A 57,671-nucleotide genomic window follows, 5' to 3' on the forward strand; every position below is an offset into this window, starting at 1 on the left:
AATATTCAGGAAAATAATATTTCAGAAGCCAAATATTGCAGCCATTTGTAAGTCGGCTGTCCGGTTAAAATTTATTATAAAACTTTCTCCGGACAACAGTGAATTTATTTCAGGACCTCGCGCTAGCAAGGCTTTCTTTCTCTTGAGGGGTCCTGAAATAAATTCAGGATGAGAAGAAAAAAAATCCCAACTTCGTATTTGAAAATGAAGAATTCAGATACTCAGGTTCCAAAACAAAAAGCTAAGCAAGGTTCAAGCATTTTTAGCCTGCTTAAACCGTATTCAGGCCTGATTACTTTGTTGATCTTGTTTGCATTGCTAAGTAATGGTCTCAATCTTTGGATACCAAAATTGATCGGTAGCGGAATCGATGCATATAGCGCCGGTAATTTTTCTTATAAAACAATTGCTACTGAGTTTATAATTGTAGTCCTCATTATCTTTCTGTTCAGTTTCTTGCAAAGTATAATGCAAACTTATGCTTCAGAAAAGGTAGCAAGGGACTTAAGAACTCGCCTTGCAGATAAAATATCAAGACAAAGCTTTGCTTACATACAAACTACCAATCCATCGCGGTTGCTTACCAATCTTACCTCCGATGTAGATTCTATAAAGCTGTTTGTATCGCAGGCCATTGTTTCTATCGTATCTTCTTTGTTTATCATCATTGGAGCAAGTATTTTATTGCTGAGCATCAACTGGAAACTTGGCCTAATCGTAATGGCCATTATTCCAATTATTGGGGGTACGTTTTTCATTGTTCTCGGCAAGGTGCGCGTGCTGTTCAAAAAAAGCAGGGAAGTAATCGACTGGCTAAACAAGGTAATCAATGAAAGCATCCTTGGGGCAATGTTAATTCGTGTAATTAATTCGCAACAGCTGGAATACGATAAGTTTTTTGAGGCTAGTAATAAGGCTAAAGACATTGGACTTTCAATTTTGAGGTTATTTGCCTGGCTCATCCCTATAATCATATTTACAGCAAATATGGCCGGTTTAATGATTCTGGTATTAGGCGGTCATTATGTAATCAACGGCAGAATGAGTCTGGGTGATTTTGCTGCTTTTAACAGTTATCTGGCTTTGCTTATTTTCCCAATTTTGGTAATAGGCTTTATGAGTAATGTAATTGCTCAGGCCACTGCTTCATACGGTAGAATCGGCGAAATGCTTGAAAGACCCGATACCCTTGAAACCGGGCAATTGGAAGCGAATTTAACCGGAGTTATAGAGATGAAGGACGTTAATGTTAATTACGGCGAAAAACCGGTATTAAAACAGATTGACTTCTCTGTAAAACCAGGATCTCGTACCGCAGTAATCGGCCCAACGGCTGCCGGCAAAACACAATTGCTCTACTTACTTAGTGGCTTAATTAAACCCGATAGTGGAACTTTAACGTTTGACGGACATCAGATCGATGAATATAAAAGTGAATCTTTTTACCAAAAGCTAGGTCTTGTATTTCAGGATAGTATCCTGTTCAATATGAGCATTCGGGAAAATATCACTTTTAGTGAAACGGTAACAGATGAATCTTTGCAAAGAGCAATTGAAACTGCCGAACTAAAAGATTTTATGGACTCATTGCCTGAAGGCTTAAATACCAGTGTTTCCGAACGTGGATTGAGTCTTTCGGGTGGACAAAAGCAGCGGATTATGCTGGCGCGAGCATTGTCTATAAATCCAAATGTACTGCTGCTCGATGATTTCACGGCAAGGGTCGACAATCAGACTGAAGCCCGCATACTCGAAAATATCCAACGCAATTATCCAAATTTAACGCTGATCTCGGTAACTCAAAAAATAGCTGCGGTAGAGCATTACGAACAGATCATTTTGCTGTTGCAAGGTGAGATATTGGCCGCCGGAACCCACAAAGAGCTTATGAATACCAGTCCTGAATATGTACAGATTTTTAATTCACAAAAAAGCACAAGCACGTATGAATTATAATCTGAATACATTAGCCGAGCAGGAGAAAAAAAGCTCATCATGGACAGGCCTTAAAAACCTGTTGAACCTGGTTTCGGAAGAGCGGAAGCGTATTTTTCTTTCTTTGTCGGCCATTCTTGTTAGTGCATCGCTTAACCTTTTGGGGCCATTTTTAATAGGTTACACCATAGATCATTATGTGCAAACCGGAAAATATCATGGTGTATTGGTATTCGCTGGTATTTTATTGGGCATGTATTCCATCGCTTTTGTAAGCAGTTACCTGCAAACGCAGTGGATGGGAGGAGTAGCACAACGCGCCATATTCAAATTAAGAAATGTAATTTTTAATAAGATCCAACAATTACCGGTAGCCTTCTTTAATGAAAACAAAGCTGGCGATTTAATATCAAGGGTTAATAACGATACTGATAAATTGAGCCAGTTCTTCTCTCAGGCCTTAATGCAGTTTATCAGTAGCATCATTACCATGGTTGGCTCGGGAGTGTTTTTGTTGTCTATCAATATTAAACTCGGACTAGCTACTTTGGTGCCAGCCCTAATTATCCTAATATTTACAAGAAGTGTCTCGCCTTGGGTAAGAAAAAGAAATGCGCTAAGTTTAAAAAGCTCTGGCGGATTAAGTGCCGAAATACAAGAGAGTCTGAATAATTTTAAAGTTATAATTGCCTTTAACAGAAGAGATTATTTCAGGAAGAAATTTGATGTAGCCAATCAGCATAATTATAAAACTGCAATGGTTACCGGAATGGCAAACAACATGTTCTTACCTGTGTTCGGATTATTCTCTGCCTTAGCACAATTAATCGTGTTGAGCTACGGGATATATCTGATCACCGAATCAGAATTTAGTATAGGTTTGTTGGTGAGTTATCTGGCTTACTCTACTAACTTTTATAACCCATTGAGACAGCTTGCTGCTTTATGGACGAGTTTCCAGGTGGCACTTGCAGGTTGGGACAGGATATCCAGAATGCTATCGCTTGAAAGTAATTTGCAAATTGCCAACAATACTGATACAAAAGCTTCAGATTCATTGCTTGAATTTAGAAACGTACATTTTGGCTATACCTCCAGCAATGAAATACTTCACAATGTGAACTTTAAGTTGGAGAAAGGAAAAACCTACGCATTGGTTGGTCCAACAGGTGGAGGTAAAACCACCACAGCATCTATTATGGCCCGTTTGTATGATCCCGTTAGTGGGCTAATTCTGTTAGATGGAAAAGACATTAAGTCTTATACTCCCGAAGAACGAAGCAAGAAAATTGGATTCATCCTACAGGAACCCTTTTTGTTTACAGGAACGGTTAGAGAGAACATCTTATACGGTAACGAACAATATCATCAATACGATCAGGAAAGTTTCTTAGCCGTAATTAAAGCTACGGGATTGGAAGGATTACTCTCTGTATTTGAAGACGGGGCAGAAACAAAGGTGCTCTCTTCTGGCGACAGCTTAAGCCTTGGACAAAAGCAATTGATCGCTTTTATGCGTGCCGTACTTAGAAAACCTGATTTGTTAATTCTTGATGAGGCAACAGCCAATATTGATACGATAACAGAAAAGTTGTTAGGAGAGATATTGGATAAGTTACCTAAAGAAACTACACTGGTAATCATTGCTCACCGTTTAAATACCATTGAAAATGCTGATGAGATCTTTTTCGTAAACAGTGGAGAAGTAACCAGGGCAGGCTCATTTCAGGAAGCTATGGATAAGCTTATCCATCACAAAAGAAAAAGCTAGCATACAGCAATCGTTTCTACAGATTTTCTCCAGAGTCCAATTGTACCTTTATTTTAGATTTAAATAAGGCAACTCTGATCAGAAATGATAATAGATATCCGGCGCATATTGTTTACCTGTTCATTAGTTCTCACTTTGTCTTGCTCAGTTGTTTTTCAAAGCACTGCACAGCAAAAAAAGGTAGATGACTACATTCAAAAAGCATTAATCAATAGTCCTTTGCTAGGAGATTTTAGAAATCAGCTGCTATCCAATAAATTGGATAGCTCCTTGCTAAGAGCCGGATACAGACCCCAAATTATTGCTAGTTCAACAGGAACTTATGCCCCGGTTATTAACGGTTATGGTTACGATAATGCACTTAGCAATGGTAAAACATTCGATGCACTCATCACTGCAAACCAAAATATTATAGGTAAAAGCAGAAAAGATATCCAACTCGAAGGAATTAAGTTGCATTCCGACTCCATCGATGCTGCTTCAAAAATCTCCCAACAAGACATTAGAAAGTCTATCACCGAGCAATACATTACAACCTATACCGACCAGCAGCAAAGAGATTTTTACCTCGAAGTTTATCGCTTATTGCAAAAAGAAGAAAAGGCGCTAAAAATACTCACTCAAAAAAGCGTGTATAAGCAGGCAGATTATCTGGCGTTTCTGGTTACCTTTCAGCAACAGGAACTACAGCTTAGCCAAACCAATATTCAGTTAAAGAATGATTTCTCGCGTTTAAACTACCTGAGCGGTATAGTTGATACTAATGTTGTAGCGCTTGAAGAACCTATGCTAACCCCGGCAGCACTTAGCGGATTAAGCAATAGTATTTTTATGCAAGGCTATAAAATAGATAGCTTGAAATTACTGAATGATAAAAAACAGGTAGATCTGAATTATAAGCCGCAGGCAAGTGTGTATGTAAACGGAGGCTATAATTCATCGTTCATACTACAGCCCTACAAAAATTTCGGAACAAGTGTGGGTTTTACTGTTTCAATGCCTATTTACGATGGAGGTCAGCGTAAAATGAAGCACACTCAGCTTCAAATACAAGAAAACACAAGGCAAGGCTATCAGCAGTTTTTTACCCAACAATATCAACAGCAGGTTAATCAGCTTATTCAGCAGTTGCAAGCAACACAAGAACTGCATGCTAAAATTACCAAGCAGATTAAGTTTACAGAAGGCCTGATAAATGTAGACAGTAAATTGCTGCAAACAGGCGATATCACTATTGCAGATTATGTAATTGCCATAAATAATTACCTCAGTACGCAGTATATGCTTCGGCAGGTCAATATATCCAGGCTTCAGTTAATTAATCAACTAAACTATTGGAACAATTAGTCTCTAAAATGATGATGAGTAAGCAGTCATATTATAAAATAACGTTGTGTTTAGCTTCAGTTTGCTTAATCCTAAGTGCCTGCGGGTTAGCCTCAACTTCAAGTAGTGGAGAGGTAACACCAGAACCAAAAACCCCTGTAAGCATTACTCAAATTAGCAACACGCCATTAAGCGATTATGTTGAGTTAAATGCAACTGCTACCTTTCAGCAGAAAGGGATCATCAAAGCCAGTTCAAATGGCTACCTGCAATCCGTAAATGTAAAAAAAGGCGATTATGTAAAAGGGGGACAAACGCTATTTACTGTAATCACCAAAGAGGCCAGAAGTATAGGTAATGCTATTAATAACCTCGATCCAAGCTTTAAATTTACAGGCTTAACTCGCATTACGGCAAATACAGCCGGCTTTGCAGGAGAAGTAAGCCATCAAAAAGGCGACTATGTGCAGGAAGGGGAGCCGCTTGCGGTAATTACCAATCTCAATAGCTTTGTTTTCCTTATGGATCTGCCTTATGAACTATCGGCAATCATTAAAAACCAAAAAGCATTAGAAATCACCTTGCCCGATGGACAAAAGTTAAGTGGCAAAGTCGGGTCTGCAATGCCTCTGGTCGATTCTGCCTCGCAAACTCAAAGAATCATCATCCAGGTAAAAACGCAACAGCTAATTCCAGAGGGACTTATTGCCAAGGTGAAACTCGTAACGTCAGAAGCCCTAAACCCTATTGCTTTGCCTAAGGAGTCTGTTCTCTCCAATGAAACACAAGATGAGTTTTGGGTAATGAAACTAATTAATGATACCACAGCGGTAAAAGTAAATATCCAAAAAGGACTCGAAACTGGAGGCTATGTAGAAATAAAATCTCCTTTGTTTAAGCAAATGGATAGGTTTATTCTTACCGGAAACTATGGGCTGCCAGATACTGCTAAAATTATCGTCAACCACAAATGAAGAATTTCTTCTTAACTCATAAAAACCCAATAATAATAGTCCTGGCAATTATCTTGTTCGGGGGTATTATTGCTTATGAGAACCTTAAGACTTCACTTTTTCCGGAGATCACATTCCCTAAAATAAAGATCATAGCTGATGCAGGTCTTCAGCCTGTCGATAGGATGATGGTAACGGTAACCAGACCGTTGGAGAACGCTGTTAAACAAGTGCCCGGACTAAAACTGGTAAGAAGCACTACCAGCAGAGGAAGCTGCGAAATATCGGCATTTATGAACTGGAATACAGATGTAGATCTGAGCCAGCAACGCATAGAATCCAGGATCAATCAGATCAGAAACTCACTTCCGGCCGATATCAATATCACGGTAGAGAAGATGAACCCCTCTATCTTACCGGTAATGGGGTACACGCTAGAGAGTCATACCAAGTCTCCAATTGAGCTTCGCCAAATTGCCACTTATACCATCAAACCTTTCCTTTCTCAGGTAGAGGGCGTTGCCGAAGTACGCGTTATAGGTGGAAAAGCCAAGGAATACTGGGTTGAGCTCGATAAAAATAAAATGAGTTCACTTAACCTTACCCCGCAACAGGTAAATAATGCGTTAAGTCAAACAAATTTCATTCGCTCAAACGGATACCTTTCAGATTATAAACTGCTGTATTTAACCATTACTGATGCGGCGGTAACCACCAAATCAGATTTGGAAGATGTTGTGGTCAGTAATAATGGACATAGGGTCATCCAAATTAAGGATATCGCCAAGGTTAGCGTACAGGAAGGGGTAGAGTATACAAAAATCAATGCAAACGGTCACGATGCTGTGCTCATCGCAGTTATCAAACAGCCGGAGGCCAACCTGATTACCCTTACGCAGGATATGGAGAAAAAGATTAAGCAGTTGCCTAATGTTTTGCCTCCTGGAGTAACAGTTAAACCCTATTACATACAGGCCGATTTTGTTAACGATTCTGTAAAAAGTGTAACCGACAGCTTGTGGATAGGCTTGGTCCTTGCAATTGTTGTCGCCATCATCTTTTTAAGGTCATTAAAAGCCAGTAGCACCATTCTTATTACCATTCCATTAACACTTTGTTTAACGATAATTGTATTATACGGAATAGGCTATACCCTAAATATAATGACTCTGGGTGCAATTGCTGCGGCAATTGGATTAATCATAGATGATGCAATTGTTGTTATAGAACAGATTCACCGAACCCACGAAGAACATCCTGAGGTAGAAAGCGACGATTTGGTACATAAAGCTATTGGATATCTTTTTAAAGCCATGCTCGGTTCTTCTCTTAGTACCATTGTAATCTTTATTCCTTTCCTGTTGATGACAGGAGTAGCGGGGGCGTACTTTAAAGTGATGACCAATACCATGATCATTGCGCTGGTCTGTTCCTTCTTTGTTACCTGGATCTGTTTACCGGTGGTATACCTGCTTTTAGGCAAACGCCGTCGTGAAAAGTCAGTAAAAAAGCACGATGTTCATGGGGTAAAAAATCAGGCGTGGGTACTGTGGTTTATTAAAAAACCGATAGTCAGTTTCGCTACAATTGTAGTCTTTATCCTATTAATTGTATTTATCCTGCCAAAACTCGAAACAGGATTTCTACCGGAAATGGATGAGGGCAGTATTGTGCTCGATTATAAGTCTCCACCCGGAACCTCCCTTCAGGAAACCGATAGGATGCTCAAAGAAGTAGAGAAAATCATTGTGAAAATCCCTGATGTAGAAACCTATTCCAGAAGAACAGGAACACAAATGGGCTTCTTTATTACAGAACCCAACAATGGAGATTACCTGATTCAGCTTAAAAAACAACGCAACAGAACAACTGAAGAGGTAATCAGCGAAATTCGAAGTAAAATAGCTTCAATCCAACCATCACTCGAAATAGATTTTGGACAGGTAATAGGTGATATGCTTGGCGATTTGATGAGTTCAACCCAGCCCATTGAAATCAAAATCTTTGGAGATAACCACACAGAACTTGTTGCGCTTTCTAAAGCAGTTGCAGCAAAGGTTTCTGGAGTTAAGGGGGCTGCCGATGTATTTGATGGGGTTGTTATAGCCGGGCCATCCATTAACATTAAGCCTATATATAGCCAGCTTGCTCAATACGGAATTACTGTGGCCGATTTTCAGTATCAATTACAAATGGCTTTAGAAGGAAATACCTCGGGTAGCGTACTCGAAAAGGAGCAGCTTTCTACCATCAGACTTGTTTATCCAAATAGCAGAAAATATAATGTAGATGGAATTAAGTCAATGCAAATCTTCTTACCTAATGGTAAACTGGTGCCTATAACTAATTTGGCTGTTGTAGATATTAATACCGGAGATGCGGAAATTGCCAGAGAAAATCTGCAAGCTATGGGGGTGGTAACTGCCCGTCTTGAAAACCGGGATCTGGGGACTACAATTCAGGATATCCAGCAACAGGTATCAAGCAGTATTCATTTGCCTCCCGGTTATCATATCGAGTATGGTGGTGCCTATGCAGAGCAACAGCAATCTTTTAAAGAACTGTTGATGATTCTGGTTTCATCTAGTTTGCTTGTATTTGCAGTTATTCTATTTCTGTTTAAAGATTTTAAAATAGCTTCACTTATCCTGTTTATAGCCGTATTAGGTATTTCAGGCAGTTATTTGGCATTGTATTTAACCCATACTCCACTAAACGTAGGCAGTTATACGGGTTTAATTATGATTATTGGCATCATCGGAGAAAATGCAATCTTTACCTTTCTTCAGTTTAAAGAATCGTGTAAAGAGAACAGCGTGCAGCAGGCAATTGTCTACGCAATATCTACGCGCTTAAGGCCTAAATTAATGACAGCTCTGGGCGCAATAATTGCGTTGATGCCACTTGCCTTAGGTATTGGGGCAGGGGCACAACTGCATCAACCATTGGCAATTGCTGTTATTGGTGGCTTTATTGTTGCTATGCCATTGCTGCTTATCGTTTTGCCAAGCATGATAAACTTACTATACAAAGACCAATAACTGCCCCATTTATTTACTACATTTAATTTTTTAACATCTCCCGAATGAAGATACTATTGATAGAAGATGAAAGCTCACTGCGCGAAAGTATTATCACTTATTTTACGGATGAAGGCAATATCTGCGAAACCGCAGTAGATTATAAATCGGCAATTGAGAAGATCAATATCTATAATTATGATTGCATTCTCTTAGATCTTACCTTGCCGGGAGGCGATGGAATGGAGATTCTGCGTGCTATCAAAAAGATCAATAAAAAAGATGGGGTACTCATTATTTCTGCAAGGCATTCGCTTGATGATAAGCTTGATGGGTTAAACCTCGGAGCGGATGATTATCTCGTAAAACCTTTCCACCTGTCGGAGCTTAAAGCAAGGGTAACGGCAATAGTGCGCAGAAAAAGTTATGATGGTAGCAACATCATCACCTTTAATGAAATACAGATTGATACTCAGGCCATGAGCGTTAAAATAGGAGATAATGTGCTAACCCTTACCCGTAAAGAATACGATTTACTAGTCTATTTTATTGCCAATCATAGCAAGGTAATTACCAAAAGTGCAATAGCAGAACATTTGTGGGGTGATGAGATTGACCTGTCAGATCATTTCGATTTCATTTATACGCACATTAAAAACCTAAGGAAGAAGCTGGTAGAAGCAGGTTGCAAAGATTACATCAAATCTATGTACGGTGTCGGCTACAAATTTGAGAACATATGAAGCTGGCCACAAAATATAACAGGGTTACCTTAATTGCCTCCATCATAGTGTTTGTATTTACCGGAGTAATTTATTATTCGGTAATTCATTATATCCTAACTGATAAGCTAGATAGGGATTTGGCTATAGAAGAGGATGAAATTGCAGCTTATGTGAAAACTTACGGTAAATTACCACAAGCAGGCAGCTTTAAAGAGCAAAAGGTAAGCTATCACCTTATTGATCCTGATCGTGATTTCGAACGGAGGTATTTTTATAATGATTATTTCAATGAGTCAGAACAAAGGATAGAACCCGGCAGAAGCCTCATCAGAACAATAGAAGTAAACGGGAAGCTATATTCTGTTACGGTAACAAAATCAAGAGTAGAGGCAGAAGATCTGGTCAGAATAATCTTTCTAATCACGCTGAGTATAACTATTGTGTTGCTGGTCACCTTGTTGTTAATCAATAGGTTTGTGCTCAATAACATATGGAAGCCTTTCTATGGAATCTTATCGCAAATGAAAGCCTTTAATCTGGCGGATAAGAACGATATCCAAATAGAGCCAACCAAAATAGATGAGTTTACAGAGCTAAATGCTGCGGTAGCGGCCATGTCTTTACGTGTAAAACAAGATTACAGGGAGCTAAAGAGTTTTACTGACAATGCTTCTCATGAAATGATGACGCCACTTGCGGTAATCAATTCCAAACTGGATACTTTAATCCAAACAGAAACATTCAGTGATTCGCAGGGCGAACTGATCGAAGATATCTATGTTGCAGTGGGTAAATTATCCAGACTCAACCAATCTTTATTGATGCTCGCTAAAATTGAGAACAATCTAATTGGGGATCAGGAAACAATCGATCTTGATGAATTGATCAGGCAAAAAACAAGACAGTTTCAGGAGCTGCTTCAATCACAGAATATCAACCTGAAAACAGAACTAGCCGGTAAGCAGATCAATATGAATAAGCACCTTGCTGATATGTTAATCAATAACCTGCTTAGCAACGCCATCCGTCATAATTATAAAGGCGGTGAAATCTATATTCATTTAAATGAAAAGGAGCTTACCATTAGCAATACCGGCTCAGATGATGAATTGATTGCCAGTAAAGTTTTTGAAAGGTTTTATAAGAATGCAGCATCAGAAGGTATGGGTTTAGGGCTTGCTATATCTAATCAAATTTGTAACTTATATCATTTTAAGCTCAATTACACTTATCAGGATGCAAGGCATACTTTTAAGGTGAGCTTTTAAGCAGGGGAGAACTTCAGAGTTGCTCCAAAATTGACAAATAGTTTTGATAAAGAATTTAATAAATAAGAAGATGTTTAAGATGAAGTACGGCTTTTTACTTGTCCTTTGTTTACCATTTTGTGGTTTCGCACAATACGCTAGTCAAACCGACTCGTTATCTGAGAAAAAGAATACTTTCAAAGTCGCACCTTTCATTATTCCTGCTGTGTTTCTTGCATACGGAGCAATGGGAGGGGGCAACAACTTTGTACACGATCTTGATGTGACTACCCGTAACGAATTGCAGGAAGATCATCCGTTCTTTTCTGTGCACGTCGATAACCTGATGCAGTACGCTCCGGCAGCGGCTGTTTATGCTTTAAACTTATCGGGAGTAAAAGGCCGACATAATCTGGCAGATGCTACAGGTATTTACGCAATCTCTTTTGGGTTGATGAAAGCCTCTACACTTATTGTTAAATCTGCTACACATAGACTTCGTCCGGATGGTAGTACCAATAATTCATTTCCTTCTGGCCATACAGCAACATCGTTTGCTGCGGCTGAGTTTTTAAAACAGGAATATAAAGATGTATCGCCGTGGATTGGTTATGCAGGTTATGCTGTTGCTGGCGCAACAGGTGTTTTCAGGTTGTACAACAATAGGCATTGGGTTAGTGATGTAGTAGCAGGAGCAGGGTTTGGTATTTTATCAACTAAGATAAGTTATTTGGTCTATCCGCATTTGAAAAAGCTGATTATGGGTAAGCAGGCTACTAATTTCAATGTGGCGCCATTGTATCAGAATAAGGCTTTTGGGTTTTCGCTGTCTGGACAGTTTTAAAGGCTTTGTTAGTGCGTCACTCGTCATCCTGAAATAAATTCAGGATGACGGATGTGTCCTAAACCCTCCTGTCTAAAACTCCCGTTATCGGCCCTTTAATACCAATCTTGCGGTTAAAAAATATAGATACCATTACCATTAATACCAAACAAACCACGGTAAGCGCATAGCTAAACCGAATCAATACGTTACACCAGCTTAAATCCCTCATAAAAAACTCTTTGTAAAGCAATAAGAGTACGCTTCCCAAATACCCAACAGAATCGCAGATGTAAACGAAAAACCCTGCATTGGCTTTTATCTTAAATAAGGCAATCATCCTGTCAAACAGCACCACCTGTATTGGCGTGTAAGCTAAAAACATACCCATACCCACCAGTAACATCCACCAGAAAGGACTGATCAAATGCATTTGAAAAAACAGCGTGCTGGCACCACTAAGTAGCAAACCCAGTGCAATCAGATACTGTGTAGCCCAAAAGCCACGAATGTTATTGCGTATCATCGAGAGACTTCCTATAGCAATCAATACGATAATCCCCGAAATCGATTCCGTTAACGAGAGTACACCTTTATCCCAACCACTATCTATTTCATTCCAAATTTCCACAGAGAAGTTGTCTCTAAAATCCCTCATGGTGGTCAGCATCATGTAAATCAAACCAATCCCAAAAATTGCGAACCCAAATTCTGCCATTACTGAACGTTTATCCTCTGCATTCATTGGCAAACGCTCAACACGTAGTATTTTGTCTGTTTCTGTAGGATTGGGAATCACCGAAAGCATCCACACAAAAGTGAGAAAGAGCGGTAAAAAAAGTATCCCCATCAATGCCGGCATCCAGAACTCAGATACCATAGGTAGCCATTCATGTATCATGAAATAAATGGTTTTAATCATGCCCGAAGAAAAGATCAGGCTAATGCTCAATCCCATGGCCAGTGTTTCAGTAAAACGCCTGCCTTCCAGGTAGCTAAACACAATGCCCCAAACCATGCCCAGGGGGAGGCCATTTAAAAACAGGAAAAAGAAATTGTAAGGCTGAGGCACGGCACCAAAAAGAAGCAGTGCTGCCTCAGCAAAGAGAATAAGGCAAATAATGAGTTTTTTTCTGCCCGATGCCTTAAGCTCCGAAATCACCTTAATGCCCACAAATTTAGAAAGCATGTAGCCCGTAAGTTGCGCAATTATTAAAATGGCTTTATAGTCAAGACCCCAAAGTGTGATATCTGTATATGTTCCGTTGGTAAAGGGCTTTCTAAAAGCGTACATGCAAAAGTAAGTGCCAAAGGCGGCAAGCATACACCAGATAATAAAGAAGAGTTTCGAGTTGGCCAGTAAATGGTTTATTCGCTTCATAAGGATTGATCTAGGAGTTGAGTCTTTCTAGCTGTAAATCTTCTTTATACTTGCTTCCGCGTATCCTGCCGAAGAGGTCATTCCTTTTCCGCCTATCGCAGTGCGGATGTGTATTCGGTCGTCAATATCATATTCCACAATATGTTTGCTATCGTGCTGAGGATAAAAACCAGCCCATGTTGATGCTATTTTGCGTACATCAAAGCTTACAATCTCTTGTGCTGCCTCCAGCATTAACTCATTGATGTGGCTATTAATACCAAAACCTAAATCATCGGTATGGTTTGCATTAGCATATTCATGCGAATCACCAATAATGATAGAACCATCAACTGCTTTTTTAAACAAGATGTGAATTCCCCATTTCTGACATTCCTTATAATGCTCAGGAGTAGAAATTCCTGTATATGATGGACATTCTTGAAAAGATTCGTACCTGCGGATAGACAATCCTGTAAGGATATTTCCTTCCAGTTGCACTTCTGGCATCGGCACTGTTTTCATCATTTGTAGTTTGCTCAAAATGATGCCGCTTTCTCTAAACAGATCAGTAAATAACAATTTAAACTCACCTCCATTGCAAATAATAGCCTTTTCTCCAGTAAATACCTGTTTGCTGGCAGTTGTAATTTCTACCCTGTCTCCAACTACAACACAATCTAAAATTGCTGTCGACGGCATGTAGGTAAGCTTTGGATATTTCGCAACAGCATATTCAAGCAATTGGTAAATCAGTTTGTTGGGCTCCACACTTACTTCCTGTGGAAAGAACAATCCTCCTTTACAATATTCTCTTTTTAATGATGGCCATTTCGTTAAGCAATCGTCAACAGATAACAGATTGGCTTCATAATCAATAGCGTCCATCCGTTCTTTTAGCTCATGCAGCAACTGAGTTTCGTCGTCATCAGAAGAAAGGTAAACAGTTCCGTTGTTACGTACACTGATGTCGGCTTCCTGCTGAATTTCCTGATACAGTTCTGTTGATCTTCTGGCGTAATCAAACCAGTCAGACGACATGCCTGATACCACAGCCTGTCCGAAATTCCGAACCGTAGCATTTACCGGATACTGATCCTTTTCAGTAAGCAATACTGTTTTACCTAACCTTAAAGCATGTAACGCGTGGAAAGTACCTAATATACCAGAGCCCACCACTATTAAATCATATTGAGTATTCTTTGTCATAATTACCAGGGCATTGAAAATGTTTTTACATATGAGAAGCACTTAATGGCTTCAATTACTCCTTCTTTTATTCCTAAGCCAGAATCCTTAATCCCTCCAAACGGAGAGTTTTCTATGCGATATCCGGGTACTTCATTAATATTTACTGTACCTACTTTTAGCTCTTTTACAAAACGGATGGCATGCTCCATATTTGTGGTAACCACTCCTGAAGATAAGCCAAAAGCGGTAGAATTTGAAAGTTTTATTGCATCGTCTATGTCTTTAAATGTTAGGATAGGAGCAAGCGGACCAAAAGATTCCTGCACTACCATTTGTGCATCTCTAGGGACATCGATAATTACGGTTGGCTCCAATAAAGCGCCTTCGCGTTTACCACCAAGCAGTACTTTAGCGCCCTGTGCAACGGCTTTCTTTACTACACTTTCCAAATACATAGCTGATTGCTCATCTATAACTGTCCCAACTTTGGTTGCAGGACTTGAAGGATCACCATAGGTGTATTCTTTGGCTTTTTCAACAAAGCGTTTGGTAAATTCTTCTGCCAGGTTTTCGTGTACCAGGATACGTTTTACCGCGGTGCAACGCTGACCAGAGTTTCTGAAAGCACCTTCGGCGGCCAGTTCAACTGCCAAATTAAGGTCTGCATCTTCCAGAATAATCAAAGGGTCGTTACCGCCAAGTTCAAGGATGACTTTCTTATAACCGGCAGTTTTAGCTATCATTTTACCTACAGCAACGCTACCGGTAAAGGATACCACATCAATTCTCGGATCTTGAACCAATATTTCTGAAACCACTTTAGTATCTCCTAAAAGGACACTTAACATATACGGAGGCAATCCTGCTTCATACAATAACTCTACAAAGCGAATGGCTGTTAAAGGTGTTTTCTCTGAAGGTTTTAAAATTACCGGAGTTCCTGCTGCAAGGGCAGGGGCAATCTTGTGTGCCACCTGATTTAGTGGGTGATTAAATGGGGTAATGGCTACTGCGAGTTTTAGAGGCTCAGTAGTAGTAAATATTTTGCGCTGTTTGCCATTAGGCGAAATATCACACGAATAAATCTGTCCATTGTCTTTAAGGCATTCTATTGCTGCAAACAGAAGTACATCGTGTGCTCTGCCAATTTCATAAGTGCTTTCAGAGATGCACAAGCCAGATTCGGCGGTAATCAGTTGTGCAAATTCTTCTTTTCTTTCTAAAAGTAATGTTCTGGCTTTATCAAGTACAGTATATCTTTCAAAACGGGTCATTGCTGGGCCGGCTTTTAAGGCAGTTTCAATGGCGTTATTTGTGTCATTTAAGTCAGCTGTTTCCACTGTTCCTACAAGTTCTCCATTGTAAGGATTTCGCACGGCGAGCTGGTTGCCCGAAGAAATAGGCTTGCCGGCAATTAGGGAAGCTAGTTTTAAAACTTTATGAGTGCTTATTATATCTACGTCTTTCATTTTCTATGTAAATTGAAATGAGGGTGTTTGTTCGTTCTGCGTCGTTCGTCATCTGGCCGGTCGCGTCATCCTGCTGTTCGTAATCTTGTTCGTCATCCTGAATTTATTTCAGGACCTCTCAAGAGAAAGTCGACCTAGCGAGTGCGAGGTCCTGAAATAAATTCAGGATGACGGACGCCAGGATTAAGACTGACTGGATGACGAACGGCTATCAAGATGACAATTATTTAATTAGTACCATTAACAGTAAAATCGAACACGTCGAAATTGCGTGGGTCACCTTGCGTTTTCATTTTATACGTCGCATTTAGCGGGTGAGAAACTACCAATGGAACCATTTCTTCATACCTGCCGCCATGTGAGCGCAACGTGCCATCTAATGCTTTTAAATCATGATGCGCAGGGGTTTTACCTACTACCACATCACGGGCCGATAATACAAACAGATCACCTGTTCTGTCTAAAGGTTGCTCAAGTATGCGACATCCTGTTTCTTTATCATAAACCTCAGTAATTCCATCTTGTACAGCCAACCAGTTTTTTATCTCGTTAATTTTTGAAGTATCATCAACATGAACAGCCACATAAGAACCTAAAGCGCCATGGTGTTTTACATAAGGATCTGTAATCGGACAAATCACTCTAAAGCCACTGCCAAATTTCTCAGTAAGCATGGTTTCAATAAACAATACATTAGGTGTGCCATCAGCTTTAACCTTTGCATTCATACCATGATCAGCAGTAGCGCCGATAACTGCACCTAGCTCAAGCATTTTGCCTAGCTCAACATCCTGCGCTTCATAAAATGCCAATGATTCTTCCGTATCAGGAGCATAAGTGTGTTGCATATAATCAGTTAACGATAAGTATAAGAAATCAGCCATGCCATTCTCAATTAGTGCAACACCAGCGCGCAATACAAATAGGCTAGCTTCAGCACTGTAAATAGCTGGGGTTTTGTGGCCAATAACTTGTTCTGCATTCTCAATACCATGCGTATCCAGTTTTGCCTGATCTGCTTTTTCAGCAGAGAAAGCAATGCCGTTTAGTTTGTAAGAAAGGATGTCGCGCAGTTTTTCTTTAGCTGTAACCACAGCAACCTTTCTGCCTGCATTTGCAGCTGCTGCAAGTAATGTCTCTGCTCTAAGGTATTCCGATGAGTTCATCATCACCTCCTGATCTTTTGCTGTATCATAAAAGAAGTTACCACAAATGCCATGCACAGCAGGGCTAACGCCTGTAACTATCGACGAGTTGTTTACATTGGTAAATGAAGGTAATGCACCACGTACCATACCTCTGTAACCTTGCAAAGCCATCTTTTTAAGATTTGGCATACGGTCGTGAGCCATCGTAGTGTCCAGGTATTCATCAGCAGAACCATCCATGCAAATTACCACGATAGGTTTTGCCGATGGTGTATACGTTTTACCATTAACTGAAAAGGGTTGAGTTGATATATTGTTCATTATTATGTTGTTTTTCTTACTTAAATGTTTTTAGGTAGATGTGTTGTGTTTGATGGTTTAGATTAATTTAATGAAAAGAGCCGCTTTTAAACGGCCCTTAACCTAATAAACTAACCTTTATTTTTGGTGCATAGCTGATAAGGCCAATACAAGAATGATATTTTTGGGAGCAGCAGTGCTGAATATTTTCATATTTAAAAAGTTTATAATTACTATACTATTGTTTAGTATATATACAAATGTAAACACTTTATGTAAACAAAGTGTTAATAAATGCTAAACTTTTTAATTTATAATTTTAGGCAATAAATTACTTAAAAGTTATTTTTTGTAATTTATTTTTTATCTTACAGGTGTAAAATAAACACTAATAGTTAATATAAGCTTAAGGGGTGCAGCTTTTATATTTAGTGTTTATAAACTCAGGAAGGACAGGAGGGTAGTAGTTAGTCGTTTGTGATGAAGTAATAAACCACTAACATAATTGCATCAGAGTCACCAACGTTGGATAGGTTGTGGCCTAATCTTCCGTCAAAGAAAATAGAGTCGCCTTCTTCCAAAATGTAGTTTTTGTCTTCAATCAGATAGTCTACTTTTCCTTTTATCAGGTATTTGTATTCAAAAGCGTCGGTGGTTACCATTTTATTTCTGCGGGCACCTTTTTTTAGTTCCAGTAGTACAAAATCTACAGGGCCACCGTGGATGTTGCGCGCAAGTATACGTTGGTAGTTGAAACCTTTTGCCGTTTCTTTTTTGAGCGGTTTGTAGTCGGCGGCACGAATAACGAAAACTTTTTCCGGACTATTGGCAGGGGAGATGTCTTTAAAGAAACCAGTCAGATCAAGCTTTAAAGAGTGTACAATGTTCATTAGCACCGGCAACGATGGAATAGTACGGTTGTTTTCTATTTGAGAAATCAATCCTTTACTTACGCCGGCTCTATCAGCCAGTTCTTGTATGGTAATGTTCTTTTCTTTACGTATTTCTTTTATTCTGTAACTGATTTTTAAGATAATGTCGTCTTCCATAGTTTGGCGTTTTGTTCAAAAGTAAGCAAAATTTGTAATGAAGGTAGTGTTTTGTGTATGCCTGTCGTTAAGTTGGTAATTGATGAGGTTGTCAGTGCGGTAGTGTTCAAGATCACGGGTTAATGACGAGAGTGATGACGGGGCTATTAATAAATTGAATACTGCTTTACTGAAAACTATCCCCCACAGCTTTGCCTCTCCAGCTTTGCGGTGTTTTCAATCCTAATATCCATGCAATGGTTGCACCCGTATCATAAGTAATAATCACATCTTTAATCTCGTGGTTCTTTTTAACACCAACCCCATTTATTACCCATGGAATCTCAACTTCGTCTAAAGATTTGCCGCCATGGCCTTTACCTGTGCCGCCATGATCTGCCGATAAGATGATGATAGTTTCGTTCTCAATACCTGCATCTTTAACTGCCTGTACAATCTTGCCGATTCTGATGTCAACCTTTTGCAGTTGCTCATAATACGCAGGAGTTCTATGTCCGATACCATGACCTGTGCCATCTGGCTCATCAAGATGTACAAAAGTGAAGTAAGGTTTATCTCTTTTAATGATCGTAGCTGCGGTATCAGCGCAGAAATCGTCATTGTCGTTTCCTGGAACTACAATACTGATAGCGTCTTTCTCTACTAATGGCCCAATACCCGGCCAGCTATAAATCACTGCAGTTTTAGCATTAGGCTTCTGATCTCTGATTACGCTAAAAATTGAAGGAAACAAGCCGTATTTAGTAGTGGTAGCCGAAGGGATTTCAGGAGTTTTACTTCCCCATTCGGTGTAGCCATGTTCAGTTGGTCCGGCACCCATAAGCATGGAAGCCCAGTTCACAGCACTCGAAGAAGGCAATACAGACCTGGCTTTTAACGACCATGATCCTGTTTCCATAAGCTTTTTTAAGTTCGGCATTTTGGCATCTGGTACAGCGTATGCACCAAATCCGTCGCATCCAATTAATACTACGTGTTTTACTTTTTTCACCTGCGCATTGAGTTGCATTGCGAAACAGAATAGGCAGGAGGCAATAATTAGTTTTTTCATTTGTTATTTGTGGTTTAAGATTTTGCTGAAGGATATAGTTGTGTTAGCATTTTGTTATGTTAGTTTGCTATGTTAGCGCCTCGTCGTGTTAGCATCCCCGTCATCCTGAAATAAATTCAGGATGACGATTGCTTAAGCGTGGCGCATTAACATTACGAAGTGCTTAAGCGTGGTGCATTAACATTACGAGGTGCTTAAGCGTGGCGCATTAACATTACGAAGTGCTTCAGCCCAGCGCATTAACATTACGAAGTGCTTCAGCCCAGCGCATTAACATAACGCGATGTATTAACAGCACTATCATTTCCTTTCAAAAGTTAAATGTATATAAATATTTGTTTAGTAAAACTAAACAATAGAAATATTACAAATATTCAATAATAAGATAATGTTGATTTTAACAGCCTAAAGAGACTTTCTTCTGAATACCCAGTATTTCTGTAAAACGTAGTTAAATCCCAGAGATACAATGATATCTACTATAACTCGGCATATTTTGTAATCTAGTTTTAGCCAGTTTGTAAACAAATAAGTGCCCGATGATTTTAGTAAAATACTGCCACCTACAACAAAAATAAATTTAATCAATTGCTGGCCAACGGGGGCGTGGCTCGCGTTAGGTGTAGTAAAAGTCCAGTAGCGGTTTACGGAAAAGTTAACTACTGCGCCAACAATTCCGCCTATGGCGATAGAAATGGTGTAATGAATGCCAAGTAACTCTGTGCATAATATCATTACCAGATAGTCAACTATTCCACCTGTAAAGGCAGAAAGCTGGGCTTTGGCAAAAACAAATACGGCATTCTTCTTACTCATTAAATGGCACTCTTTTTTAACAGTCTTCTTTATTAAACAGTCTTATTTTTTAAAAAATCTCTTTTTATTAAACGGTTTCTTTTTTGGCTAAACGAGCTTCGCGCTCTGCGTTATCACGAATATCGCCAAGTTTTAACAGTTTTCTGGTATCTAAAAAGTTAATGATAAACAAGGTAATACAGATTATTGCAGCAAAGTATTCTATCAGATGACCAAAAAGAACCTCGACAATGAATATGACAGCAAGTATAATTCTGATCTCGGTAGGGCCCACAATACCCGAATCAATACTGTAGATGTCGGTAATTTTGTAGCGTAATTGCGAAATAATCATCGCCCAACCATATAAAACCACAAAAACGAAGGCAATAAGCTCGTATTCGTTTCTGGCGTAAACCATGTAGCCTAGTCCAATAAGCACGGTGCTAACCCAATCCATGATGATATCTAGAGAGAAGCCATACCATTTTCTTGGGATGTTTCTATAGTAAGCAATCCTTCCGTCAAGTGAATCGCCGAACCAGTTGATTGCCAAGCCTAAAATACCAAGTAGTAAAAAACTGCGATTGTCGTATGTAGCTAAAATAAAACCAGCAAGAACCAACAGCGAGCCGAAAGTACCTGTGTAGGTTAGCATGTCTGATGTGATGAATGAAGGAACTCGCTTTACGAGGTAGGAAATGGTTTTTTGTTCAGCACTTCTTAAGATGTTAGTTCTTTTTCTGTCTTGAAATATCCTTTTCAAATCTTGTGTTTCTTCCATTCAGGGGTTGCAAGTATGCTTTTTATAACGCGCTACAAAAGTAGGCATTTTAACTTATTCCAGACGATCTTTTCAATTCTATTACAGTTATCTCCGGCCAGATGCCGATCCTGCCCGAAAAGCCAAGAAATCCGAAGCCTCTGTTGATGTTCAGGAACCTTCCGTTTTTGCTGGTTATTCCCGCCCAATGTGCGTAGCGATACTTTACAGGGCTCCATTTGATGCCAAAAGCCTCTATTCCAAACTGCATACCGTGCGTATGTCCGGCAAGCGTAAGGTGTACTTTTGAAGGGTGTTTTACAACCTCAGCTTCCCAGTGGGATGGATCATGTGAAAGTAATATTTTAAAGTCATCGGCCTCAGTACCTGCTAAAGCCTTGTTTAGGTCGCCTCTTTCTCCAAAACCGATGCCCCAGTTTTCTACTCCGGCAAGCACAATTTTTTGCCCGTTTTTGTGGAGTATTACATCTTCATCAAGTAGCAATCTGTAGCCTAATTCCCCATGGTATTCTTTTAACTGTTGAAGGTTTGCTGCTTTTTCTGCTTCATTTTTCCATGGTACATAATCTCCGTAATCATGATTTCCTAAAACAGAAAACTGTCCGAATGGTGCTTTTACCTGTTTAAAATGCTCAATCCAAGGTTTAATTTCTTCGGCTTTATTGTTTACCAGATCGCCTGTAAATACAAACAGATCCGAGTTTTGAGCTTTGATCAGGTTGATGCCCTTTTGTACTGCCAAAGAATTTTTAAAGCTTCCGGCGTGTACGTCAGAGATTTGGGTGATGGTAAATCCGTCAAAACTTGATGGTAAATCGTCGAAATATAAGGTGTGTTTAATTACCCTGTAGGCGTATTTCCCTTTAACAATGCCGTATATGAAAATGATAATCACAAGCAGGACAACGAGTAGGGCAAACTCAACCCAATGTACGTTTCTTTCGCCCTGGGTGATTAGTCTGTAGATGTCGCCAAGTAGTAAGAATGCCGAAAATACGATTTCTGTAACGAATAGGATTAGGAAAACGTGGGTGGTTACTTTAAAAAGTAAATCCATTCCATTGTCGCGCATTCTAATAATGGAGTAGATGAGTGCGCCAGTTGTAATGGCGATAAAGCCCCAGAAAAGGGGTGTTGTAAACGAATTTGAGCTAATTGTTCGGATGCCCGAAAGCACATACCAGTTTAAAACAAAAAGCAATATTGCTATAATAGCGAGTGGTAAAACACTGATTCTTCTCTTCATGTAGTTTTATAAACGAATTAAAATTACAGCTTGGATGGCAAAGTGTTTGGTATGTTACTCAATATGACATTAGTACAACTATCGTTGTGCTACTAAACCTTAATAACTCGATCAGAAATATACGGCATAGTTCCATAACCGTTATACTCCGGGGCGTTTTGCGTGGCTTCTTGTCCTGCGTACTCCGATTTGCGGCCTTTAATCTCCGCTACCCCGTTAGTGTAAATAGTTAACACCGCCCATAGCGGTTCTTTAGTATGCGCAAAATCATAGCCCGTAACCGGATGCGTAAACTGGTATGATATGCTATTGATTTGTACGTAATTAATTCCGTTGTAAACATTGTGGTAATCCTCATGATGATGACCACTAAAAACGAACTGTATCTTGTTAAACCCTGCTTTTTTATTTACTCTTTCAAATATCAAGCGAATCAGCGCTCCTTCCTTTAAACCATCCTGATCATTGTCTATTCCCTGGTGGCAAAACACGATCACAGGCAAATTGGTCGCTTCTAAATCCTGCTTCATCCATTTGATCTGAGTAGGATTCATAGATCGGGGATACCCTTTTGAAGTATCTCCTTCAGGTCTTTCGTTTCCGTTTAACACTACAAAATGATACCCATTCGCATCAAAGGAGTAGTACTTCCCTTTGGCGCCCCAAAAATCGACAACCTGATCCTGTGTAAAGCCACCATCTGTATCATGATTTCCTATTACGTGGTATTTTGGTCCGGTAAATTGGTTCCAGATGCCCATCAGGTTTTTGTTCTTTTCCTTAGGAACACAAAAATCTCCCATTTGAATGATGAAATCCGGTTTGGTCTGGTTCATTTCGGTAATAAACGACTGTAGCCTTTGTTCGCCGTCTTTTATCAGATCCTGATGAAGATCCGTGCAAATTCCTATGCGTAGCAATGGCTTCTTACCCGATAAAACAAAAGAAGTTTTGGATAGACCATACAGGTTTTGTATTCCCGAAAGGCTTCCGGTTCCAACTAACGTGCTGATTAAAAAATTGCGTCTTTTCATGGTCGTTTTTTAAAGTTCAAACCGGTTTTTTCTTAACTACAATTGTAAAATAAAAATTTAAATAAACGAAGTTTATTTTTAATATTTGTAAACAAATGAAATTTAAATAAAGATCATTGAAAATGTACTAAAACATATTTAATACGTTAATTATCCATTTTTAATATAAAACAAACAAACCATTAAATTATTGTTATTAAATCTTAAAGTTTATATATACTAAAAATTATGAAATCGAAATTACTCCTGTTGTCGTTTCTTTTGATGACCACAATTACCTCTTCCTTTGCACAAAAAGGCAAAACGAAAAACGTGATTCTTATCTCTATTGACGGCTATCGCTGGCAAGAAATTTTTAAGGGTGCCGACTCATCACTTTTGTTTCCTAGAAAATACCGCAAGCAAGACTCAGCGGAGCTGGTAAAAAAATACTGGGCAGCTACACCAAAAGAGCGCAGAGAAAAACTGATGCCGTTTTTTTGGAGCACCATTGCAAAACAAGGACAACTATACGGTAACCGCGACCTAAAAAATTACGTAAACGTAAAAAACAAATACTGGTTCTCGTATCCGGGTAGGAGCGAAACATTGTGCGGATACTTTGATCCGGCAATCAATTCGAACAGTTATCCGGATAATCCGAACGAAAACGTACTAGAGTTTATCAATAAACAAAAAGGCTATCAAAACAAGGTAGTAACCTTTGCCGGTTGGGATGCTGTGGCACAAATTGTGAACCGCAACAGAAACAAAATGCCTTTGTACAACCCTTACGAAGATGTTAAAGATGCTAAATTAACAGAGGCACAAAAGCTGGCCAACGAAATGCAATACCTTTTGCCAGATTATTTCGGTAAATCGGTACGCTTCGATTTAAGTACTTATGCGATGGCCAAAACCTATATCGCGGCCAATCACCCCAAGTTGGTTTATATAGATTTTGTAGATCCTGATGATTTTGGACATTCCGGAGAATACGATTCTTTCCTTGATGCCGGTCATTACCTGGATAAAATGATTGCAAGCCTTTGGGCGAGTCTTCAGGCCGATCCATTTTATAAAGACAATACCACTATCATGATTTGCCCAGATCATGGTCGCGGTACAGAGAAAGGGTGGGTAAGTCACGGATCGGGAACTACCCACTCTAACGAAACCTGGTTTGCCGTAATAGGACCAGACACGCCGGCTAAAGGCGAAATGAATACAGAAGGACAGATTTATCAAGATCAGTTTGCACAAACACTAGCATATTTTCTGGGCTTTAAGTTTACAACAAACCATCCAGTTGGCGAAAGGGTAGAGTCTGCAATGTCATTGAAATAGCACTCTGCCTGTGTATACGCTATTGGAAATAGCCTTTCTGTCATCCGTAATAAAGGAAATGTAAGTTTCGGCTTCCAATCCTTTCAGTTCTTCAGGGATTTTAAGTAATTCCTGAAGCTCCATTCTTTGTACTCCGCTGATGATGTAAAAAGCCTTTTTTACCATAGGAAACCATGCCATAAGCATGGTTTTGTCGCTTCTACTCACTAGCGGATCGTAAGGATCGTACGTCCAACTAAACATTAAACCTTCATTAAGCACCTGTACCTGCGCATTTTCTGCTACTGTTAACGTGCCCTGACTAAGTCTTGCCTGCGGATAATCTATTTCCAGATCAGGGTATTCGCCTTTTATAGCGTTGGTGAGGTTGTACGATTTTGCGGCATTATTGGCCGAATGGTTTTTCTCTTTGCCTGCAAGTTCAAAACCAATGGCAATAAAGCCGGTTATGTAATTCAAAAACGGACTTAACACAACCATTCTTTCCTGAACGGCCAATTGTTTAATAGATCTGGGTTTGGTTATTTTCGGTTTGGCACTAATAATCGTTTTGCCATTCCAGATGTAGGCGTAAAGTGGCCCAATTTTTCCTTTAAATGGCCTTATTGGGCCATACTCTGCTGTTGCCATATCAATTTGCTTTAAGGTGAATAATAACTGTTGCTTAAAATTGAAGATAAGTTTACAGCTAACCTAATAATGAGGTGCAAATTGAGGGCAAATCAAGCAGAAATTGTCTACAGACAATTCAGCTCAGACTGGACAATTACTGGACGACCACTGGACAAAGTGTGGGCGACGTCTGGATAATTGATTATTTAGCCAGCTCTTTTACTGCTGCTTTTTTAGCTTTAGCCGGGGCTTCAGTTTTTTTAACAGGAGCTGCAGCTTTTTTAGCCGGAGTTGCAGTTTCTTTAGGCTCAGCGCTAGCTTCAGTTGCGTCGGCTTTAGTTACTTTATGTTTTTTAGAAAGTTTTTTGGCCAGTTTAGCTGCTGCTTTATGGATTTCTTTTTTGGTATCTTTAGCGTTGTAGTCTAATCCTGTAATTACAGCTTCAATTCCTGAGGTTAATTGTGCATTTAAAGCTTTACGAAGTTCCTTGGTTTTATCTTTCATGATATAGTTTTTTAAGAGTTGCAAAACAACATAAAGATAGTGTAAATTTCATATTATCATTATGTTAACATAATTACGTTGCTTAACATGAATTGAAGATTTTTTCGTATTTAGATTAACATCATATCGTTAAAATTATATATTATTGTATAATACTGTGCTTGTATGGTTTACGCTACTCAAAATGATGAAATGCTATTGAGCAATCTTCGTGAAGGAGACGAGCGTGCATTTTCTGAAATTTACGACCGTTATTGGAAAGCGATGTATCAAACTGCCAATAACATTATCCGCGATGAGGCAGCAGAACAGGATGCCGTTCAGGAAGTTTTTATTAGTTTATGGAATCGCAGGGCTGAGGCCGAGATTAAAATTGTCTTTGGGGTCTCTGCAAACAAAAACAGTTTCTTCAACTTTGAATAGCTTGCTGTCTCGTTCAATTCTATTGATGAACCCAATTCTTTGTTCGTTATCAAGGTATTTGTCGAATTTCTTTCTGAAAAGAACTTCTGAAAGCTCCGAGAGGGTGGAGGCAGAAACTACCAAAAGCCCCATTTCAATAGCATTTGTTTAATGCAAGAGCATTTACTGAGTTTTTAATAAGTGTAGCAATTATATAAAGTATTGGTGTTAAAGACGAAATAACTAGTCTTCATCCTTTAGAATATCATGCGGTATTTCCTGAGTAGCCATTTCTTCTCTCAATTCATTAAAATACTGAACAGAATCAGTCTTCCTTTAGCTTTACAGAAGCGGTTCGCCATTTTTTAGCAGTTTTATCATCAACTTCTAGCACAATTCTTTCCATAAATAAGTCATTATTAGTGTGATCAAAAATACATAAAAACAAGGGGATGAACAATAAGGTAAGATCGTTTATATCGTCATCCTGAATTTATTTCAGGCCCCCCAAGAGAAAGAGCGCCTAGCGAGTGCGAGGTCCTGAAATAAATTCAGGATGACGCTGTGTGTTATGACGGTACGACGATAGCGCAACCTTTTACTGCCTTCTAACTTATTATACCGCACTTACTTAGCTAATCTTGAATGGTTTTAAATTGTAAAATAACTTACTGATAACTAACGTATTAATTCTTTTTTTACAATTCCATGTACTACCAAACCTATATACTTTATATATTTGCTTTATGAAAACAGTAAAACATAGCATTATTTCCATGACCATGCGTTGCATGAATGGGTAATACTATGACTGTTTGGAACAAAACTTTTAAAAGCTTCTTCAGTCTCCCCGACAAAGGAGCTTTTTTTAAATTAGACCTAACAACAGATGCAGAGCTTTAGAACAGAGTTAGAAAATCCTATTGTCGAAAAAGATATAATTGATCTTGAAAAGAAGATCAGGGAATTCCGCGAAGGTAAAATCCATGATGAGAAATTTAGAAGCTTGCGTTTGGCACGTGGGGTTTACGGCCAAAGACAGCCAGGTGTGCAAATGGTGCGTATTAAACTGCCATTTGGTAAAGTAACTTTCAATCAGCTTTTACGCATTGCAGATGTATCTGATGAATATGCTAGCGGAAACTTACACTTAACAACCCGTCAGGATATTCAGATTCACTATGTGAGTTTAGAAAGAACTCCTCAGCTTTGGGAAGAACTTCAACGTGACGACGTTACCATTCGCGAAGCTTGCGGTAACACTGTTCGTAACGTAACCTCTTCTCCTGATTCAGGTATCAATCCAAATGAACCATTTGATGTATCGCCTTATGCGCATGCATTCTTTAAATATTTTTTACGTAACCCTATTTGTCAGGAAATGGGAAGAAAGATTAAGTTCTCTTTCTCATCTGATGAAACGGATACGGCATTTAGTTATATCCACGATCTTGGTTTTATTCCAAAAATTAATGAGCAAGGTGAGCGTGGCTTTAAAGTTGTTCTTGGTGGTGGTTTAGGTGCTCAGCCGTTTTTAGCAGAATTGGTTCATGATTTTCTACACGAAGATCAGATCATTCCTTATGCTGAAGCGATGCTAAGGGTATTTGATCGTTACGGGGAGAGAACAAACAGAAATAAAGCGCGTTTAAAATACCTGGTTCAGAAATTAGGTTTAGAAGAAGTTGTAAGACTGATTGAAGAAGAGCGTACAGCTAATAAATCAAAGTCATTTAAAATAGATCGCGATTCAGTTCCTGATCCTCAGGTTCCTGAATTGTTAGATTATCCTGCTTTGGATGATGTAGTAAATTCATTGGATTACAAACACTGGCGCGCTACTAATGCCGTTGCTCAAAAACAAGAAGGTTTTTATGGTGTATACATTAAAGTATCTAAAGGCGATATTCCAACTGACCTAGCACGCAAGCTGGTTGAGGCAATCAGTCCTTTTGCTGCTGATGAGATCCGTGTTACTCAGAATCAAGGCTTATTATTGAAATATGTAAGAGAGGGTGCTTTACCTTCATTATATGTTGGGCTTAAAGATTTAGGTTTTGCTAAACCTGGTTTTGATAGCGTTGGTGATGTAACTACTTGCCCTGGTACAGATACTTGTAACCTTGGTATATCAAACAGTATGTCGCTTTCGGTTGCTTTGGAAGATGTGATCTACGAAGAGTTTCCGGAATTGATTTACGATAAAGACATTAAAATAAAGATCAGTGGATGTATGAACTCTTGCGGTCAGCATGGTTTAGCGCATATTGGTTTTCATGGTAGCTCTGTAAAGGCTAACGGCAAAGTTGTACCTGCGGTACAGGTGATGCTTGGTGGCGGTACAGTTGGTGATGGAGCTGGTAGGGTAGCTGAGCGTGTAATTAAAGCTCCATCTAAACGTGCTACTGATGTGTTAAGAACATTGTTGAACGACTTTGCTGCTAATGCGGAGAAAGAAGAAAGCTTCCACCAGTATTACGACAGAAGTGGTAAAGATTATTTCTATCAGTTGTTAAAACCAATTGCTGATCTGACTAACCTTAAAGATGAAGAGTATGTAGATTGGGGTCATGAAGAGACTTTTGAAACTGCTATCGGTGTTGGTGAATGTGCCGGTGTGGTAATAGATCTTGTGGCTACTTTGTTATTAGAGTCTGAAGAGAAATTAGGTTGGGCTAAAGCTTCGTATGAGGCTGGTGCATGGTCTGACGCTATTTACCATACTTATGCAGTGTTTGTTGGTTCGGCCAAAGCTTTATTGCTTGATAAAGGTGTGAATAGCAGCACTCAAATTGGAGTAATCAGAGAGTTTGATAAAAACTATGTTGAAACCGGAGAAGTTGTACTTGAAGGTACATTTAATGATCTGGTACTTCAAATTAACAAAAATGAGCCTACAGAAGCGTTTGCAACTGCTTACTTAGCCGAAGTGGAACGTTTTTATAACTCAATTAAAGGAACAAGAGGGGAGTAACCTAATGATCACTTACAAAAATATATATAACAGAGAACCAAGGATCACGCTTGTGGGCGCTGGTCCTGGTGATCCGGAACTGATCACAATGAAAGGTGCTAATGCACTTAAAACTGCTGATGTAGTTTTGTATGATGCATTGGTTAATGAAGGGGTTTTAGATTATGCCAACCCTGATGCCATTAAGGTATATGTTGGTAAAAGATCTGGCGAACATTCATACGGTCAGGATGCGATAAACAAATTGATGATCGATTACGCCCTTAATTACGGCCATGTGGTTCGTTTAAAAGGTGGCGATCCGTTTGTGTTTGGCAGAGGATATGAAGAATTGGATTTTGCTGCGGGTTATAGTGTGCCGGTAACGGTTGTGCCTGGTTTATCCAGCTCTATATCTGTACCTGGTTTACAGCAGATCCCGGTTACACATCGTGGACTTAGCGAAAGCTTCTGGGTGGTAACAGGAACTACTTCTTCAGGTAAAATATCTAATGATCTGTATGAGGCTGCCCGCTCAAAAGCTACTGTAGTAGTATTGATGGGATTGGGTAAGCTTAAAGAGATTGTGAAGCTGTTCCAAAACGAGGGTAAGAATTTATTGCCTGTTGCTGCTATTCAAAGCGGATCAACAGAGAGTGAGAAACTAGCCGTAGGTACTGTAGATACAATTGTGGAATTGGTAGCAGAAAAAGGTATTGAAGCTCCGGCCTTATTGATATTCGGTCAGGTAGTTTCATTACATCCTTCTTTTCAGCCAATCAAGGATTTTTACCAGGCTTTAAAAGAAGAATTGTAGTTTTTATGGAAGGCAATCAATTATTTCCTGTCTTCATAAAATTGAATACCATACACACCGTACTAGTTGGTGCCGGTTCGGTGGGTTTGGAAAAATTAACAGCAATATTAGGTAATAGTCCTGATGCCAGGGTTACCGTTATTGGACTCGAAATTTTACCCGAATTGCAAGAGCTTGCTGATAAGCATGAGGGGGTAACAGTATTTCAAAAAGAGTTTGTTGCTGCCGATCTTAATGGTGCAGATCTGGTAGTAGCAGCTACAAATAATGATTTACTGAATCAGGAGATCAGGATACAAGCTGATCAGCGCAATTTGCTGGTTAACTTTGCTGATAAACCTGATCTGTGTAACTTTTACTTAGGTTCTATTGTTAAAAAGGGCGACCTTAAAATAGCAATATCAACCAATGGTAAATCGCCAACCATTGCAAAACGGTTGAAAGAAGTGCTGAATGATAGTTTGCCTGACGAGTTGAATGATACTTTGCAGCAAATGGAAGCGCTTAGAAATACACTTAATGGTGATTTCGCTTCGAAGGTTAAAAAACTGAATGAAGTGACTTTATCGTTAGTTGAAGGAAACGGGTCGATTGATGCCACCGCCGAGCTTGTTGAAGACTCATCTTTAGTTAAAGATAAGGAAGAGAAAAGCAGAAGAGGTAAGATGAAGTGGCTGATATGGTCGGCAATTGTGTTTTCTTTTGTAATTGTTGTTGCTGCTTTTTGGCATAAAGAACCGGAATTTCAGGCTTACATTGAAAATCTGAACCCAATGTTCTACTGGTTCTTGCTGGGAGGTTTTGTTTTTGCAATGATTGATGGTGCGATTGGAATGTCGTACGGTGTTACCAGCACCTCATTTTCTTTGGCAATGGGCGTTCCGCCGGCTTCGGCCAGTATGGGTGTCCATCTTTCGGAGATTTTGAGTAACGGTATAGCGGGCTGGATGCATTATCGCTTTGGTAATGTAAACTGGAAGCTGTTTAGGCTACTGCTTTTGCCTGGTATTATCGGTGCGGTAACGGGGGCATATTTGTTGTCGTCGTTAGAGCATTACAGCAATTACACTAAGCCGGTTGTTTCTTTATATACTTTGATATTGGGTTTTGTAATCCTTTCTAAAGCATATAAAGCAAATAAGAAAACAGTAGGCCCAAAGAAAAAGATAAAGAAGGTTTCTTTATTGGGCTTGTTTGGCGGTTTTATTGACGCTGTTGGTGGCGGAGGCTGGGGTTCAATTGTTTTGTCGAGCTTAATTGCCGGCGGAAGAAATGCCAGGTTCTCGTTAGGAACAGTGAAGATAACGCGCTTTTTTATTGCGTTGATGAGTTCGCTAACCTTTATCACTATGTTAAATGGTGCGCATTGGGAGGCAGTAGGAGGTTTAGTTATAGGTAGTGCGCTTGCATCGCCAATTGCAGCAAGAGTATCGAACAAGATCTCTGCTAAAACTATTATGGTTTCGGTAGGTATTTTGGTAATTGCAGTTAGCTTAAGAAGCATCATCAACTTTATCCTCAAATTAGTATAGTCATGAAGGAAAAATTAGAAGAAATAGCAGAAAAGATAAAAGGACTTGATCCGGTGGATGCACTTAAATTCTTTGCGAGTGAATATCCGGGTAAGATTGTTTTTTCGACCAGTTTTGGCTGGGAAGATCAGGTGATTACACACATGATTTTTGCCAATGATATTCCTATTGAGGTTTTTACATTGGAGACGGGAAGGTTGTTTCCTGAAACGTATTACGTGTGGAACCGTACTTTAGAAATTTATAAGAAACCGATATTGGCTTATTTTCCGCAGGCAGAAGCCGTGCAGGAAATGGTGAATAAGAAAGGCCCCAGTAGCTTTTATGAGTCGGTTGAGAACAGAAAAGAATGCTGTGGAATCCGTAAAATGGAGCCTTTAAGACGTGCTTTAAAAGGCAATGACCTATGGGTTACAGGTATCAGATCTGAGCAGTCTGTAAACAGACATGATATGGCCAACCTGGAATGGGATGAGCAAAATCAGTTGATTAAGTTCCACCCGATCTTTTTCTGGTCGTTGGATGAAGTGAAGGAATACATTAAAAAAAATAACATCGTTTACAATACATTACATGATAAGGGTTTCCCTAGTATAGGATGTGCTCCTTGTACAAGAGCGGTAAGAGAGGGTGAAGATTTTAGAGCTGGCCGTTGGTGGTGGGAAGATCAATCAAAAAAGGAATGTGGTTTACACGCCACTTCGTAATTGCAACAAAGAAAATGAGTAAGTATAATTTAGATTATTTAGACGAATTAGAGGCCGAGGCAATTCACATTTTGCGTGAAGTTGCAGGGCAATTTGAAAAACCTGCCTTGTTGTTTTCGGGAGGTAAGGATTCTATTACACTGGTACGTTTGGCTGAAAAGGCTTTTAGACCAGGTAAATTTCCTTTCCCTTTGGTGCATATTGACACCGGACACAACTTTGAGGAAACCATTACCTACCGGGATAAAATGATTGAACGCATTGGCGAAAAGCTGATTGTTGGTTCAGTTCAGGATTCTATAGACCAAGGTAAAGTGGTAGAGCAGAAAGGTAAAAACGCGAGCAGAAATTCACTGCAAACAGTTACCCTTTTGGATACTATTGCTGCCAATGGTTTTGATGCTTGTATTGGTGGGGCCCGCAGAGATGAGGAAAAAGCCCGTGCTAAAGAGCGTATCTTCTCGGTAAGAGATGAGTTCGGTCAGTGGGATCCGAAACGTCAGCGTCCGGAGTTGTGGAATATCTATAACGGAAAAATCCACAAAGGTGAGAATGTTCGCGTTTTCCCTATCAGTAATTGGACTGAGCTTGATGTTTGGAACTACATTCGTCGTGAAAACATCGAACTGCCTTCTATCTATTTTGCTCATGAAAGAGATGTGATTACCCGTAATGGTCAGTTAATGGCTGCTTCTCCGTTCTTAAACATGGATGAGGATGACATTGTTGAGCACAAGAAAGTACGTTTCCGTACGGTTGGTGATATGAGTTGTACTGCAGCGGTTGAGTCTGACGCAGATCAGCTGGATGATATCATTGCTGAAATCAGCGAATCAAAGATTAGTGAACGTGGTGCCCGCATGGACGATAAAGTATCGGAAGCTGCTATGGAAGACCGCAAAAAAGGAGGATACTTTTAATGAACTTACTTAAATTTTTTACAGCCGGTAGTGTTGATGATGGTAAAAGCACACTTATTGGAAGGTTGTTATATGATACGGATTCCATTTTAGCTGATCAGTTAGAGGCTTTACAGCAGTCTAACCGTAAAAACGACGATGGATCAATTGATCTTGCTATTTTAACTGACGGCTTAAGAGCTGAAAGGGAGCAGGGGATTACCATTGATGTTGCATATAAATATTTTCAGACTGAGAAACGTAAGTTTATCATAGCTGATACCCCGGGGCATATTCAATATACCCGTAACATGATTACCGGTGCATCTACCGCCAAACTTGCCATCATTTTAGTTGATGCTCGTAATGGCGTGATTGAGCAAACCATCAGACACTCTTACCTGGTTTCTTTATTGGGTATTGAGCATGTTGTGGTATGTTTAAACAAAATGGACATGGTTGATTACAGCGAAGAGGTGTTTAATACCATTACCGACAGATACAAAACGCTTGCTACTGATTTGAGCTTAAAGGATGTTACTTTTATTCCTATTAGTGCTTTAAAGGGTGATAATGTGGTTAATGAATCGGAACATATGCCTTGGTATAAAGGTCAAAGTTTGCTTCATTTCCTGGAGAATGTTGATGTAGAGACTGGTCCTGATTATAACCTTGCCCGTATGCCTGTGCAGTGGGTGGTTAGACCTCAGACTGATGAGCTTCATGATTACAGAGGGTATGCCGGTCGTGTACTTAGCGGTTCATTTAATGTAAATGATAAAGTAACAGTATTGCCTTCTGGTACCAGTTCTGTTATTGAGCGCATAGAGATATTTGATCAAACTCCATCTGAAGTACACGCAGGTCAGTCTGTAACGCTTCATTTAAAGGATAATATAGATATTAGTCGTGGTGATGTATTGGTAAACTCTGATCACTTGCCTCAAAGTTCTCAGCTGATTGAAGCTGATGTTTGCTGGATGGATACGCGTCCTCTTGATGAACACATTACTTACTTATTGCAACACAATAGCAAGGTTACTAAGTGCAAAGTTCGTGAGATCACCCACAAAGTTGATATCAATACGCTTGAAAAGCAAGAGGCTTACGACTTTAAATTGAATGATATAGGTCGTATAGTGATTAAAACTGCTGATGCGCTTGCTTTCGATTTTTATACGGATAATAAGGCAAATGGCGCTGCCATTTTAATTGACAGCAGAACTAATTTAACTGTTGCTGCTTTGATGTTTAGAGCGGTAGCGGATTAAGGCTTTTTAGACAATTTTAATAATATGTGCCCCTAAATTTTTTAGGGGCACATATTATTTTAGGGGTACCCTAATTTTTTAGTGGTGAGGAAGTGTTGTATTAGTCCGTTTGGCTAAAACGGCCGTCATGTTGAATTTGATTTGCTTCGCAACTTCTTCGAGGTCAGCATCCCGCACTAGTAAGGTTTTCTTTCTCTTGCGAGGTCCTGAAATAAATTCAGGATGACGATAGTGTTACCTTTCTCTCGGTTCCCCATCCTTTCCTTTCTCTGTTCCCTCCTCCATCCCTTTACATCTCCCCCTAATAAATTTCACTAATAATGAAGCGGTTAGTTTTTGGCGCTTAGAAAAAAATGGATATGCTGTGAAGAGGCCTAGGAATCATTTACGCTTTTTCAGGGTAACTTATTCCAGACTCTGAATAGCATGCCATTTTTTTAAAAACTAACCGCTTCATTATTATTAAATTTTTTTCCTTTAATTATTTGCAATCCCTGTTCTAATCGCTAATTTAAGACTGTTTTTAAAACCTCAGATTATGGAAATTATACACCTTAGTGCCGAATGTTATCCTATTGCTAAAGTAGGTGGTCTGGGGGACGTTGTTGGTGCTTTACCTAAGTATCAAAATAAGCTTGGACACGTAGCTAAGGTTGTTATGCCTGCTTACCAAACCAAATTTATGCAAGAGAATGAGTTTGAAGTGGTGTATGATGGCTGGAGTAAACTAGGCTTCCATAACTTTCCTGTAAGAATATTCAGAGAGAAAACCAACAAGCTCGGCTTCGACCTTTACCTGGTGCACATCTCTGGCCTTATGGACAGAGAAAAGGTTTACGGTTACGACGACGATACGGAACGCTTTTTAGCTTACCAAATATCCGTTTTAGATTGGATTTCGCAATGGGAACATCGCCCGGATGTGGTTCACTGTCACGATCACCATACCGGATTGGTGCCTTTTATGATGGCATACTGTCAGCAGTTTAGAAATATTAGCAATGTACCTACCATATTAACTATTCATAACGCCCAGTATCAGGGGCAGTTTGGCTGGGATAAACTTCATTACATTCCACCTTTCGATTTATGGAAATCGGGACAGCTTGACTGGAAAGGTTCTATCAATCCGTTGGCATCAGCAATTAAATGCGCATGGAGAGTAACTACTGTATCTCCAAGTTACCTTGATGAGATCAGCTTTAGGGCAAACGGATTGGAAGATTTGTTAGCGCAGGAGCGTGGTAAGTCTGTAGGTATTCTGAACGGAATTGACAATGATGTTTGGGATCCTTCGACGGATGCCATGTTAGAAAAGCAATTCTCGATTAAAACGGTTGAAGCAGGTAAGCAGGCAAACAAAGCAGCACTTTGCAGCACCTTTAACCTGGATCCTACAAAACCACTTTACACCTTCATTGGCCGACTGGTTGGTGAAAAGGGCGCAGATTTGTTGCCGGATATATTTTACAACGCTTTGCATCAGGCAAACGGCGATATAAATGTATTGGTATTAGGCTCAGGCGATCCGCAGGTGGAGGGAAGACTAAACCATTTAAAGGAGGCTTTTCCTGGAAATTACAATGCCTATATAGGTTATAATGAACAACTTTCTCATCAAATATATGCAGGAGCAGACTTTTTGCTTATGCCAAGTAGGGTAGAGCCTTGTGGTTTAAACCAGATGTACGCTTTAAGATATGGTACAATACCTATTGTAAGGCGTATTGGAGGGCTTAAAGACACGGTGATTGATATTGGTGACGGTGGCTTTGGTATATGCCACGACCAGACTAGTGTATGGGATGTGAACCATGCAATGGGACGTGCGTATGAATTGTATTTGGATAAGAAAAAAGTGAAAGAAATTCGTAAGTTTATGATGCAGCTCGATCATTCCTGGGACAATGCAGCACAACAGTATATTGATCTTTACCAAATTTAAATATGAATGAACATGACTGACAAAGTATTGGGTGTAATTCTTGGCGGCGGCCAGGGCTCTAGGTTAGCCCCTCTTACACAAACTCGCTCTAAACCTGCTGTGCCTATTGCAGGGAAATACAGATTGGTTGATATTCCAATCTCCAATTGCTTAAATTCGGGTATACACCGCATGTTTGTTTTAACGCAGTTTAACTCTGCATCTTTAAATAAGCACATTAAAAACACTTACCACTTTAGTCATTTTAGTTTGGCTTTTGTTGATATTCTGGCGGCTGAGCAAACGCCGGATAATCCGACGTGGTTTCAGGGTACGGCCGATGCAGTTAGGCAAACAATGCATCACTTGCTGAATCATGACTTTGAGTATGTGCTTATCCTGTCAGGAGATCAGTTGTATCAGATGGATTTTAAACAGATGGTACAGGCACACATTGATAGTGGGGTACAGATTACGCTTGCAACTATTCCGGTAAACGCTAAGGATGCTCCTGATTTCGGAATCTTGAAATCGAATGAGGATAATATCATCACTTCGTTTATTGAAAAGCCTAAGACGAATTTGGAGGACTGGATTTCAGATACTGGTCCGGAGATGCATGCTGAAGGTCGTGATTACCTGGCTTCTATGGGTATTTACATTTTCAATAAGGATCTTTTAATCAAGATTTTTGCAGAAAATGAGGACGAGAAAGATTTCGGAAAAGAGATTATCCCTAGAATGCTGACTGAATATGATGTATTAAGTTACCAATATGATGGTTATTGGACTGATATAGGTAATATATCTTCGTTCTTTGAAGCTAACCTGGGCTTAACTGATGACATCCCTAAATTCAATTTGTTTGATAGTGGCCATAGCATCTTTACGCGTGCTCGTATGTTGCCTCCATCAAAAATATTGGGTACAACTTTAGATAAAACCATTATTGCTGAAGGCTGTATTTTACAGGCTAAATGTATAAAACATGCTGTAATTGGTATCCGCTCGAGAATTGGAGTAGGTACGCATATTGAAAGCTGTTACATTATGGGTAGTGATAAATACCAAACCCTAATAGAAATTGAAAAGGAAAAAGGTACTAAGCCACTGATTGGTATTGGCGATAACTGTAAAATTGTAAACGCAATAATTGATAAGAACAGTAGGATAGGCGATAATGTAACAATTATTGGCGGCGACCATTTACCAGATGGTGATCATCCGCTTTATACGGTTAAGGATGGTATTGTAGTGGTTAAAAAAGGCGCTATTATACCAGACGGAACAACTATTTAATTACTGATATTTAAACACCAGAGAGAAAGTAGTTTTTTCGTAAGGAACTGAAGTTACTTCCAAACTTCCCTGGTGCATTTTCATAATGTTTCGGGTAATGGTTAAGCCAATACCCGAACCATTTTTTCTGGTGGTAAAGAATGGTACAAAGATCTTTTCTATTAGCTCAGGTTCGATACCCTTACCATTATCACTAACTTCAAAGTATAGCTTATTCTGATCAAGCCTGTAGTTGATTTCAATAACAGGATGCTCTGTTGTGCCCTCTAAGGCATAAATACTGTTGGTAACTAGATTTATCAATGCCTGTTCTACTAGTTTTAAGTCGATGTTTATGGTAATTTTTGAAGAGGTTTGTTCTACTTTCAGGATGATATTTCGACCACTGGCAAAGGGTTGCATCAGCACTTTTATGTGCTGCAGAATCTCGCCAATGGTATGGTAATGTAAGTCTGGTGTTGGTAGCTCGGCTATTAAACGGTAATCTTTTACGAAATCCAATAAGCCTTCTGATCTTCTCCTGATGGTTTTAATTGCAGGTTTTAAGTCTTCCAGCTCTTCAAAGTTTAAGCTTTGCTTGTCGGCAATCATGCCGTCAACGGTATTGGAAAGTGAGCTGATAGGGGTGATGGAGTTCAGGATTTCGTGTGAGATAACCCCGATGAGCCTGTTCCATGCTTCTGATTCTTTTTGCTCAATCTCGTCCTTAATGTTTTGGAAAGATATGATGGTGTAATCTGTATTGTATAAGTTTAAGGGGATTACTTCTGTTGATAACTGGATCAGTTTATCCTGTATTTTAAGCTCCATAAACCGTTTGCCTCCCTTGCCGATGGATTCTATTTCGGTAGCAAATTGAGGAATGTGCTCCCTTAGCCTGTGCCAGTATTTATATGCCGGTACATTTAGCAACTGAGCAGCAGCCTGGTTAAAGAACACTATTTCTTCGTGCTTGGTGTCTTCTCTTTCATCTTTTATTACAATTACGCCAACGGGAACCTGTTCCAGGATTGTTTTAATAAGCTGAAACATGGAATCTTTTTCCAATTGTATATCCTTTTGAACTTGTATGATGTCGTTAAAAGATTCGTACAATTCAGGGAAACTGCCCTTGGTAGCCTTGTTTTTAAAGTTTAAGGTATTGTCGCGCGTTTTTACCGCAAGAATAAACCTGTTGATGTCATCTCTGATTTGGTTGATATAATAATACAGGCTTAGCATTGTGCCGAGTAATATGATGCTTAAGCCAATTATGGTAAACCATAGTTCGGTTTTTTTAATGAGGTAAAACAGCAAAATAGCCAGCGCATTGATAACCAGCAGGCGACTTATTAAACGAAAGGTGAAGCGGTTGTAAAACATTATAAGTCGAATTTTTCTATACGCCTGTAAAGTGCTGCACGGGTTAGGCCCAGATCTGCAGCGGCTCTGGATATGTTTCCTTTGTGCTTGTCTATTGCTTTTTGCACCATCAGTTTCTCCATTTCTTCCAGACCCATGTCTGATTGGATAGGTGCAGCACCACCAAATTTCTGTGGGCTAAGCTGTAAATCGTTTACCCCAATCTTAAGGCTGTCTGACATGATTACTGCTCGCTCTACAACATGTTGTAACTCACGAACATTACCAGGCCAGTGGTAATTTAGCAGCATAGTTTCTGCTTTGGCCTCAAAATCAAGAATGCTTTTGTGGTATTTGGTACTAAAGGTATTTAGGAAATGGCCTGCAAGGAGCAGGATATCATCACCTCGTTGTGCCAATCCCGGTAGTAGCAGTTCTACTGTATTTATTCTAAACAGTAAATCCTGACGGAATGTGCCTTTTGAAACCATCTCGTTAAGCGGCATATTGGTTGCCGTAATGAGGCGTACATTGATTTTACGCTCTTTGCTCTCGCCCAAACGATTAACCGTACGGTTCTGAATTACACTTAATAGTTTTGCCTGTAGCGGGAGGGAAAGGTTACCAATCTCATCAAGAAATATTGTTCCGCCTTCAGCCATTTCAAACCTTCCTGGCTTATCATCCTTTGCGTCTGTAAAGGCACCTTTAGCGTAACCAAATAATTCACTTTCGAACAGGTTCTCATTTAAAGAGCCAAGATCTACGTGCATAAATATCTGGTTCTTTCTGTGCGAGAGCTTATGTAATTCGTAAGCAAATACCTGCTTTCCTGTACCGTTTTCACCCAGAATCAATACATTGGCATCTGTTGGCGCTACCTTCACTAAGGTGTTTTGTAAATGCTTTATATGTTCTGAATTACCTACTATGTTTTCAAACTGCCTGTTAATATCTTTTTGTAAAGAGGAATGAATCCTTTCTAGCTTCTTTACCTTTTTATTAGACTGCCTTAATTTGGAGGCGGCCGATAGGGTAGCAAACAGCTTGTCGTTTTCCCATGGCTTTAGTATGAAATCGGTAGCACCTTTTTTAATGGCCTGTACTGCAAGTTCAACATTGCCATAGGCAGTCATTAGTATAACTACGTAGTCTTTATCAATAGATAGGATATGTTCCAGCCAGTAAATTCCTTCACGGCCATCACTTGCTCCTTTTTGATAGTTCATATCAAGCAGAATAATATCTACTTCATTGCGACTCAGTAATACATTAATTTCTTTTGGTGATTTACAGGTGATGACCTGACTAAAGTGCTGTTTTAAAAATAATCTTGCACTTAAAAGGATATCATCATCATCATCAATGACTAAAACGGTTGCATCTATCATTGTAATAAAAAGTTTGTTATTCAAAAATAGTAAAAGTGTTCGATGATGTACATCGAGTGTTCGATTATGAACATATTTTGTTTTGTATTATATTTAATTGGTTGATTTTCAGTTGTGTAAATGTTATTTGCGCAGTTGGCATATACTTGGCTTAGCGGTAAGTGTTAAGCGTAGAAAATAAAATGGATAAAATAATAGAGAAAAAGAGATTCAATAAGAAAACAATCCTGATGATGGTTGGGGGAGTAATCTTTGCCGGTCTTGTTGCATATGGTTACAGTTTGTCATTGAACAAAGTTTATAAAGCTGATCCTGATAAAATTACTATCAACAAAGTGCTTTATGGAGATTTTGAAGATGTTGTTTTATTGAACACTAGTGTTGTTCCTTTAACTTCAGTAATTGTTAGTTCTCCTGAAGGTGGTACCGTTGCAGAGATTTTTACTGAAAATGGTGCAAGTGTAGTAAAAGGAACGCCTCTTTTAAGAATCACCAATCCTAATGCTTTATCTAATTACACCTCTAGTGAAACCAGTATAATTGAGCAGATCAATCAGTTGCGTAAGCTTAGGTTAGATCTTGAACAGAACCAAAGGGTAATGAGCCAGGATATGATGGACATTGAGAATAGCTTAAGAACGGCTACCCGTAAATATAAAATAGACAGTACATTGTTCTCAAAAAAGGTGATCACTTTGCAGGAGTTTAACATCTCAAGTCAGGATTATGAGTATTACCAAGGTCGTAAAAAAATACTGAGAGAGGCTGTAAAACAGGAGAATCAGAGTCGTGTAATGCAGTTGAAACAAATAGACTTCTCTATAGGTAGAATGGACGAGAGTTTGGAAACCATCAGACAGAATATTGAAAATATGACCATTAAAGCTCCTGTTGCAGGTCGTTTATCATCATACGATCCGGTAACGGGGAAGTCGTACGGTGCTAATGAAATGCTTGGTAAAATTGACGTAATGCAAGGTTATAAGTTGCAGGCCGGTGTTGATGAATATTACATTAACAGAGTAAAAGAAGGTCAGTCTGCTAATTGCGAGTTTAATGGTAAAACCTATCGACTAACAGTAAAAAAGGTAATTCCTGAGGTAACTGCCGGTCAGTTTCAGATAGAATTAACGTTTGACGGTGCATCGCCTGAAGGCTTAAGAAGAGGTTTGTCGTTGCAGGTAAAACTAACTTTGTCTGACAATAGCAAGTCGTTGCTTCTTGCACAGGGACAGTTCTTCCAAAGTACCGGAGGATCGTGGGCATTTGTAATTAAAGACGGAAAAGCAACAAAAAGAAATATAAAGATTGGACGTAAAAATCACCTGTACTATGAAGTATTGGAAGGTTTGCAAAAGAATGAAGAGGTAATTACTTCGTCTTATGATCAGTTCAATCAGTATGATATAATTGAAGTTAGTAAATAGAAATTAGTTTAGTTTTAGTTTAGTTGAATAAGAAAGGTTTTCTCTGCGTCTGTGCGAGGAACAGAGAAACCTTCTTATCATTAAAATGAAATTCATAAAATAGATTAACACCATAAAAATATAACCATGATAAAAATTGAGAATCTGGAAAAAGTTTACAAAACTGAAGAAATAGAAACAACTGCCTTAAATGGTATTAATCTTCATGTAAAAGAAGGAGAGTTTGTTTCTATAATGGGGCCTTCCGGTTGCGGTAAGTCTACCTTGTTAAATGTAATGGGTTTGTTGGACAAACCTGAAAGTGGTAGTTATAAATTTATTGATACTGAGCTTTTGAAACTGAACGACAGGGAGCGTTCGAACTTCAGAAAACGCAATATGGGTTTCGTATTTCAGAACTTTAACCTGATTGATGAGTTGACAGTTTTTGAAAACATTGAACTTCCGCTAATCTATAATAAAGTTGCCGCAGGTGAGCGCAAGCGACTGGTAAACGAGATTATAGAACGCATGAATATTGTAAACCGTAGCGGACACTTCCCACAACAACTCTCTGGAGGACAGCAACAACGAGTTGCTGTTGCCAGAGCTTTAGTTACCAAACCTAAACTGGTACTTGCGGATGAGCCTACAGGTAATTTGGATAGCTCTCATGGTAATGAGGTCATGGAATTATTGTGCGAGTTAAATGAAACAGGAACTACCATAGTAATGGTAACGCACTCTTCGCATGATGCCAGTTTCTCTAACCGAATCATTAACCTAAAGGATGGACACGTGATTTCTGAAAAGATAAATAAAGGCCGTACTGAGGAATTGATTTAAGTAGATCCAATTTCTAAGTAACAGAGTTAACAACCAAGTAACTGCACCGATAATATGTTTAAACTGAATTTTAAGATAGCCCTTCGTAACCTTTGGAAAAACAAGGTTTATACAGCAATTAATATCGGTGGGCTTTCTATAGCTCTGGCGGCTTTTATATTGGTGATTCTATATGTTACTTATGAAACGAGCTATGATAAAGATGTACCCAATTATGACAAGATTTATCAGGTAGGCAGGAGCTTGCCCGACTTTAAAACCGAATACACACCTGCACCTCTTGCTAAATTAATTAAGGATAATTTTCCGGAAGTTGAGGTGGCTGGAAGGATGACTCCTACATGGTTCGAATTTCCACTCAATACAGAAAAGGGCAGGATTTATTCAACCAAAAGTTTGATCATGGATTTTAAAGTGGCTAAAATGTTTAATATCTGGCCAGATGCAAAGTCAGTTGATGAAAACGATCCTGGATTTCAGGGGTATGTTCCTAAATTGTTTATTAAAGAGCTATTTCCAAATCAGAAGGTAGCATTCCCAGCAATGGTTGCCTTTGGGCCCAAAAAAGATGGACAACCTGCTAAATTATTTGGTACAATTGATAGGACAGATGAGCATTCTAATATAAAGTTTGATCTTGTAACACTCTCAAAAGATATTGCCTTAGACAACATGGATTATGGCACAAATAATTATAGAACCTTTATACAGGTTAAGAAGGGTGTAGATATTGAAGCGCTTCAGCAAAAAATAGATCGTCTTTTTAAGACAGAGCTTATTAAAGGAGGCTTGCCTGCTAGCGATCGTAGAATTGCTGGACGATCTGTTATATTTCTGGATCCTCTAAAGAATTTACATTTAAGGCCGATGGCCGGTAACGATACCAACTATAAGATTGTAGTTGCACTTTTTGGCTTAGGTATCCTGATAATCATTATTGCCTGTATCAACTTTACAAACCTTACCATTGCTCAGGCTACCAAACGGGCAAAAGAAGTTGGGGTAAAGAAGGTATTGGGTGCTTATCGTTTCAACCTTACGTTTCAGTTTCTCGCAGAGATTTTTATGCAATGCTTGTTGGCCTTAATATTAGGGCTCATTATAGCCGAAATGTTGCTCCCTGTGTTTAATAATTTATTCGGTATTCCACTGTCGATATGGCATGGAAGTGCAGCTCTTTTTGGTCAACTTCTATTGATCTTAATAGGAGTTACCGTTATATCCGGTATATATCCTGCACTGGTACTTTCAGGCTATAAACCTGCATCAGTTTTGAAAGGCAATATGCAAACCAGTTATAAAACACTTTGGTTGCGCAATTCTCTTTTGGCAGGTCAGTTTGTAATTGCCATCATCTTTATTGCAGGCTTGTTGATTGTAAACAATCAGCTAAAATATATGAGGGCAGAGGATAAAGGATTTAAATCATCACAAGTGGTTTTTATTAAAAATATCCAGTTCTATAACACTCCTAAAGATTTTGAAAGTGCAAGAAACAAAATAATGAAAATACCTGGAGTGAACAACGTAACTGTAGCTTCAGATATACCAGATGGATCTAAACCGGGTACAAATAATTACAAATTGGAAAGTAAGGAATTGTCAATGGACTTTCTGGATGTGAACTTTGACTACTTTGAAACGCTGGATATTAAGCTGAAAAACGGGCGCTTTTTCTCCAGAGATTTTATTGCTGATACTGCTGGTTCTGCAATCCTGAACGAAACTGCAGTGGCTCGCTATGGAGTTACTAATCCGGTAGGTAAGGTAATTAGAGGGTGTGATATGGATTATAAAATAGTGGGGGTAGTAAAGGATTTTAAAGCTCAGGGCTTTGAAGCAGCTGTAGCCCCTACAATATATGCGATTAAGAATCCATGTAATAACAAGAAATTAAAGATAATGGTCAATATCGATCAAAATAGCATGACTTCTGCACTTGCGACGCTTAAGTCGCAATGGTCAGGTATTAATACGCTTGATGGTGAAGATTTCAGATATGAGTTTTTGGATGAATTGTACGGTAAGCTATTCAAAAAACAGGAACAGCTTCAGTCGGTATTTTTCTTTGCCGCAATGCTTACCATATTTATTGCAGTACTAGGGCTTTTTGCATTCTCTGCATTTACAACTAACAATAGAATTAAGGAAATATCTATCAGGAAAATACTTGGGGCTACAGATTTTCAGATGTTTAAAATGTTAAATACCTTTTTCATCTGGATTGTACTGATTGCCAATCTTATTGCCTGGCCATTGGCTTATGTATTGGCGAAGAAATGGTTAGAAACCTTTGCTTACAGAATAGATATTCCTCTTTTTCCCTTTTTTATTGCAGCCGTATTATCAACGGTTCTTACTGTGCTTACGGTAAGTATCCAAGCCAGAAGGGCAGTGAAAACAAATCCTGCTGATGCATTAAAATATGAATAACCTTTAAATAACACACACCATGTTTAAACTCAATTTAAAAATAGCCTTACGCAATCTTTGGAAACATAAAACTTCATCGATAATTAATGTTGTCGGTTTAGCCATAGGCCTTGCATCATGTCTTTTGCTGCTATTATATGTATCCTATGAGTGGAGTTTTGATAAGAAATTTAAAGGCTCAGAAAGTGTCTATCAGGTGATGACTAATTTTGTTGATGCAAAAGGCAACAATAAGGGAACGGTAGACTTAACCAGCAATGCAATAGCACAGGTTATAAAACAAGAAATTCCAGATATTGACGCGATTAGTCGTATCAGTAATAATGGACAACAGTTAATAGCAAACGGAGAAAACAGTTTTAAAAAGGAGTCTAAATATGCAGATCCTGATATCCTTAAAATATTTAATTACGAATTTATAGCAGGTAATCCTGAGACTGCTTTAAACACTCCTAAGTCCGTTATTTTAACAGAAAGAATGGCAAAGTTGCTATTTAAAGATGGCGATGCACTTAACAAATCAGTACGTTACAACAACCAGGCAGATTTAATGGTTACAGGTATTGTTAAGAATTTGCCGGCCAATAGTTCTAATACGTTTGATTTTCTGATGCCATGGTCCTTGTTTGAAACACTTTCTGATTGGGTAAAAAGGCCAGATTGGGGTAATTATAACTGGCAAACAGTTGTCCGTGTAAATGACCAGGCAAACATTCCTTTGATAAATTCAAAGATGAAAGGAATTATAAAAAAGAACAGTGTTGATGCAACGGATGAGTCTTTTATATTTAAGTTATCTGATAGGCACTTGTTCGGGAAATTTGTGAATGGGAAAAGTGTTGGTGGTGATATTGAACGTATTTACTTATTTATCGCATTAGCTGTGGGTATTCTGCTAATTGCCTGTATCAATTTCATGAACATGGCAACAGCCAAATCAGAGAGAAGGGCTAAAGAAGTAGGTATTAAAAAAACAATAGGAGCGAGCAGGGCCTCTTTAATTTCCCAATTCCTAACAGAATCTATTCTGCTAACTGTTATTAGTGTGCTAGTAGCTATTGTATTGGTAGAAATTTTATTGCCAACATTTAATAACCTGCTTAATATAGAACTTAGTATTGATTATTACAGTAGTGGATACTGGATTGGTATATTAAGCGTAATCCTGTTAACAGGATTGCTGTCTGGAAGTTACCCTGCATTATATCTTTCTGCTTTTAATCCTATTCAGACTTTAAAAAGAAAAGTTACAAGGGCAAAAGTTATCCCTGTTAGTTTAAGGCAGGTATTGGTTATTGGTCAGTTCAGCTTTGCAATTATCCTGATTATTGCTACTCTGGTTATTTATAAGCAGGTTCAGTTTATTAAAGACAGGCCGGTAGGTTATGACCTAAATCTTTTAGCTGAGATGCCTCAGGAAGGAGAACTGGTAAATAAATTTGATCTTTTTAAGACAGAATTATTAAAATCAGGCGCGGTTACAGCCTTATGTCAATCATCAGGAAGTTTATCCAATAGTGGCTCTAGTTTTTGGAATTTCGAATGGCCCGGTATGACCAAGGCAGATAAGGATGTAATTTTTAATCAGATTGCCACCACCTACGACTTTACGAAAACAAATGGAATACAAATGGTTTCGGGACGAGATTTCTCTAAGTCATTTGCTTCAGATACTGCGGCATTAATGTTAAGCAGTACTGCTGCGAAATTGATGGGGCTTAAAAATCCAATTGGTACACCAGTAAAATACCATGGAAATGACTTCACTGTAGTGGGAGTTTTTAAAGACTTCATTTGGGGCTCGCCATATTATACTGACCGACCTATGGTAGTTGCTTTTAGCCAAGGATGGGGTGGTCAGATTACCATGCGTCTTAACCCGAATAATAGTTTAACTAAAAACGTTGAATTGATAAGTCAGGTAACCAAACAAATAAATCCTGCTTATCCGGTTGATTTGAAGTTTGTTAATGATCTGTATGCTGTAAAATTACAAGGAGAAAGGGTTCTCGGTATTTTATCTAACCTATTTGGTGGACTGGCCATATTTATATCTTGTTTAGGGTTGTTTGGTTTGGCGGCTTATAGCGCAGAGCAACGCACTAAAGAATTTGGAGTGCGTAAAGTTCTTGGCGCTTCAGTGGCCAGTATTATGCAGTTGCTTTCTGTATCGTTTATGAAAATGATTTTAGTAGCAATGATAATTGGTGTACCGGTTGCTTATTATCTGATGAATAAGTGGTTGGGTCATTTTGATTTTCGCACCACAATTTCTTGGTGGATTATAGTTATGGCAATATCCGGTACAACTGTAATCGCCTTTTTAACAGTAAGCTTTCAGGCCTATAAAGCTGCAAAAGCAAATCCTGTTGACGCATTAAAATACGAATAACCTAAATCAGCCCTAATATGTTTAAACTGAATTTAAAAATCGCATTACGAAACCTTTGGAAAAACAAGGGTTTTACACTTATAAATATTGGTGGTTTAGGTATAGGATTGGCAAGTTGTATGGTCTTATTGCTCTATGTTGCTTATGAATGGGGGTATGATAAGCAGTTTACAAACTTCGATAAAACATATGTAGTTTTTAACAATCAGAAAACGCCTACGGAAACTTTTAGCTTTCCGGCTACTCCAGGAGTTTTAGCTCCAGAGGTGAAACAAACTGTGCCCGGAATAGAAAAAATTACAAGATTAGATTATCCTACTGATCGGTTAATCACCTATAAGCAGAACAGCTTTAAAAAAGCAAGCATCTTTGTTGATGCAGACTTCACTAAGATATTCGATCTGAAGGTGCTTAAAGGAAACCCTTCTGAGTTTTTGAAAAACCCAAACTCTATAGTTCTTACGGAAACACTCGCAAAGAGTCTTTTTGGAGATGAAGATCCTTTAAATAAGACATTAAAACTTGACAATACTGAAGAATTAAAGGTAGAAGGTGTGATTGCCGATGTGCCAAAAAATAGCAGTATTCAATATGAATACCTGATGCCATGGGTACTGTACGAAAAACTAAACCCATGGACAAAAGAAGCCTCCTGGGGTAGCAATTTCTGTTTAACATTTGTTCAGTTTAAAGACAATTCATTCTTCGAAAATGCCAATAAGCAGTTTCATAGTATGATTAAATCTCATGATAAGAATACGAATGGGGAACTTTTTTTATACCCATTATCTAAGTGGCATTTGTATGGCAAGTTTGCAAATGGTGTGCCGGTTGGGGGTGCAATTGATCAGTTAAAAATATTCTTTTTACTTGCCTTTTGTATCCTGCTTATTGCCTGTGTAAACTTTATGAACCTATCTACTGCCCGTTCTGAGAAAAGGGCTAAAGAGGTTGGGGTGCGAAAAGCCATAGGTTCGAGTAGGAATGCCCTGGTGGGGCAATTTATGATGGAATCAATGCTTATGGCCCTAATGAGTATGCTTATAGCTTTTGTATTGATAGAGATTAGTTTACCTTATTTTAATAGCATAATAGGAATTCAATTATCCATTGATTATAGCCGCTGGCAATTCTGGACTACATTATTCGGTTTAACTGTTTTAACAGGCTTGTTGTCGGGTAGTTACCCTGCGTTCTATTTGTCGTCTTTTGCCCCAATTAAGGTGCTTAAAGGATTTACTCTGGCAGGTAGTTCTTCACTGTCTGTTCGCAAAGGATTGGTGGTATTTCAGTTTGTATTTGCAGCCTGTTTAATTGTTTGTACTATCGTTATCTATCAGCAATTAAATTACATTAAAAATAAACCAATTGGATACAATAAAAATAATCTGATAGAAATTCCTATACAAGGGAATTTGAAAACTCCGGCTAAAAGAGAAGTACTTAAAGACCAATTACTGAAATCGGGTGCTGTGACATCGGTAACCAATTTTTCGCAAAGACTAACTGCCGGTGGCAACAACGGGTATGACGTAAGTTGGCCAGGTAAAAATTTAAACGATAAGATCCTGATAAATTTTAGGTTTACAAGCTATGATCTGGTTAAAACAACAGCTATGGAATTGGTTGATGGACGAGATTTTAATCGTCAGTTTGCTGATTCAACAAATGTTCTGGTTAATGAGACTCTTGTTAAAATTATGGGGATGACTAAGCCTGTTGGCAGCAAGATAAAATGGGGTGATACTGATGCAACTATTGTTGGAGTGCTTAAGGATTATGTAATGGAATCTCCATATCAAAAGTCTAAGCCGGTTTTGATTGCGCTGAATGATAATTTGGTAAGTTATATTGTTGTACGTGTAAATCCAGATCAGAATGTTAGTACGTCGGTAACTACAATTGATAATCTTGTAAAGGCACTTAATCCTGGATATCCGGTAGACAGAACATTTGTAGATGATTCTTTTGAAGGTAAGTTTGCCAATGAGAAATTGCTAGGTACCCTATCTAATTGGTTTGGTGGTTTTGCCGTATTTATTTCTTGCCTTGGCTTATTAGGATTGGCCCTTTATATGGCCGAACAGCGTAAAAAAGAAATCAGCATCCGTAAAGTTTTAGGGGCAAGTAACCTAAATATTCTTACACTCTTAAATAAGGATTTTGTAAAGTTGGTAGCTATTGCAAATGTAATTGCGTTTCCACTGGCTTATATCATTATTAATAAGTGGTTGTCTAGTTACGAATTTAAGGTGTCTATCTCTGTTTTACCATTTGCAATAGCGGCAATCCTATCATTAATTATTGCCATCCTTACGGTAAGCGTACAATCAGTAAAAGTGGCAAAAGCAAATCCAATTGATGCATTGAAATACGAATAACCTAAACTCAATTAACATGTTTAAACTCAATCTCAAAATCGCATTACGAAACCTTTGGAAAAACAAAGCTTACACATTAATTAATGTGGGAGGGTTGGCAATTGGTTTAGCAAGTTGTATGGTATTATTGCTTTATGTTGCTTACGAATGGAGTTATGATAAGCAGTTTAAGAACTATGATAAAACCTATGTAGTTTATAATAATGCCAAAGCTAATACACAGGTGTTTAGCTGGGCATGGACACCGGGTGTTATGGCGAATGAGGTTAAAGAGAAAATCCCCGGAGTAGCATATGCCTCACATTCTACATATCCTTACGATCAGCTAATTAGCAACGGAGAAAAGAAGTTTAAAAAAAGTGTAGTTTATGCTGAGCCATCCTTCCTGAAAATATTAAATTATAAGTTCATCAAGGGAAATCCTGATAAGGTTTTAAAAGAAGTTAATTCAGTAATACTTACAGAAACCATGGCAAAGAATCTGTTTGGTGATGAAGATCCAATCAATAAAACTGTAAAATTTAATAACAAGCATGTACTAAAAGTAGAAGCCGTTATTGAAGATATTCCAGCGAACAGCAGCATAAGATTTGAGCTTTTAATGCCATGGGCGCTGTATGCAAATGATAATCCATGGGTAAAAAATTCTGGCTGGGGAGGTAATTTCTGTTTAACGCTGGTGCAGTTGCAAGACAATAGTTTTTTCGAAAAGGCTAATGGACTGATGAAGGGAATTTACACCCGAAATTCAAAAGATGCCAATGGCCAAGCCTTGCTCCATCCTTTATCAAAATGGCATTTGTATGGTGACTTTGAAAACGGAAAATCAATAGGAGGTAAAATAGACCAGATTAAAATCTTTTTTATTCTTGCATTTTGTATTCTTTTAATTGCTTGCGTCAATTTCATGAACCTGTCTACTGCCAGATCAGAGAAAAGGGGCAAAGAAGTAGGAGTGCGTAAGGCGATAGGTTCTTCCAGAAAGTCGCTTATTGGACAATTTATTACCGAGTCTATGCTACTCGCAATAATGGGGATGATTATTGCCTTTGTTTTGATAGAGGTAAGTTTGCCTTATTTTAATAGGCTGTTAAATATTCAGTTGGCTATAAATTATCAGGACTGGAAGTTCTGGCTAGCATTAGTTAGCTTAACATTAATAACAGGTTTTATTGCCGGGAGTTATCCAGCCTTTTACCTGTCTTCTTTTGAACCGGTTAAAGTGTTGAAAGGAGCTAGTAACATTGGCAACTCATCTCTTTCTGTAAGGAAAATATTAGTTGTCTTTCAATTCAGTTTTGCTACTTGTTTAATCATATGTACGGCAGTTATTTATCAGCAATTAAACTACATTAAAAATAAGCCAATTGGTTATAATAATGGAGGGTTAATAGAGATGCCAATACAGGGTAATTTCTCTAACAAAGAAAAGTTGGATGTCCTAAAAGATCAACTTATTAAATCAGGTGCAGTTACGAATGTAACTTATTTTAGCACTCCTTTAGGTGATGAAGGTAACAGCACATTCAGTATCAGCTGGCCGGGTAAAAATTTAAATGATAAGGTGTTGTTTAACTATCGCAATGCTGGCTTTGATTTTATAAAGACAATTGGAGCACAGCTGGTTAACGGTCGTGATTTTTTAATAAAAACGGATTCCCTTAATGTGGTAGTTAACGAAGCTGCAGTAAAGGTAATGGGGTTAAAGCAGCCGATTGGTACAAAGATCGAGTGGGATGGAACTAAAATTACCATTATAGGAGTAATGAAGGATATAATAACTGAATCACCTTATCAAAATTCAAAGCCGATGATCATTTACAACAGGGCTGAAGAATTTAGTAACATCATTGTCAGATTAGATCCATCACAAAATTTAAGTACTTCTGTGGATAAAATTGATGGAATTGTTAAATCCTTGAATCCTGATTTTCCAATTGAGAGGAGATTTGTAGCTGACACTTATGAATATAAGTATCAAAATGAAAAGCTTCTTGGTATCTTATCCAATTGGTTTGGTGGTTTTGCCATATTTATTTCTTGTCTGGGTTTATTAGGCTTAGCATTGTTTATAGCCGAGCAACGTAAAAAAGAAATTAGCATCCGTAAAGTTTTAGGTGCAAGCACGGCAAATATTTTAACCTTGCTCAACAAAGATTTTGTTAAGCTGGTATGTATTGCAAATCTGATTGCTTTTCCACTTGCCTATATTATCATCAACAAATGGTTGTCAGCTTACGAATTTAGAGTTAGTATTTCTGTTCTACCATTTGCAATAGCGGCAATTCTATCATTAATTATTGCCATCCTAACTGTTAGTGTACAATCTGTAAAAGTGGCTAAATCCAATCCTATCGATGCCTTGAAATACGAATAAATTTAAACACTAAAGTCATGTTCAGATTAAACTTAAAAATAGCATTAAGGAACCTTTGGAAAAACAAGGGTTATACATTGATTAATGTGGGAGGACTGGCTATTGGTTTGGCCAGTTGTATGGTGCTGCTTATGTATGTTGCTTATGAGTGGAGTTTTGACAGACAGTTTAGTAATTACGAGAAAATCTATATGGTGTATAACAATATGGATGCTAATGGAGAAATTACAACCTGGCCAACAACGCCTACACCAATGGCCAGAGAAATAAGAGACAAAATTCAAGGAGTAGAATATGCAGCACATTCTAGCTTTCCGGAAAATCAACTAATTAGCTATGGTTCTAACAGCTTTAAAAAAATAGCTATATATGCTGAGCCTTCTTTTTTGAAAATGCTGAATTATAAATTTATCAGCGGTAATGCAGCCAATGCTTTGCAACAGGTAAATACAGTGATCCTGACTGAGACACTAGCAAAAAATCTATTCGGAAATGAGGATCCTATCAATAAAATAGTAAAATTAGGAAATACAGAAGGGTTAAAAGTAGAGGCTGTTATTAAAGATATTCCTCAGAGCAGTAGCTTTCGATTTGATTATTTATTGCCTTGGGGGTTATTGGAAAAGTTCGACCCTCAGCGTAAAGAATTAAACTGGAAAAGCAATAATAGTTTAACTCTTCTACAGTTAAAGGACAATCATGTTTTTGAACAGGTTAGTGATCAAATGAAGGGTATCTATAAGCGTAATAGAAAAATTTCAGCTAGTGAAGCATTATTGCAACCACTCTCTAAAGTGCATTTATATGATAAATTTGAGAATGGTAAATCTGTGGGCGGTAAAATAGACCAACTCCGGATTTTCTTTATTTTGGCCTTTTGTATCTTGCTGATTGCCTGCGTTAATTTTATGAACCTTTCTACGGCAAGGTCTGAAAAAAGAGCAAAGGAAGTAGGCATACGTAAAGCAATAGGTTCGTCGAGGAAATCTCTTGTAAGCCAGTTTATATTGGAGTCAATGTTGATGGCTTTTATTGGTATGTTGGTTGCATTTGCGCTTATGGAACTGGCTTTACCTTATTTTAATGGGTTGCTCAATATTGGGCTCGTTATCGGTTATTCTGACTGGAGATTTTGGAGTGCATTAATTGGACTGTCACTGTTGACTGGCTTTATTGCGGGAAGCTATCCTGCATTTTATCTATCTTCTTTTGAACCTGTTAAGGTTTTAAAAGGATTCAGCATAGCTGGTAATTCCTCACTTTCCATTCGAAAGATATTAGTGGTTTTTCAATTCGTATTTGCCGTTTGTTTGATCGTCTGCACTTCAGTTATTTATCAGCAGTTAAATTATATTAAAAACAAGCCCATTGGATATAATAGAGCCGGATTGTTGGAAATACCAATTCAGGGAAACTTGCGTACCGAATCGCAATTGATGCTGGTTAAGGATCAGCTCCTTAAATCAGGGGCGGTTACTGATGTAACCTATTTTAGTCAATCGCTTAACGATGGTGGGAATAATAGTAGTGATTTCAACTGGCCGGGTAAAAAAACAAATGAGGTGTTTTTATTCAATTACAGGAGTTCAGGTTATAATTTCACAAAAACAACTGGAGCAGAAATGTTGACGGGAAGAGATTTTTCTCCTCAGTTTGCGGATTCAGCAACAATAATAGTGAATGAAGCAGCTGTTAAGATGATGGGATTAAAACAGGCCGTAGGTACAGTTATTAAAAAAGGTGATATTCCTTATACAATTATTGGCGTAATGAAAAATTATGTGTCAGAATCACCTTATAAGAATGCCAATCCTACAGTGATGTTTTATAGCATAGGGGAAGTGAGTTCTATTATTGTTCGCATAAAACCTGATCAAAATATCAGCACCTCAATTGAACAAATTGACGGGATCTTCAAGAAGATAAATCCGGATTTTCCCGTGGATAGCAGATTTGTGAATGATGATTTTGAACAGAAGTTTCAAAATGAAAAACTCCTTGGTACATTATCCAATTGGTTTGGTGGTTTTGCAATATTTATCTCTTGTCTGGGATTATTAGGCCTGGCGTTATTCATCGCCGAACAGCGTAAAAAAGAAATTAGTATTCGAAAAGTTTTGGGAGCAAGTACAGGAAATATTCTCACCTTATTAAATAGAGATTTTATAAAGCTCGTTATCATTGCAAATTTAGTTGCTTTTCCTATAGCTTATATCATTATTCATAAATGGCTTTCTGCTTTCGAATATCGCATTTCTATATCTTTTTTACCTTTTGCTCTGGCTGGTTGTATCTCTATCTTAATAGCAGTTTTAACTGTAAGTATACAGTCGGTAAAAGTGGTAAAAGCCAATCCTATTGATGCATTGAAATACGAATAAATTTAAACACTAAGATCATGTTCAGATTAAACTTAAAAATAGCTTTAAGGAACCTTTGGAAAAACAAGGGCTACACATTGATTAATGTGGGAGGGCTGGCTATTGGATTGGCCAGTTGTATGGTGCTATTGCTATATGTAGCATATGAATGGAGCTACGATAAGCAGTTTAAGAACTACGATAAAACATATGTAATATATCTTAATTCAGTAAGCAGTACTGATATTGTTAGTTATTGTTTTACGCCAGGTCCGATGGCAAAGGAAATCAGGGAGAAAATTCCGGGAGTAGCTTACGCATCGCATTCTTCGTATCCAGCCAACGAATTAATAAGTTATAAGCAAAAGAACTTTAAAAAGTCTGCTATTTATGCAGATCCTTCGTTTCTTAGAATATTAGATTACAAGTTTATTAAGGGCAATCCCATGAAGGTGTTGCAGGAGACAAATTCAGTTATACTAACCCAGACATTGGCAAGAAATTTATTTGGTGATGAAGATCCAATTAATAAGGTTGTTAAATTTCAAAATAATGAACCATTAAAAGTTGAGGCTGTAATTGAAGATGTTCCGAAAAATTCAACGATTCAGTTTGATTACCTGATACCATGGTCTTTAAATGAGAAATTGAATATTTGGGTGAAAAACGCAAATTGGGGAAGTAATGCTTTTCTGACCTTAATACAATTGAAGGATAATAAATACTTGAGTAATGCTAGTGATCAGATAAAAGGAATTTACAAGCGTAATTGGAAAAATTCAGAGAATGAGGGATTAATGCATTCACTATCTAAGTGGCATTTGTATGATAAGTTTGAAAACGGAAAATCTGTCGGTGGTAAAATAGACCAGGTCAGAATTTTTATTATTCTGGCATTTTGTATACTTCTGATAGCCTGTGTTAATTTTATGAACCTTTCTACTGCAAGATCTGAGAAAAGATCACGAGAGGTTGGAGTACGTAAAGCTATAGGATCTTCTAGAAAATCACTTATCGGACAATTCATGTTGGAATCCATGTTGCTTTCTTTTATGGGGATGTTGATTGCTTTCACTTTGATGGAAATTAGTCTTCCTTATTTTAATGGCCTTCTGAATCTGCAATTAGTCATTAACTATCAAGATTGGAAGTTTTGGAGTACGTTAATTGGGTTAACTGTAATAACTGGTTTTATTGCCGGAAGCTATCCTGCATTCTATCTTTCTTCCTTTGAGGCTGTAAAAGTATTAAAGGGTTTTAGTCCCGTTGGCAATTCATCGCTTTCTGTAAGAAGAATATTGGTCGTATTTCAGTTTGTATTTGCTGCATGTTTAATTGTTTGTACAGGTGTTGTTTATCAGCAGTTAAATTTCATTAAGAACAAACCTATAGGTTATAACAGAAATGGGCTTATCGAAATACCGGTTCAGGGAAATTTAAAAGGAAAAGAGAAGTTGGATCTTGTAAAGGATCAGCTTTTAAAATCAGGTGCCGTTACTTCAGTTACTTATTTTAGCCATAGTTTGAATCAGTTTGGTGATGCGACCTTTGATTTCAGCTGGCCGGGTAAAAATCCAAAAGATCTGATCCTGGTTAATTATAGAGGAGCGGGTTACGATTTTACTAAAACAACCGGTGCTGAAATTATTGCAGGAAGGGAGTTCTCATCTCAGTTTGTGGATACTGTAAACGTTCTGGTGAATGAGACGGCAGTAAAAATAATGGGGTTGAAACAACCCGTAGGAAGTGTAATAAAATGGGATGGTACTCCCATAACGATTGTTGGTGTAATGAAGGATTTTGTAATGGAATCTCCTTATCAGAAAGTTAATCCCCTGGTAATGTACAATCCAAAAAGCAATTACAACTATATTATAGCCAGACTAAATCCTGATCAGAATTTGAGTTCTTCAGTTGGTGCGATAGATCAAATAATTAAGCAATTCAACCCTGATTTTCCTGTCGACCACAGATTTGTTAGTGATGATTTTGAATCTAAACTTCAAAATGAGAAACTGTTAGGAACCCTGTCTAACTGGTTTGGTGGTTTTGCAGTATTTATTTCTTGCTTGGGTTTGTTGGGCCTTGCACTGTTTATGGCAGAACAGCGTAAAAAAGAAATCAGTATACGTAAAGTTTTAGGTGCCAGTACCGTAAATATCCTAACACTTTTAAATAAGGATTTTATTAAACTAGTTGCTGTAGCAAATCTTATAGCCTTTCCTCTTGCTTATATCATTATAAATCATTGGTTATCTGCTTATAGTTTTAGAGTTGCAATATCCATACTGCCATTTGCTATTGCTATTGCACTATCATTTCTGATTGCAATTTTAACAGTCAGTATACAATCGGTAAAAGTGGCAAAGGCCAATCCTGTTGATGCATTGAAATATGAATAATCAACTTTAATCTAAACCGGGATGTTTAAATTGAACTTAAAAATTGCACTGCGTAATTTATGGAAACATAAGGCCTATACTTTTATAAACATTGTAGGTTTATCTATTGGTCTGGCCAGCTGTATCCTCATCTTTATTTTTATCCATTATCAATTGAGTTTTGATATGGGATTTAAAAATAAGGACAGGATTTATAGGGTAGTAACCAATTGGAAATATAGTAACTATAATGATTTTTCTAAAGGAGTTCCTGTTCCACTTATTGCTGCAGTAAGGAATGAATTTGAGGGTTTGGAAAAGGTGGCAGCCATCATAAAGAGAGGCGGAATTATCCGCGTTAAAGATGATGGGGGGAGAGATATTATTAAAACCAGGGAAACGGTTTATTACACAGAACCTGACTATTTTGATATCTTCGATATGAGCTGGCTCTTCGGAAAACCGCATCAGGCGCTGTCCCAGCCTAATACGGTAGTGTTATCAGAAACTATTGCAAGAAAATTCTTTGGCAGCCCTGAAAAGGCCATTGGGAAAAGCATTTTATATGGTGATAATATAAATTTGAAGGTAACTGGTGTATTTAAAGATATGCCTGAGAGTAGCAGCTTTCCTTTAAATATTGTGATAAGCTATCAAACTTTTAACAGTAAGAAATATGTAAACTGGGATTCAGTAAGTTCAGAAACAGAGTGTTATGTGTTATTGAAAAATGGAGTAAGCCTGTCCGATTTGCAAATTACCTTAGCTCAATTTAATAAAAAGTATGATGAAGATAAAAAGATTAACAACAACCAAACCAACACTTTTCAAGAATTAAAGGACATCCATTTTAATGAACGTTATGGCAATTTTGCAGGTACTACCATAA

At 38.4% G+C, this 57,671-nt stretch carries 42 protein-coding genes (1 of these 42 running past the window's edge); 27 read left to right on the forward strand and 15 right to left on the reverse strand.

The features are described 5' to 3' along the window. The first annotated feature begins 168 nt into the window (after positions 1–168). From HQN83_RS18870 to HQN83_RS18905, 8 genes are all read left to right on the forward strand, one after another. A complete protein-coding gene (locus HQN83_RS18870) occupies positions 169–1,956 on the forward strand; it encodes an ABC transporter ATP-binding protein (RefSeq protein WP_246254547.1) in 1,788 nt (595 codons plus the stop codon). Continuing rightward, positions 1,946–3,706, forward strand: coding sequence for an ABC transporter ATP-binding protein (locus HQN83_RS18875; protein WP_173092283.1), 1,761 nt, complete (start codon positions 1,946–1,948; stop codon positions 3,704–3,706). Before HQN83_RS18870 ends, HQN83_RS18875 begins: the two co-directional genes overlap by 11 nt. A gap of 84 nt (positions 3,707–3,790) precedes the next feature. Continuing rightward, entirely contained in the window at positions 3,791–5,053 is a 1,263-nt protein-coding gene (locus HQN83_RS18880; protein ID WP_173092285.1) for a TolC family protein, read from the forward strand. After that, a complete protein-coding gene (locus HQN83_RS18885; protein ID WP_173092287.1) occupies positions 5,041–6,006 on the forward strand; it encodes an efflux RND transporter periplasmic adaptor subunit in 966 nt (321 codons plus the stop codon). Before HQN83_RS18880 ends, HQN83_RS18885 begins: the two co-directional genes overlap by 13 nt. After that, positions 6,003–9,026 (forward strand): efflux RND transporter permease subunit, encoded by a 3,024-nt coding sequence (locus HQN83_RS18890; RefSeq protein WP_173092289.1) that lies wholly within the window; start codon positions 6,003–6,005, stop codon positions 9,024–9,026. Before HQN83_RS18885 ends, HQN83_RS18890 begins: the two co-directional genes overlap by 4 nt. 44 nt (positions 9,027–9,070) lie before the next feature. Continuing rightward, complete coding sequence (locus HQN83_RS18895) at positions 9,071–9,748, forward strand: response regulator transcription factor (RefSeq protein ID WP_173092291.1); 678 nt, start codon at positions 9,071–9,073, stop codon at positions 9,746–9,748. Continuing rightward, on the forward strand, positions 9,745–10,998 hold the full coding sequence (locus HQN83_RS18900) for a sensor histidine kinase (protein WP_173092293.1): 1,254 nt from the start codon (positions 9,745–9,747) through the stop codon (positions 10,996–10,998). The genes HQN83_RS18895 and HQN83_RS18900 overlap by 4 nt, the downstream gene beginning before the upstream one ends. 70 nt (positions 10,999–11,068) lie before the next feature. Continuing rightward, complete coding sequence (locus tag HQN83_RS18905) at positions 11,069–11,821, forward strand: phosphatase PAP2 family protein (RefSeq protein WP_173092295.1); 753 nt, start codon at positions 11,069–11,071, stop codon at positions 11,819–11,821. 58 nt (positions 11,822–11,879) lie between these two features. Here HQN83_RS18905 and HQN83_RS18910 read toward each other — a convergent pair whose 3' ends face one another. The 10 genes from HQN83_RS18910 to HQN83_RS18955 all read right to left on the reverse strand — a co-directional run bounded on the left by HQN83_RS18910 (position 11,880) and on the right by HQN83_RS18955 (position 23,227). Further along, the gene (locus tag HQN83_RS18910; protein WP_173092297.1) at positions 11,880–13,181 is read right to left on the reverse strand and encodes a DUF5690 family protein; all 1,302 of its coding nucleotides are present in this window, start codon (positions 13,179–13,181) and stop codon (positions 11,880–11,882) included. Positions 13,182–13,208: 27 nt separating this feature from the next. After that, positions 13,209–14,369 carry a TIGR03364 family FAD-dependent oxidoreductase gene (locus tag HQN83_RS18915; RefSeq protein ID WP_173092299.1) on the reverse strand — a complete coding sequence of 387 codons (1,161 nt, stop codon included), beginning with the start codon at positions 14,367–14,369 and terminating at the stop codon, positions 13,209–13,211. A gap of 2 nt (positions 14,370–14,371) precedes the next feature. Beyond that, the gene (gene phnY, locus HQN83_RS18920) at positions 14,372–15,820 is read right to left on the reverse strand and encodes a phosphonoacetaldehyde dehydrogenase (protein WP_173092301.1); all 1,449 of its coding nucleotides are present in this window, start codon (positions 15,818–15,820) and stop codon (positions 14,372–14,374) included. A gap of 227 nt (positions 15,821–16,047) precedes the next feature. After that, the gene (phnA, locus tag HQN83_RS18925; RefSeq protein WP_173092304.1) at positions 16,048–17,289 is read right to left on the reverse strand and encodes a phosphonoacetate hydrolase; all 1,242 of its coding nucleotides are present in this window, start codon (positions 17,287–17,289) and stop codon (positions 16,048–16,050) included. Between the two features lie 446 nt (positions 17,290–17,735). Then, positions 17,736–18,317: a helix-turn-helix domain-containing protein gene (locus HQN83_RS18930; protein WP_173092306.1), complete on the reverse strand. Its 582-nt coding sequence runs from the start codon at positions 18,315–18,317 to the stop codon at positions 17,736–17,738. Between the two features lie 166 nt (positions 18,318–18,483). Beyond that, on the reverse strand, positions 18,484–19,368 hold the full coding sequence (locus tag HQN83_RS18935; protein ID WP_173092308.1) for an alkaline phosphatase: 885 nt from the start codon (positions 19,366–19,368) through the stop codon (positions 18,484–18,486). A gap of 405 nt (positions 19,369–19,773) precedes the next feature. Further along, positions 19,774–20,184 (reverse strand): GtrA family protein, encoded by a 411-nt coding sequence (locus tag HQN83_RS18940; RefSeq protein ID WP_173092310.1) that lies wholly within the window; start codon positions 20,182–20,184, stop codon positions 19,774–19,776. A gap of 67 nt (positions 20,185–20,251) precedes the next feature. Then, positions 20,252–20,947: a CDP-alcohol phosphatidyltransferase family protein gene (locus tag HQN83_RS18945; protein ID WP_173092312.1), complete on the reverse strand. Its 696-nt coding sequence runs from the start codon at positions 20,945–20,947 to the stop codon at positions 20,252–20,254. A 49-nt stretch (positions 20,948–20,996) separates the two neighbouring features. Beyond that, the gene (locus HQN83_RS18950) at positions 20,997–22,193 is read right to left on the reverse strand and encodes a metallophosphoesterase (protein WP_173092314.1); all 1,197 of its coding nucleotides are present in this window, start codon (positions 22,191–22,193) and stop codon (positions 20,997–20,999) included. 92 nt (positions 22,194–22,285) lie between these two features. Continuing rightward, positions 22,286–23,227 carry a metallophosphoesterase family protein gene (locus tag HQN83_RS18955; protein WP_173092316.1) on the reverse strand — a complete coding sequence of 314 codons (942 nt, stop codon included), beginning with the start codon at positions 23,225–23,227 and terminating at the stop codon, positions 22,286–22,288. A gap of 228 nt (positions 23,228–23,455) precedes the next feature. Between HQN83_RS18955 and HQN83_RS18960 the strand changes: the two genes are divergently transcribed. After that, entirely contained in the window at positions 23,456–24,553 is a 1,098-nt protein-coding gene (locus HQN83_RS18960; RefSeq protein ID WP_173092318.1) for an alkaline phosphatase family protein, read from the forward strand. Here the strand turns inward: HQN83_RS18960 and HQN83_RS18965 are convergent. Next, the gene (locus HQN83_RS18965) at positions 24,542–25,183 is read right to left on the reverse strand and encodes a DUF6266 family protein (RefSeq protein ID WP_173092320.1); all 642 of its coding nucleotides are present in this window, start codon (positions 25,181–25,183) and stop codon (positions 24,542–24,544) included. The two genes, HQN83_RS18960 and HQN83_RS18965, sit on opposite strands and share 12 nt — an antisense overlap. Before the next feature lie 184 nt (positions 25,184–25,367). Next, entirely contained in the window at positions 25,368–25,670 is a 303-nt protein-coding gene (locus tag HQN83_RS18970; RefSeq protein ID WP_173092322.1) for a hypothetical protein, read from the reverse strand. 165 nt (positions 25,671–25,835) lie between these two features. Here HQN83_RS18970 and HQN83_RS18975 point away from each other — a divergent pair, with 165 nt between their 5' ends. Then, positions 25,836–26,093, forward strand: a complete 258-nt coding sequence (locus tag HQN83_RS18975; protein WP_173092281.1) for an RNA polymerase sigma factor — start codon at positions 25,836–25,838, stop codon at positions 26,091–26,093. On the opposite strand, the gene HQN83_RS25525 is transcribed toward HQN83_RS18975, so the two are convergent. Continuing rightward, on the reverse strand, positions 26,010–26,225 hold the full coding sequence (locus HQN83_RS25525) for a putative toxin-antitoxin system toxin component, PIN family (protein ID WP_173092324.1): 216 nt from the start codon (positions 26,223–26,225) through the stop codon (positions 26,010–26,012). The two genes, HQN83_RS18975 and HQN83_RS25525, sit on opposite strands and share 84 nt — an antisense overlap. A 736-nt stretch (positions 26,226–26,961) precedes the next feature. Here HQN83_RS25525 and HQN83_RS18985 point away from each other — a divergent pair. The 8 genes from HQN83_RS18985 (at position 26,962) to HQN83_RS19020 (ending at position 37,474) form a co-directional block, all read left to right on the forward strand. Beyond that, positions 26,962–29,046, forward strand: coding sequence for a HEPN domain-containing protein (locus HQN83_RS18985; protein WP_173092326.1), 2,085 nt, complete (start codon positions 26,962–26,964; stop codon positions 29,044–29,046). A gap of 4 nt (positions 29,047–29,050) precedes the next feature. Next, positions 29,051–29,842, forward strand: a complete 792-nt coding sequence (gene cobA / locus HQN83_RS18990; RefSeq protein WP_173092328.1) for a uroporphyrinogen-III C-methyltransferase — start codon at positions 29,051–29,053, stop codon at positions 29,840–29,842. A 5-nt stretch (positions 29,843–29,847) separates the two neighbouring features. After that, entirely contained in the window at positions 29,848–31,374 is a 1,527-nt protein-coding gene (locus HQN83_RS18995) for a TSUP family transporter (protein ID WP_173092330.1), read from the forward strand. A gap of 2 nt (positions 31,375–31,376) precedes the next feature. Beyond that, a complete protein-coding gene (locus HQN83_RS19000; protein ID WP_173092332.1) occupies positions 31,377–32,081 on the forward strand; it encodes a phosphoadenylyl-sulfate reductase in 705 nt (234 codons plus the stop codon). A gap of 14 nt (positions 32,082–32,095) precedes the next feature. After that, positions 32,096–33,001 (forward strand): sulfate adenylyltransferase subunit CysD, encoded by a 906-nt coding sequence (cysD, locus tag HQN83_RS19005; RefSeq protein WP_173092334.1) that lies wholly within the window; start codon positions 32,096–32,098, stop codon positions 32,999–33,001. Then, complete coding sequence (locus HQN83_RS19010; RefSeq protein WP_173092336.1) at positions 33,001–34,251, forward strand: sulfate adenylyltransferase subunit 1; 1,251 nt, start codon at positions 33,001–33,003, stop codon at positions 34,249–34,251. The genes cysD and HQN83_RS19010 overlap by 1 nt, the downstream gene beginning before the upstream one ends. A 538-nt stretch (positions 34,252–34,789) precedes the next feature. Then, a complete protein-coding gene (locus tag HQN83_RS19015; protein WP_173092338.1) occupies positions 34,790–36,196 on the forward strand; it encodes a glycogen synthase in 1,407 nt (468 codons plus the stop codon). A 12-nt stretch (positions 36,197–36,208) separates the two neighbouring features. Continuing rightward, the gene (locus HQN83_RS19020; protein WP_173092340.1) at positions 36,209–37,474 is read left to right on the forward strand and encodes a glucose-1-phosphate adenylyltransferase; all 1,266 of its coding nucleotides are present in this window, start codon (positions 36,209–36,211) and stop codon (positions 37,472–37,474) included. Here HQN83_RS19020 and HQN83_RS19025 read toward each other — a convergent pair whose 3' ends face one another. Further along, positions 37,475–38,836, reverse strand: coding sequence for a sensor histidine kinase (locus tag HQN83_RS19025; protein ID WP_173092342.1), 1,362 nt, complete (start codon positions 38,834–38,836; stop codon positions 37,475–37,477). Continuing rightward, positions 38,836–40,206, reverse strand: coding sequence for a sigma-54-dependent transcriptional regulator (locus tag HQN83_RS19030; RefSeq protein WP_173092344.1), 1,371 nt, complete (start codon positions 40,204–40,206; stop codon positions 38,836–38,838). The genes HQN83_RS19025 and HQN83_RS19030 overlap by 1 nt, the downstream gene beginning before the upstream one ends. A 182-nt stretch (positions 40,207–40,388) precedes the next feature. Between HQN83_RS19030 and HQN83_RS19035 the strand changes: the two genes are divergently transcribed. The 9 genes from HQN83_RS19035 to HQN83_RS19075 form a co-directional block, all read left to right on the forward strand. Beyond that, the gene (locus HQN83_RS19035) at positions 40,389–41,633 is read left to right on the forward strand and encodes an efflux RND transporter periplasmic adaptor subunit (RefSeq protein WP_173092346.1); all 1,245 of its coding nucleotides are present in this window, start codon (positions 40,389–40,391) and stop codon (positions 41,631–41,633) included. 126 nt (positions 41,634–41,759) lie between these two features. After that, a complete protein-coding gene (locus HQN83_RS19040; protein ID WP_068890251.1) occupies positions 41,760–42,458 on the forward strand; it encodes an ABC transporter ATP-binding protein in 699 nt (232 codons plus the stop codon). Between the two features lie 54 nt (positions 42,459–42,512). Next, the gene (locus HQN83_RS19045) at positions 42,513–44,891 is read left to right on the forward strand and encodes an ABC transporter permease (protein WP_173092348.1); all 2,379 of its coding nucleotides are present in this window, start codon (positions 42,513–42,515) and stop codon (positions 44,889–44,891) included. Between the two features lie 19 nt (positions 44,892–44,910). Next, positions 44,911–47,283: an ABC transporter permease gene (locus HQN83_RS19050; protein ID WP_173092350.1), complete on the forward strand. Its 2,373-nt coding sequence runs from the start codon at positions 44,911–44,913 to the stop codon at positions 47,281–47,283. Positions 47,284–47,300: 17 nt separating this feature from the next. Next, the gene (locus HQN83_RS19055; RefSeq protein WP_173092352.1) at positions 47,301–49,664 is read left to right on the forward strand and encodes an ABC transporter permease; all 2,364 of its coding nucleotides are present in this window, start codon (positions 47,301–47,303) and stop codon (positions 49,662–49,664) included. A 16-nt stretch (positions 49,665–49,680) separates the two neighbouring features. Continuing rightward, positions 49,681–52,041, forward strand: a complete 2,361-nt coding sequence (locus HQN83_RS19060; protein WP_173092354.1) for an ABC transporter permease — start codon at positions 49,681–49,683, stop codon at positions 52,039–52,041. A 17-nt stretch (positions 52,042–52,058) separates the two neighbouring features. After that, the gene (locus HQN83_RS19065) at positions 52,059–54,422 is read left to right on the forward strand and encodes an ABC transporter permease (RefSeq protein WP_173092356.1); all 2,364 of its coding nucleotides are present in this window, start codon (positions 52,059–52,061) and stop codon (positions 54,420–54,422) included. 17 nt (positions 54,423–54,439) lie between these two features. Continuing rightward, complete coding sequence (locus HQN83_RS19070; RefSeq protein WP_173092358.1) at positions 54,440–56,803, forward strand: ABC transporter permease; 2,364 nt, start codon at positions 54,440–54,442, stop codon at positions 56,801–56,803. 21 nt (positions 56,804–56,824) lie between these two features. Beyond that, on the forward strand, positions 56,825–57,671 hold the 5' end (the start) of the coding sequence (locus HQN83_RS19075) for an ABC transporter permease (RefSeq protein ID WP_173092360.1). Its footprint extends 1,553 nt past the window's final position; only the first 847 of its 2,400 coding nucleotides appear in the window; the start codon lies at positions 56,825–56,827; its stop codon lies off the right edge, out of view.

It is taken from the genome of Pedobacter foliorum (assembly GCF_013266735.1).
Taxonomy (GTDB): Bacteria; Bacteroidota; Bacteroidia; order Sphingobacteriales; family Sphingobacteriaceae; genus Pedobacter; species Pedobacter foliorum.

Bases quoted from the DNA above. Each gene is read 5' to 3' on its own strand.
- HQN83_RS18870 (WP_246254547.1), top strand. From the start codon at position 169: ATGAGAAGAAAAAAAATCCCAACTTCGTATTTGAAAATGAAGAATTCA.
- HQN83_RS18875 (WP_173092283.1), top strand. From the start codon at position 1,946: ATGAATTATAATCTGAATACATTAGCCGAGCAGGAGAAAAAAAGCTCA.
- HQN83_RS18880 (WP_173092285.1), top strand. From the start codon at position 3,791: ATGATAATAGATATCCGGCGCATATTGTTTACCTGTTCATTAGTTCTC.
- HQN83_RS18890 (WP_173092289.1), top strand. From the start codon at position 6,003: ATGAAGAATTTCTTCTTAACTCATAAAAACCCAATAATAATAGTCCTG.
- HQN83_RS18895 (WP_173092291.1), top strand. From the start codon at position 9,071: ATGAAGATACTATTGATAGAAGATGAAAGCTCACTGCGCGAAAGTATT.
- HQN83_RS18900 (WP_173092293.1), top strand. From the start codon at position 9,745: ATGAAGCTGGCCACAAAATATAACAGGGTTACCTTAATTGCCTCCATC.
- HQN83_RS18905 (WP_173092295.1), top strand. From the start codon at position 11,069: ATGTTTAAGATGAAGTACGGCTTTTTACTTGTCCTTTGTTTACCATTT.
- HQN83_RS18910 (WP_173092297.1), bottom strand. From the start codon at position 13,181: ATGAAGCGAATAAACCATTTACTGGCCAACTCGAAACTCTTCTTTATT.
- HQN83_RS18915 (WP_173092299.1), bottom strand. From the start codon at position 14,369: ATGACAAAGAATACTCAATATGATTTAATAGTGGTGGGCTCTGGTATA.
- phnY (WP_173092301.1), bottom strand. From the start codon at position 15,820: ATGAAAGACGTAGATATAATAAGCACTCATAAAGTTTTAAAACTAGCT.
- phnA (WP_173092304.1), bottom strand. From the start codon at position 17,289: ATGAACAATATATCAACTCAACCCTTTTCAGTTAATGGTAAAACGTAT.
- HQN83_RS18930 (WP_173092306.1), bottom strand. From the start codon at position 18,317: ATGGAAGACGACATTATCTTAAAAATCAGTTACAGAATAAAAGAAATA.
- HQN83_RS18935 (WP_173092308.1), bottom strand. From the start codon at position 19,368: ATGAAAAAACTAATTATTGCCTCCTGCCTATTCTGTTTCGCAATGCAA.
- HQN83_RS18940 (WP_173092310.1), bottom strand. From the start codon at position 20,184: ATGAGTAAGAAGAATGCCGTATTTGTTTTTGCCAAAGCCCAGCTTTCT.
- HQN83_RS18945 (WP_173092312.1), bottom strand. From the start codon at position 20,947: ATGGAAGAAACACAAGATTTGAAAAGGATATTTCAAGACAGAAAAAGA.
- HQN83_RS18950 (WP_173092314.1), bottom strand. From the start codon at position 22,193: ATGAAGAGAAGAATCAGTGTTTTACCACTCGCTATTATAGCAATATTG.
- HQN83_RS18955 (WP_173092316.1), bottom strand. From the start codon at position 23,227: ATGAAAAGACGCAATTTTTTAATCAGCACGTTAGTTGGAACCGGAAGC.
- HQN83_RS18960 (WP_173092318.1), top strand. From the start codon at position 23,456: ATGAAATCGAAATTACTCCTGTTGTCGTTTCTTTTGATGACCACAATT.
- HQN83_RS18965 (WP_173092320.1), bottom strand. From the start codon at position 25,183: ATGGCAACAGCAGAGTATGGCCCAATAAGGCCATTTAAAGGAAAAATT.
- HQN83_RS18970 (WP_173092322.1), bottom strand. From the start codon at position 25,670: ATGAAAGATAAAACCAAGGAACTTCGTAAAGCTTTAAATGCACAATTA.
- HQN83_RS18975 (WP_173092281.1), top strand. From the start codon at position 25,836: ATGGTTTACGCTACTCAAAATGATGAAATGCTATTGAGCAATCTTCGT.
- HQN83_RS25525 (WP_173092324.1), bottom strand. From the start codon at position 26,225: ATGGGGCTTTTGGTAGTTTCTGCCTCCACCCTCTCGGAGCTTTCAGAA.
- HQN83_RS18985 (WP_173092326.1), top strand. From the start codon at position 26,962: ATGCAGAGCTTTAGAACAGAGTTAGAAAATCCTATTGTCGAAAAAGAT.
- cobA (WP_173092328.1), top strand. From the start codon at position 29,051: ATGATCACTTACAAAAATATATATAACAGAGAACCAAGGATCACGCTT.
- HQN83_RS18995 (WP_173092330.1), top strand. From the start codon at position 29,848: ATGGAAGGCAATCAATTATTTCCTGTCTTCATAAAATTGAATACCATA.
- HQN83_RS19000 (WP_173092332.1), top strand. From the start codon at position 31,377: ATGAAGGAAAAATTAGAAGAAATAGCAGAAAAGATAAAAGGACTTGAT.
- cysD (WP_173092334.1), top strand. From the start codon at position 32,096: ATGAGTAAGTATAATTTAGATTATTTAGACGAATTAGAGGCCGAGGCA.
- HQN83_RS19010 (WP_173092336.1), top strand. From the start codon at position 33,001: ATGAACTTACTTAAATTTTTTACAGCCGGTAGTGTTGATGATGGTAAA.
- HQN83_RS19015 (WP_173092338.1), top strand. From the start codon at position 34,790: ATGGAAATTATACACCTTAGTGCCGAATGTTATCCTATTGCTAAAGTA.
- HQN83_RS19020 (WP_173092340.1), top strand. From the start codon at position 36,209: ATGACTGACAAAGTATTGGGTGTAATTCTTGGCGGCGGCCAGGGCTCT.
- HQN83_RS19025 (WP_173092342.1), bottom strand. From the start codon at position 38,836: ATGTTTTACAACCGCTTCACCTTTCGTTTAATAAGTCGCCTGCTGGTT.
- HQN83_RS19030 (WP_173092344.1), bottom strand. From the start codon at position 40,206: ATGATAGATGCAACCGTTTTAGTCATTGATGATGATGATGATATCCTT.
- HQN83_RS19035 (WP_173092346.1), top strand. From the start codon at position 40,389: ATGGATAAAATAATAGAGAAAAAGAGATTCAATAAGAAAACAATCCTG.
- HQN83_RS19040 (WP_068890251.1), top strand. From the start codon at position 41,760: ATGATAAAAATTGAGAATCTGGAAAAAGTTTACAAAACTGAAGAAATA.
- HQN83_RS19045 (WP_173092348.1), top strand. From the start codon at position 42,513: ATGTTTAAACTGAATTTTAAGATAGCCCTTCGTAACCTTTGGAAAAAC.
- HQN83_RS19050 (WP_173092350.1), top strand. From the start codon at position 44,911: ATGTTTAAACTCAATTTAAAAATAGCCTTACGCAATCTTTGGAAACAT.
- HQN83_RS19055 (WP_173092352.1), top strand. From the start codon at position 47,301: ATGTTTAAACTGAATTTAAAAATCGCATTACGAAACCTTTGGAAAAAC.
- HQN83_RS19060 (WP_173092354.1), top strand. From the start codon at position 49,681: ATGTTTAAACTCAATCTCAAAATCGCATTACGAAACCTTTGGAAAAAC.
- HQN83_RS19065 (WP_173092356.1), top strand. From the start codon at position 52,059: ATGTTCAGATTAAACTTAAAAATAGCATTAAGGAACCTTTGGAAAAAC.
- HQN83_RS19070 (WP_173092358.1), top strand. From the start codon at position 54,440: ATGTTCAGATTAAACTTAAAAATAGCTTTAAGGAACCTTTGGAAAAAC.